This window comes from Halomonas fontilapidosi (genome assembly GCF_014192285.1).
In the GTDB taxonomy this organism is placed as follows: Bacteria; Pseudomonadota; Gammaproteobacteria; order Pseudomonadales; family Halomonadaceae; genus Halomonas; species Halomonas fontilapidosi.
Window position 1 is genome coordinate 167269 of record NZ_JACHXQ010000006.1, and the last position, 56091, is coordinate 223359.

At 65.1% G+C, this 56091-nt stretch carries 56 protein-coding genes and 1 pseudogene (2 of these 57 cut by a window edge); 39 read left to right on the forward strand and 18 right to left on the reverse strand.

Annotation, left to right across the window (positions count from 1 at the left end; all coding sequences use genetic code 11):
* From mnmG to FHR95_RS10700, 20 genes are all read left to right on the forward strand, one after another.
* On the forward strand, positions 1-506 hold the end of the coding sequence (gene mnmG, locus FHR95_RS10605; RefSeq protein ID WP_183314351.1) for a tRNA uridine-5-carboxymethylaminomethyl(34) synthesis enzyme MnmG. 1399 nt of this gene lie to the left of the window's left edge; the window shows 506 of its 1905 coding nt (coding positions 1400-1905); its start codon lies beyond the left edge, outside the window; its stop codon occupies positions 504-506.
* Positions 503-1159: a 16S rRNA (guanine(527)-N(7))-methyltransferase RsmG gene (gene rsmG, locus FHR95_RS10610; protein WP_183314352.1), complete on the forward strand. Its 657-nt coding sequence runs from the start codon at positions 503-505 to the stop codon at positions 1157-1159. Before mnmG ends, rsmG begins: the two co-directional genes overlap by 4 nt.
* A 37-nt stretch (positions 1160-1196) precedes the next feature.
* Positions 1197-1967, forward strand: a complete 771-nt coding sequence (locus tag FHR95_RS10615; protein ID WP_040183602.1) for an AAA family ATPase — start codon at positions 1197-1199, stop codon at positions 1965-1967.
* A 41-nt stretch (positions 1968-2008) separates the two neighbouring features.
* Complete coding sequence (locus tag FHR95_RS10620; protein ID WP_040183601.1) at positions 2009-2923, forward strand: ParB/RepB/Spo0J family partition protein; 915 nt, start codon at positions 2009-2011, stop codon at positions 2921-2923.
* 169 nt (positions 2924-3092) lie between these two features.
* Positions 3093-3473, forward strand: coding sequence for an ATP synthase subunit I (locus FHR95_RS10625; RefSeq protein WP_082042492.1), 381 nt, complete (start codon positions 3093-3095; stop codon positions 3471-3473).
* Between the two features lie 24 nt (positions 3474-3497).
* Positions 3498-4322, forward strand: coding sequence for a F0F1 ATP synthase subunit A (gene atpB, locus FHR95_RS10630; protein ID WP_040183600.1), 825 nt, complete (start codon positions 3498-3500; stop codon positions 4320-4322).
* A 63-nt stretch (positions 4323-4385) separates the two neighbouring features.
* On the forward strand, positions 4386-4613 hold the full coding sequence (gene atpE / locus FHR95_RS10635) for a F0F1 ATP synthase subunit C (RefSeq protein WP_023006402.1): 228 nt from the start codon (positions 4386-4388) through the stop codon (positions 4611-4613).
* 75 nt (positions 4614-4688) lie between these two features.
* On the forward strand, positions 4689-5159 hold the full coding sequence (locus FHR95_RS10640; RefSeq protein ID WP_040183599.1) for a F0F1 ATP synthase subunit B: 471 nt from the start codon (positions 4689-4691) through the stop codon (positions 5157-5159).
* A gap of 11 nt (positions 5160-5170) precedes the next feature.
* On the forward strand, positions 5171-5707 hold the full coding sequence (locus FHR95_RS10645) for a F0F1 ATP synthase subunit delta (RefSeq protein ID WP_183314353.1): 537 nt from the start codon (positions 5171-5173) through the stop codon (positions 5705-5707).
* A 16-nt stretch (positions 5708-5723) separates the two neighbouring features.
* Entirely contained in the window at positions 5724-7268 is a 1545-nt protein-coding gene (gene atpA, locus FHR95_RS10650; protein ID WP_040183596.1) for a F0F1 ATP synthase subunit alpha, read from the forward strand.
* 71 nt (positions 7269-7339) lie between these two features.
* Positions 7340-8221, forward strand: coding sequence for a F0F1 ATP synthase subunit gamma (gene atpG, locus FHR95_RS10655; protein WP_040183594.1), 882 nt, complete (start codon positions 7340-7342; stop codon positions 8219-8221).
* Between the two features lie 65 nt (positions 8222-8286).
* Positions 8287-9663: a F0F1 ATP synthase subunit beta gene (atpD, locus tag FHR95_RS10660; protein ID WP_040183593.1), complete on the forward strand. Its 1377-nt coding sequence runs from the start codon at positions 8287-8289 to the stop codon at positions 9661-9663.
* 25 nt (positions 9664-9688) lie between these two features.
* A complete protein-coding gene (locus FHR95_RS10665; RefSeq protein ID WP_040183591.1) occupies positions 9689-10117 on the forward strand; it encodes a F0F1 ATP synthase subunit epsilon in 429 nt (142 codons plus the stop codon).
* A 115-nt stretch (positions 10118-10232) separates the two neighbouring features.
* Positions 10233-11609 (forward strand): magnesium transporter, encoded by a 1377-nt coding sequence (gene mgtE, locus FHR95_RS10670; protein ID WP_183314354.1) that lies wholly within the window; start codon positions 10233-10235, stop codon positions 11607-11609.
* A gap of 87 nt (positions 11610-11696) precedes the next feature.
* Positions 11697-12506 (forward strand): undecaprenyl-diphosphate phosphatase, encoded by an 810-nt coding sequence (locus tag FHR95_RS10675; protein WP_183314355.1) that lies wholly within the window; start codon positions 11697-11699, stop codon positions 12504-12506.
* Positions 12503-13591 carry an FAD:protein FMN transferase gene (locus FHR95_RS10680; RefSeq protein ID WP_183314356.1) on the forward strand — a complete coding sequence of 363 codons (1089 nt, stop codon included), beginning with the start codon at positions 12503-12505 and terminating at the stop codon, positions 13589-13591. Before FHR95_RS10675 ends, FHR95_RS10680 begins: the two co-directional genes overlap by 4 nt.
* 48 nt (positions 13592-13639) lie before the next feature.
* Positions 13640-15010 (forward strand): bifunctional UDP-N-acetylglucosamine diphosphorylase/glucosamine-1-phosphate N-acetyltransferase GlmU, encoded by a 1371-nt coding sequence (gene glmU, locus FHR95_RS10685; RefSeq protein WP_183314357.1) that lies wholly within the window; start codon positions 13640-13642, stop codon positions 15008-15010.
* An 11-nt stretch (positions 15011-15021) separates the two neighbouring features.
* Positions 15022-16857, forward strand: coding sequence for a glutamine--fructose-6-phosphate transaminase (isomerizing) (gene glmS / locus FHR95_RS10690; protein WP_183314358.1), 1836 nt, complete (start codon positions 15022-15024; stop codon positions 16855-16857).
* A 41-nt stretch (positions 16858-16898) separates the two neighbouring features.
* Complete coding sequence (locus FHR95_RS10695; RefSeq protein ID WP_183314390.1) at positions 16899-17729, forward strand: DUF72 domain-containing protein; 831 nt, start codon at positions 16899-16901, stop codon at positions 17727-17729.
* Between the two features lie 357 nt (positions 17730-18086).
* Positions 18087-19427, forward strand: coding sequence for a sodium-dependent transporter (locus tag FHR95_RS10700; protein ID WP_040183585.1), 1341 nt, complete (start codon positions 18087-18089; stop codon positions 19425-19427).
* A gap of 86 nt (positions 19428-19513) precedes the next feature.
* Here FHR95_RS10700 and FHR95_RS10705 read toward each other — a convergent pair whose 3' ends face one another.
* The gene (locus tag FHR95_RS10705) at positions 19514-19729 is read right to left on the reverse strand and encodes a PA3496 family putative envelope integrity protein (RefSeq protein ID WP_040183584.1); all 216 of its coding nucleotides are present in this window, start codon (positions 19727-19729) and stop codon (positions 19514-19516) included.
* Between the two features lie 248 nt (positions 19730-19977).
* Between FHR95_RS10705 and hexR the strand changes: the two genes are divergently transcribed.
* The 3 genes from hexR (at position 19978) to FHR95_RS10720 (ending at position 24496) form a co-directional block, all read left to right on the forward strand.
* Entirely contained in the window at positions 19978-20841 is an 864-nt protein-coding gene (gene hexR, locus FHR95_RS10710) for a transcriptional regulator HexR (protein WP_040183583.1), read from the forward strand.
* 221 nt (positions 20842-21062) lie between these two features.
* Positions 21063-23267 (forward strand): DNA helicase II, encoded by a 2205-nt coding sequence (uvrD, locus tag FHR95_RS10715; RefSeq protein WP_183314359.1) that lies wholly within the window; start codon positions 21063-21065, stop codon positions 23265-23267.
* A gap of 128 nt (positions 23268-23395) precedes the next feature.
* Positions 23396-24496: a TRAP transporter substrate-binding protein gene (locus FHR95_RS10720; RefSeq protein ID WP_183314360.1), complete on the forward strand. Its 1101-nt coding sequence runs from the start codon at positions 23396-23398 to the stop codon at positions 24494-24496.
* 81 nt (positions 24497-24577) lie between these two features.
* On the opposite strand, the gene FHR95_RS10725 is transcribed toward FHR95_RS10720, so the two are convergent.
* Entirely contained in the window at positions 24578-24985 is a 408-nt protein-coding gene (locus FHR95_RS10725) for an acyl-CoA thioesterase (protein WP_183314361.1), read from the reverse strand.
* A gap of 139 nt (positions 24986-25124) precedes the next feature.
* Here FHR95_RS10725 and FHR95_RS10730 point away from each other — a divergent pair, with 139 nt between their 5' ends.
* The 6 genes from FHR95_RS10730 to cysZ all read left to right on the forward strand — a co-directional run bounded on the left by FHR95_RS10730 (position 25125) and on the right by cysZ (position 31344).
* A complete protein-coding gene (locus FHR95_RS10730; protein ID WP_183314362.1) occupies positions 25125-26069 on the forward strand; it encodes a PstS family phosphate ABC transporter substrate-binding protein in 945 nt (314 codons plus the stop codon).
* A 68-nt stretch (positions 26070-26137) separates the two neighbouring features.
* Positions 26138-27361, forward strand: coding sequence for an ABC transporter permease subunit (locus FHR95_RS10735; protein ID WP_183314363.1), 1224 nt, complete (start codon positions 26138-26140; stop codon positions 27359-27361).
* Positions 27358-28905: a phosphate ABC transporter permease PstA gene (pstA, locus tag FHR95_RS10740; protein WP_183314364.1), complete on the forward strand. Its 1548-nt coding sequence runs from the start codon at positions 27358-27360 to the stop codon at positions 28903-28905. Before FHR95_RS10735 ends, pstA begins: the two co-directional genes overlap by 4 nt.
* A 32-nt stretch (positions 28906-28937) precedes the next feature.
* Complete coding sequence (gene pstB / locus FHR95_RS10745) at positions 28938-29756, forward strand: phosphate ABC transporter ATP-binding protein PstB (RefSeq protein WP_183314365.1); 819 nt, start codon at positions 28938-28940, stop codon at positions 29754-29756.
* A gap of 23 nt (positions 29757-29779) precedes the next feature.
* On the forward strand, positions 29780-30508 hold the full coding sequence (gene phoU / locus FHR95_RS10750) for a phosphate signaling complex protein PhoU (protein WP_040183575.1): 729 nt from the start codon (positions 29780-29782) through the stop codon (positions 30506-30508).
* 83 nt (positions 30509-30591) lie between these two features.
* The gene (gene cysZ / locus FHR95_RS10755; protein ID WP_183314366.1) at positions 30592-31344 is read left to right on the forward strand and encodes a sulfate transporter CysZ; all 753 of its coding nucleotides are present in this window, start codon (positions 30592-30594) and stop codon (positions 31342-31344) included.
* On the opposite strand, the gene phoR is transcribed toward cysZ, so the two are convergent.
* The 4 genes from phoR to FHR95_RS10775 form a co-directional block, all read right to left on the reverse strand.
* Positions 31332-32645: a phosphate regulon sensor histidine kinase PhoR gene (phoR, locus tag FHR95_RS10760; RefSeq protein WP_183314367.1), complete on the reverse strand. Its 1314-nt coding sequence runs from the start codon at positions 32643-32645 to the stop codon at positions 31332-31334. The genes cysZ and phoR overlap by 13 nt on opposite strands.
* Before the next feature lies 1 nt (position 32646).
* Entirely contained in the window at positions 32647-33336 is a 690-nt protein-coding gene (gene phoB, locus FHR95_RS10765) for a phosphate regulon transcriptional regulator PhoB (protein ID WP_040183572.1), read from the reverse strand.
* Positions 33337-33422: 86 nt separating this feature from the next.
* Positions 33423-34319, reverse strand: coding sequence for a 4-hydroxybenzoate octaprenyltransferase (gene ubiA / locus FHR95_RS10770; RefSeq protein WP_183314368.1), 897 nt, complete (start codon positions 34317-34319; stop codon positions 33423-33425).
* Between the two features lie 37 nt (positions 34320-34356).
* Positions 34357-34905 (reverse strand): chorismate lyase, encoded by a 549-nt coding sequence (locus FHR95_RS10775; protein ID WP_257125473.1) that lies wholly within the window; start codon positions 34903-34905, stop codon positions 34357-34359.
* Between the two features lie 77 nt (positions 34906-34982).
* Between FHR95_RS10775 and FHR95_RS10780 the strand changes: the two genes are divergently transcribed.
* From FHR95_RS10780 to FHR95_RS10790, 3 genes are all read left to right on the forward strand, one after another.
* Positions 34983-36143, forward strand: a complete 1161-nt coding sequence (locus FHR95_RS10780) for an NAD(P)/FAD-dependent oxidoreductase (RefSeq protein WP_183314369.1) — start codon at positions 34983-34985, stop codon at positions 36141-36143.
* Between the two features lie 234 nt (positions 36144-36377).
* Entirely contained in the window at positions 36378-36653 is a 276-nt protein-coding gene (locus tag FHR95_RS10785; protein ID WP_040183570.1) for an HU family DNA-binding protein, read from the forward strand.
* A gap of 59 nt (positions 36654-36712) precedes the next feature.
* Positions 36713-37069, forward strand: a complete 357-nt coding sequence (locus FHR95_RS10790; protein WP_040183569.1) for a hypothetical protein — start codon at positions 36713-36715, stop codon at positions 37067-37069.
* 102 nt (positions 37070-37171) lie between these two features.
* Here the strand turns inward: FHR95_RS10790 and recG are convergent, their stop codons facing one another.
* Entirely contained in the window at positions 37172-39265 is a 2094-nt protein-coding gene (gene recG, locus FHR95_RS10795) for an ATP-dependent DNA helicase RecG (RefSeq protein ID WP_183314370.1), read from the reverse strand.
* A complete protein-coding gene (locus tag FHR95_RS10800) occupies positions 39262-40182 on the reverse strand; it encodes a hydrogen peroxide-inducible genes activator (RefSeq protein ID WP_040183567.1) in 921 nt (306 codons plus the stop codon). Before FHR95_RS10800 ends, recG begins: the two co-directional genes overlap by 4 nt.
* Before the next feature lie 115 nt (positions 40183-40297).
* On the opposite strand from FHR95_RS10800, the gene FHR95_RS10805 reads away from it, so the two are divergent.
* Positions 40298-41179, forward strand: a complete 882-nt coding sequence (locus FHR95_RS10805) for an NAD-dependent epimerase/dehydratase family protein (RefSeq protein ID WP_183314371.1) — start codon at positions 40298-40300, stop codon at positions 41177-41179.
* A 37-nt stretch (positions 41180-41216) separates the two neighbouring features.
* Here FHR95_RS10805 and FHR95_RS10810 read toward each other — a convergent pair whose 3' ends face one another.
* The 6 genes from FHR95_RS10810 to gmk form a co-directional block, all read right to left on the reverse strand.
* The gene (locus FHR95_RS10810) at positions 41217-41723 is read right to left on the reverse strand and encodes an acyloxyacyl hydrolase (protein WP_183314372.1); all 507 of its coding nucleotides are present in this window, start codon (positions 41721-41723) and stop codon (positions 41217-41219) included.
* Positions 41720-42247 (reverse strand): RNA 2',3'-cyclic phosphodiesterase, encoded by a 528-nt coding sequence (gene thpR / locus FHR95_RS10815; RefSeq protein WP_183314373.1) that lies wholly within the window; start codon positions 42245-42247, stop codon positions 41720-41722. Before thpR ends, FHR95_RS10810 begins: the two co-directional genes overlap by 4 nt.
* A 9-nt stretch (positions 42248-42256) precedes the next feature.
* Positions 42257-42646, reverse strand: coding sequence for a RidA family protein (locus FHR95_RS10820; protein WP_183314374.1), 390 nt, complete (start codon positions 42644-42646; stop codon positions 42257-42259).
* Between the two features lie 80 nt (positions 42647-42726).
* Positions 42727-44862: a RelA/SpoT family protein gene (locus FHR95_RS10825; RefSeq protein WP_183314375.1), complete on the reverse strand. Its 2136-nt coding sequence runs from the start codon at positions 44860-44862 to the stop codon at positions 42727-42729.
* 66 nt (positions 44863-44928) lie between these two features.
* The gene (gene rpoZ, locus FHR95_RS10830; protein ID WP_040183560.1) at positions 44929-45192 is read right to left on the reverse strand and encodes a DNA-directed RNA polymerase subunit omega; all 264 of its coding nucleotides are present in this window, start codon (positions 45190-45192) and stop codon (positions 44929-44931) included.
* Positions 45193-45392: 200 nt separating this feature from the next.
* On the reverse strand, positions 45393-46007 hold the full coding sequence (gene gmk / locus FHR95_RS10835; protein ID WP_040183559.1) for a guanylate kinase: 615 nt from the start codon (positions 46005-46007) through the stop codon (positions 45393-45395).
* A 357-nt stretch (positions 46008-46364) separates the two neighbouring features.
* Here gmk and FHR95_RS10840 point away from each other — a divergent pair, with 357 nt between their 5' ends.
* On the forward strand, positions 46365-47615 hold the full coding sequence (locus tag FHR95_RS10840) for a sensor domain-containing diguanylate cyclase (RefSeq protein WP_246378512.1): 1251 nt from the start codon (positions 46365-46367) through the stop codon (positions 47613-47615).
* Positions 47616-47754: 139 nt separating this feature from the next.
* Here FHR95_RS10840 and FHR95_RS10845 read toward each other — a convergent pair whose 3' ends face one another.
* A complete protein-coding gene (locus FHR95_RS10845; protein ID WP_183314377.1) occupies positions 47755-48726 on the reverse strand; it encodes a LysR family transcriptional regulator in 972 nt (323 codons plus the stop codon).
* A 94-nt stretch (positions 48727-48820) separates the two neighbouring features.
* On the opposite strand from FHR95_RS10845, the gene FHR95_RS10850 reads away from it, so the two are divergent.
* The 4 genes from FHR95_RS10850 (at position 48821) to FHR95_RS10865 (ending at position 53231) form a co-directional block, all read left to right on the forward strand.
* Positions 48821-49876: a tripartite tricarboxylate transporter substrate-binding protein gene (locus FHR95_RS10850; RefSeq protein ID WP_183314378.1), complete on the forward strand. Its 1056-nt coding sequence runs from the start codon at positions 48821-48823 to the stop codon at positions 49874-49876.
* A gap of 26 nt (positions 49877-49902) precedes the next feature.
* The gene (locus FHR95_RS10855; RefSeq protein ID WP_040183558.1) at positions 49903-50337 is read left to right on the forward strand and encodes a tripartite tricarboxylate transporter TctB family protein; all 435 of its coding nucleotides are present in this window, start codon (positions 49903-49905) and stop codon (positions 50335-50337) included.
* A gap of 30 nt (positions 50338-50367) precedes the next feature.
* Complete coding sequence (locus FHR95_RS10860) at positions 50368-51858, forward strand: tripartite tricarboxylate transporter permease (protein ID WP_183314379.1); 1491 nt, start codon at positions 50368-50370, stop codon at positions 51856-51858.
* 92 nt (positions 51859-51950) lie between these two features.
* Complete coding sequence (locus tag FHR95_RS10865; protein WP_183314380.1) at positions 51951-53231, forward strand: aminotransferase class V-fold PLP-dependent enzyme; 1281 nt, start codon at positions 51951-51953, stop codon at positions 53229-53231.
* A gap of 239 nt (positions 53232-53470) precedes the next feature.
* Here FHR95_RS10865 and FHR95_RS10870 read toward each other — a convergent pair whose 3' ends face one another.
* The 3 genes and pseudogenes from FHR95_RS10870 to FHR95_RS10880 form a co-directional block, all read right to left on the reverse strand.
* Complete coding sequence (locus tag FHR95_RS10870; protein ID WP_183314381.1) at positions 53471-54427, reverse strand: arsenic resistance protein; 957 nt, start codon at positions 54425-54427, stop codon at positions 53471-53473.
* A gap of 45 nt (positions 54428-54472) precedes the next feature.
* A pseudogene (locus FHR95_RS10875) lies at positions 54473-54823 on the reverse strand (integrase core domain-containing protein); the annotation flags it as partial.
* Positions 54824-54847: 24 nt separating this feature from the next.
* Positions 54848-55711: a YicC/YloC family endoribonuclease gene (locus tag FHR95_RS10880; protein ID WP_040183549.1), complete on the reverse strand. Its 864-nt coding sequence runs from the start codon at positions 55709-55711 to the stop codon at positions 54848-54850.
* Positions 55712-55852: 141 nt separating this feature from the next.
* On the opposite strand from FHR95_RS10880, the gene rph reads away from it, so the two are divergent.
* On the forward strand, positions 55853-56091 hold the beginning of the coding sequence (gene rph, locus FHR95_RS10885; RefSeq protein ID WP_040183547.1) for a ribonuclease PH. It continues 499 nt past the right edge of the window; only the first 239 of its 738 coding nucleotides appear in the window; its start codon is at positions 55853-55855; the stop codon falls past the right edge of the window.

The following is a 56091-nucleotide window of genomic DNA, read 5'->3' on the forward strand; positions in this document are numbered from 1 at the left end:
CGGCCAAGCGCGAGTCGGTGGAGCGCGAGAGTGCGAGGCTCAAGGCCAGCTGGGTGCAGCCGGGAACTGCCGCAGCCGCCAGGATCGAGGCCGTCACCGGGACGTCACTGTCTCGCGAATACAGCCTGATGGACCTGCTGAGACGCCCGGAAGTGGTCTATGGCGATCTTGCCGACCTGCCCGGTATCGAGGGAGAGGCGATCGAGGACGAGGCGGTGGCCGATCAGGTGCAGATCCAGGCCAAGTACCAGGGCTATATCGAGCGCCAACAGAACGAGATCGACAAGCTCAAGCGCCACGAGGCGACGCCGTTGCCCGAGGATATCGACTACCAGCGCGTCGAAGGGCTATCCAACGAGATCCGTCAGAAGCTCCAGGAGGCGCGCCCGGAGACCCTGGCCCAGGCAGGGCGCATCTCCGGGGTGACCCCGGCGGCAGTCTCGATCCTGTTGATCCATCTCAAGAAGCGGCGGCTGCTCGATGACAGCCGGGCGGCTAGCGCATGACCTCGAGCGAGCGGATCGTCGAGGCGCGCCTCGACGACGGACTGTCGGCGCTGGAGATTGCCGCGGATGGAGAGCAGCGTCGCCAGCTTCTGGCGCTGGTGGAACTGTTGCACAAGTGGAACCGCGCCTATAACCTCACCGCGGTACGTACGCCGGAGGAGATGGTGACTCGCCACCTCCTCGACAGTGCCGCGGTGCTGCCCTTCGTGCACGGGCCGGAGTTGCTCGACGTGGGCTCAGGACCGGGCCTGCCGGGTCTGGTGCTGGCGATCCTAGCACCGAATCTCTCGCTCACGCTGCTCGACAGCAACGGCAAGAAGGTGCGCTTCCAGCGCCAGGCCGTGATGGAACTGGGCCTTGGCAACGTCACGCCGATACAGGCCAGGGTCGAGGCCTTCGAGCCCGTCTCCGGAGGCTATGCCCAGGTGATCTCGCGGGCCTTCTCGAGCCTGGGCGACTTCATCGCGCTGACGACGAGGCTGGTGGCGACCGACGGAGAGTGGCTGGCCATGAAGGGGCCTGCCGTGGATGATGAGTTGGCCGGACTGCCCGAGGAAATCGTCGTGTCACAACGCCATATTCTCGCTGTGCCCTACCAGAACGGCAGCCGGCAGCTCGTGGTCCTTCAGCGCCGGGATGCGACCCAGGCATGACCCAGAGGCGTCTGTTTCCCCAGCAAGGGAGTTGCCCGTGACCCAGATCATAGCCTTGACCAACCAGAAGGGCGGTGTGGGCAAGACCACCACCGCCGTCAATCTTGCTGCCAGCCTGGCGGCCCTGGATCGCCGCGTGCTGCTGGTCGACCTGGATCCCCAGGGCCATGCCACTATGGGTAGCGGCGCCGACAAGCATGATCTTGAGGGCAGCGTGCTTGACGTGGTGTTGGGAGGCAAGCGCCCCACCGAGGTGATCCTCGACTGCCCGCAGGCGGGCTATGCCCTGCTGCCCGGCAATGGCGACCTGACCGCTGCCGAGGTGGAGCTGCTGGACGGCAATGAGGGGCGTGAACGCTGCCTGGTCAAGGCCCTGGAGGAGGTTGACGGCGAATACGACGTGGTGCTGATCGACTGTCCGCCGTCGCTGAACATGCTCACCGTCAATGCCCTTACCGCCGCCGATGGTGTGCTGATCCCGCTGCAGTGCGAGTTCTACGCCCTGGAAGGGCTGTCGGCGCTGCTCGATACCGTCGAGCAGATCAAGGACAGCGTGAACCCCCAGATCGAGATATATGGGATCCTGCGCACCATGTTCGATGCGCGCAACAGCCTCACCCGCGATGTCAGCAAGCAGCTGCGCGACTACTTCGGCGATGCGCTGCTCAAGACCACGATTCCGCGCAACGTGCGGGTGGCCGAGGCACCGAGCCACGGATTACCGGTCACCAAGTACGCCCGCTTTTCGCGTGGCAGCCAGGCCCATCGGGTGCTGGCCAAGGAACTGATCCGGCGCCTGTCGCTGTAGGCCGGCTGCCGAATACCGCTGGTAGTGATGAGGGAATGTCGATGACGCGTAAACGCGCCCTAGGACGCGGCCTGGATGCCCTGATCGGTGCCAATGCCCGCCGTCGTGAAAGCCTCGACCTGCCCGAGGTCGATACGAGCGAGGCCACGCCGGTCGTGGAAGCCCCGGAAAGCCCCGCTCAAGAGCGACTCGAGCGGCTGCCGCTGGGGCAGCTTTCGCGGGGCACCTATCAGCCGCGACGTGACATCCAGCCCGAGGCCCTCGAGGAACTGGCCGACTCGATTCGCGCTCAGGGCGTGATGCAGCCCATCGTGGTGCGTCCGGTCGGAGAGGCGCGCTACGAGATCATCGCCGGCGAACGGCGCTGGCGGGCCGCCCAGCTTGCCGAGCTTGACGTGATCCCCGCGGTGATTCGTGAGGTCAGCGACGAGGTGGCGCTGGCGCTGGCACTGATCGAAAACATTCAGCGCGAGGACCTCAACCCCGTCGAGGAAGCGATGGCGCTCAAGCGGCTGCTCGAGGAGTTCTCCTTGACCCAGCAGCAGGTGGCCGATGCCGTGGGCCGATCGCGTGCCCAGGTGGCCAACCTGCTGCGGCTGCTGACGCTGGACCCCGAGGTGCAGACCCTGCTCGAGCGCGGTGACCTCGACATGGGCCACGCCCGGGCCCTGTTGGCGCTGTCCGGCGCCAAGCAGCGCAAGGCCGCCCATGAGGTGGTCAACAAGGACCTGACAGTTCGTGACACCGAGGCGCTGGTCAAGCGCCTGACCAACGGGGAACCCGCCAGGCCTCGGCGCGAGGCGCCGTCCGCGGACGTGGCCGGGCTCGAGACGCGGCTCGCCGAGGTGCTCGGAGCTCCCGTCAAGATCCAGCACGGTCGCGGGGGCAAGGGGCGGGTCACGATTCGCTATGCCAGCCTCGACGAGCTGGACGGCATCCTGGAGCATATTCGGTGAGGCATCGTGCCGTGGGTCACCGACAGTCCTGTCGACAATCGGTCCCCCTTTGGTCGAAGACGCATCCTATAATCGCCGGAATCGCCGCCGCTCTGGTTGAAGGGGCGGGGGGGGTTCCCTATAATCCGCGGTTGTTTGCCTGTGGGTTGTCGCCTGATGCGAGGGGCACATGACCAGCTCCCCGGTGAGACGGCGGCCAAATTACCGCCGACTACTGCAGGCTCAGGCAGGATGTGTTGCTATCCTGGCGCTATTCGGCCTTGCAGCAGACGGGCAGAAGGCAGCCCTATCGGCACTAGCTGGCGGGCTTGTCTGTCTTCTACCCAACGTGTACTTCGTCTGGCGACTCGGTGTACTGGGAGGAGGTCGACAGGCGAGACGCTTCGTGTCCAGTTTCTATCGGGCCGAGGCAGGTAAGCTCGGTTTGACGGTGGCACTGTTTGCCCTGGTGTTCGCGACAGTACCCCCCTCAAACCTGGCTTTTTTCTTTGGCGCATACGTGGCGGTCCACTTCATGCACTGGCTGGCTCCCTGGCTATTGCGCGGATGACCGACCCCAACGAGAGGCAGATCCATGGCTGGCAACAACCCCTCGCCGACCGAGTATATTCAGCACCATCTGCAGAATCTGACCTTCGGCTATCACCCCGAGAATGGCTGGTCGATGGCGCACTCCGCCGCCGAGGCGCAGGAGATGGGTTTCTGGGCCCTGCACCTGGATACCATGGGCTGGTCGATTGCCATGGGCGTGTTGTTCATCTGGCTGTTCCGCAAGGCGGGCAAGGTGGCAACCACCGGGGTGCCGGGCACCCTGCAGAACGTCGTCGAGATGATCTTCGAGTTCGTCGAGAACACCGTTCACGGCGCCTTCCATGGCCGCAACCCGGTCATTGCGCCGCTGGCGCTGACGCTGTTCGTCTGGATCTTCCTGATGAACCTGCTCAAGCTGATCCCGGTGGACTATGTGCCCGAGATCTTCGTGCGCCTCGGCATCGACTACATGAAGATGGTGCCCACTACCGATCCCAATGCCACCCTGGGCATGGCAATCGGCGTCTTCCTGCTGATCATCTACTACAGCCTCAAGGTCAAGGGGGTGGGCGGCTTCGCCAAGGAGCTCTCCCTGACCCCGTTCAACCACTGGTCGCTGATCCCGTTCAACCTGATCATGGAGGTGATCGGCCTGCTGGTGAAGCCGCTCAGCCTCGGCCTGCGTCTCTTCGGCAACATGTTCGCCGGCGAGGTGATCTTCATCCTCATCGCCCTGCTGCCGTTCTGGGTCATGTGGACGCTGAACGTGCCCTGGGCGATCTTCCACATCCTGGTTATCACCCTCCAGGCCTTCATCTTCACCGTGCTGTCCGTCGTCTACCTGAGCCAGGCGCACGAACATCACTGAAACGCGCAACACTTGATCAACCCCCAACCTTGAACCTCAACTCGAGAAACTAGGAGCACCACCATGGAACTCGTCTACATTGCTGCCTCCCTCATGATCGGTCTGGGCGCCCTCGGCACCGGCATCGGCTTCGCCATCCTCGGTGGCAAGCTGCTGGAATCCACGGCGCGCCAGCCGGAGCTGGGCGACCAGCTGCAGACCAAGACCTTCCTCATGGCCGGCCTGCTGGACGCCGTGCCGATGATCGGTGTCGGTATCGCGATGTACCTGATCTTCGTCGTCGCCGGTTAACGTGCTGCATACCGGGCGCGCCGCGCTCGGTTTGCCTGTTTCCGGTCGCCACGAACCAGTCAGAGGTACATCCCTGTGAATATCAACATGACGCTAATCGGGCAGACGATCGCCTTCGCGATCTTTGTCTGGTTCTGCATAAAGTTTGTGTGGCCGCCGATCAGCAATGCGCTCCACGAGCGGCAGCGCAAGATCGCCGATGGCCTCGATGCGGCCAGCCGGGCTTCCCGCGACCTCGAGCTCGCTCAGGAGAAGGCGGACGCCACCCTGCGCGAGAGCAAGGAGCAGGCTTCCCAGATCCTCGAGCAGGCCAACAAGCGCTCCTCGCAGATGATCGAGGAGGCCCGCGAGCAGGCTCGCGCCGAAGGCGAACGCATCGTGGCATCCGCGCGAGCCGAGATCGACCAGGAAGTCCAGCGTGCCAAGGATGATCTGCGCGCTCAGGTATCACACCTGGCGGTCACCGGCGCCGAGCGGGTCCTTGAAGCCTCCGTTGACGAGAAGGCACATCGCAAGCTGCTCGACGAGCTTGCTGCCGAACTGTGAGGAGGTGACCCATGGCGGAACTGTCTACCGTCGCACGACCCTACGCCAAGGCAGCGTTTGACTACGCCCGTGATCAGCAGGCACTCGATGCCTGGTCTGACTGGCTGGTCTCGCTGGGTCGCGTCGTTGCCGTACGTGATGTCGAGAAGCTTCTGACCCATCCGGGCCTGGCCGCCGAGCGCAAGGTGGCCCTGCTGCTGGAGTTGGCGGAGATCGACATCGACGACGCGGCGCGGCGTTTCCTCGACACCCTGGGTGTTAAGGGCCGCCTGCCGGCCCTGACGGCCATCGCCGAACAGTTCGAGCGGCTGCGCGCCGAGCTCGAGCAACGCGTCGATGTCACCGTGGTTTCGGCCTACCCGCTCGACGACAAGCAGCAGAACAAGCTCGCCGGTGCGCTCAAGAAGCGCCTGAATCGCGAAATCTCCATTACCACTCAGGTGGACTCCGCGCTTCTTGGCGGCGTCATCCTGCGTGCCGGCGACACCGTCATTGACGGGTCGGTACGTGGTCGACTGACGCGCCTCTCCGAAGCCCTTACCGCCTGAGTCTGAGGGACATGGCATGCAGCAACTGAATCCTTCCGAGATCAGCGACATCATCAAGCAGCGTATCGAGAAGCTGGATGTCGCATCCGAAGCCCGTAATCAGGGCACCATCGTCAGCGTCTCCGACGGCATCGTGAAAGTGCACGGCCTCGAGGATGCGATGTTCGGTGAAATGATCGAGTTCCCCGGCAGCATCTTCGGCATGGTGCTCAACCTCGAGCGCGACTCCGTGGGCGCCGTGGTACTGGGCGACTACCTGCAGCTCGAAGAGGGCATGACCGCCCAGTGTACTGGCCGCATCCTCGAGGTCCCGGTGGGCCCCGAGCTGATCGGCCGGGTGGTCGATGCGCTGGGTAACCCCATCGATGGCAAGGGCGACATCAACGCCAAGATGACCGATGCGGTGGAGAAGGTCGCCCCCGGCGTCATCACCCGCCAGTCGGTCGACCAGCCGGTGCAGACCGGTCTCAAGTCCATCGATGCCATGGTGCCAATCGGCCGCGGCCAGCGTGAGCTGATCATCGGTGACCGCCAGATCGGTAAGTCGGCCATCGCCATCGATGCCATCATCAACCAGAAAGGCAAGGGCATCACCTGCGTCTACGTGGCCATCGGCCAGAAGCAGTCGACCATTGCCAACGTGGTGCGCAAGCTCGAGGAGCATGGCGCGATGGAGCACACCATCGTGGTTGCGGCCGGCGCCGCCGACCCGGCCCCGATGCAGTTCCTCGCGGCCTATTCCGGGTGCACCATGGGCGAGTACTTCCGCGACCGCGGCGAAGATTCGCTGATCGTCTACGATGACCTCTCCAAGCAGGCCGTGGCCTATCGCCAGGTCTCCCTGCTGCTGCGCCGTCCGCCGGGCCGCGAGGCCTTCCCGGGTGACGTCTTCTACCTCCACTCCCGCCTGCTCGAGCGTGCCGCTCGCGTGAACGCCGACTACGTCGAGAAGTTCACCAACGGCGAGGTGACGGGCAAGACCGGCTCGCTGACGGCCCTGCCGATCATCGAGACCCAGGGTGGTGACGTCTCGGCCTTCGTGCCGACCAACGTGATCTCCATCACCGACGGTCAGATCTTCCTCGAGACCGACCTGTTCAACTCGGGCATCCGTCCGGCGATCAACGCCGGCCTCTCGGTCTCCCGCGTCGGTGGTTCGGCCCAGACCAAGATCATCAAGAAGCTCGGCGGCAGCGTGCGCCTGGCCCTGGCCCAGTACCGCGAGCTGGCGGCCTTCGCCCAGTTCGCCTCCGACCTGGACGAGGCCACCCGCAAGCAGCTGGAGCACGGTCAGCGCGTTACCGAGCTGATGAAGCAGAACCAGTACTCGCCGATGTCCGTGGCCGAGATGGCGCTCTCCCTGTATGCCGCCAACGAGGGCTACCTGGAAGAGGTCGAGGTCAACAAGGTGCTGGACTTCGAGCGTGCCCTGCGCGACTTCATGAAGGCCGAATACGCCGAGCTGCTCGATAAGATCAACCAGACCGGCGACTACAGCAGCGAGATCCAGGAAGGGCTGAAAGAGGGTCTCGACAAGTTCAAGGCCACTCAGAGCTGGTAATCCCGTTGGCCCGCCCCGTCAGCGGGGCGGGCCCTGGAGCTTTCTGAGTGCCACGAACGGAGTAGATCGCTATGGCAGCTGCAAAAGAGATACGCACCCAGATCGGGAGCATCAAGAACACGCAGAAGATCACCAGCGCCATGGAAATGGTCGCGGCGTCGAAGATGCGCAAGGCCCAGGACCTGATGAAGGCCAGCCAGCCATACGCCCGCCAGATCCGCAACGTGGTCTCGCATGTCGCCGATGCCAACCCGGAGTACCGCCACCCCTGGATGGTTGAACGTGACGCCAAGCGGGTCGGCTATATCGTGGTATCCACCGACCGTGGCCTGTGTGGCGGCCTGAACGTGAACCTGTTCAAGGCCGTGGTCAAGGATGCCAAGGCATGGCGCGACCAGGGGGCTGACCTCGATTTCTGTGCCCTGGGCAGCAAGGCCGGCAGCTTCTTCAAGAGCTACGGGGGTAACCTCGTTGCGGCGAAGAGCGGCTTGGGCGAGGCGCCCGAGGTCGAAGACCTGATCGGCAGCGTCAAGGTGATGCTGGATGCCTATGACGAGGGCGAGCTGGACCGCCTCTACGTGGTGTACAACGAATTCGTCAACACCATGACCCAGAAGCCGGTGGTCCGTCAGCTGTTGCCCCTGTCGCCCGATATGGGAACGGAATCGAACGACGAAGAAGACACGCGTCCCGGTAGCTGGGACTACCTGTATGAGCCGGATGCCAAGGCGCTGCTGGATAGCCTGCTGGTGCGTTTCATCGAATCGCAGGTCTATCAGGCGGTGGTCGAGAACGGGGCCTGCGAGCAGGCCGCGCGGATGATCGCCATGAAGAGTGCCACCGACAACGCCGGTAACCTCATTGACGACCTGGAGCTGGTGTACAACAAGGCCCGTCAGGCGGCCATTACCCAGGAAATCTCCGAGATCGTCGGTGGTGCCGCCGCCGTATAGCGCCAGGGAGGCCATGGCCCTCCCGGCATGCAGGTTTCATTTTCAGGTATTTGAGAGGAACCAAGATGAGCGGACGTATCGTACAAATCATCGGCGCGGTGATTGACGTAGAGTTTCCGCGGGACAATGTTCCCAAGGTCTACGACGCGCTGAAGGTCTCGGATGTCGAGACCATTCTCGAAACCCAGCAGCAGCTGGGTGATGGCGTGGTGCGGACCATCGCCATGGGCTCCACCGAAGGGCTCAAGCGTGGCATGGATGTCACCAACACCGGCGCCGCCATCTCCGTGCCGGTAGGCACGGAGACGCTGGGTCGCATCATGAACGTGCTTGGCGAGCCCATCGACGAGGCGGGAGAGATCGGCGAGCAGGAGCGTATGCCGATCCACCGCAAGGCGCCGGGCTACGCCGACCAGGCGGCGTCCAACGAGCTGCTCGAGACCGGCATCAAGGTCATCGATCTGGTCTGCCCGTTCGCCAAGGGCGGCAAGGTCGGCCTGTTCGGCGGCGCCGGCGTGGGCAAGACCGTCAACATGATGGAACTGATCCGTAACATCGCCACCGAGCACAGCGGCTACTCGGTCTTCGCCGGTGTCGGCGAGCGGACCCGTGAGGGTAACGACTTCTACCATGAGATGACCGAGTCCAACGTCATCGATAAGGTGTCGCTGGTCTACGGCCAGATGAACGAGCCGCCCGGTAACCGCCTGCGCGTCGCCCTGACTGGCCTGACCATCGCCGAGAAGTTCCGCGATGAAGGCCGTGACGTGCTGCTGTTCGTCGACAACATCTATCGCTACACCCTGGCCGGTACCGAAGTCTCTGCCCTGCTGGGCCGGATGCCGTCGGCGGTGGGTTACCAGCCGACGCTGGCCGAGGAGATGGGCGTGCTCCAGGAGCGCATCACCTCGACCAAGACCGGCTCGATCACTTCCGTGCAGGCCGTCTACGTGCCCGCGGATGACCTGACCGACCCGTCGCCGGCGACCACCTTCTCGCACCTGGACGCCACCGTGGTGCTGGCGCGTTCGATCGCCGAGCTGGGTATCTATCCGGCCATCGATCCGCTGGACTCCACCTCGCGTCAGCTCGACCCGCTGGTCGTGGGCGAGGAGCACTACAACACCGCTCGCGGTGTGCAGAACGTGCTGCAGCGCTACAAGGAGCTCAAGGACATCATCGCCATCCTGGGCATGGACGAGCTGTCCGACGAGGACAAGCTGGCCGTGAACCGGGCGCGTAAGATCCAGCGCTTCCTGTCGCAGCCGTTCTTCGTGGCCGAGGTGTTCACCGGCTCGCCCGGTAAGTACGTGTCCCTGAAGGACACCATCCGCGGCTTCCAGGGCATCCTCGACGGCGAATACGACGAGCTGCCGGAGCAGGCCTTCTACATGGTCGGCACCATCGACGAAGCCGTCGAGAAAGCCAACCAGATGAAGTAATCCCGTCTACCTGGGAGACGTCGTCATGACGAAAAGCTTCAAGTGCGAGATCGTCAGCGCCGAGGAGGGAATCTTCTCGGGCCAGATCGAGCGGATCATCGCCACCGGGCGCATGGGCGAGCTGGGGATTCTCCCCGGCCACGCCCCGCTGCTGACCGAGCTCAAGCCCGGCCCGGTGCGCGTGCTTCATGATGGCGGTCAGGAGGAGAACTACTACGTCTCGGGAGGCTTCCTGGAAGTCCAGCCGGACGTGGTGACCATCCTGGCCGACGCGGCCACCCGTGCCCATGACCTCGATGAGGCGGCGGCCGAAGAGGCACGTCAGCAGGCGCTGAAGAACCTGAACGACAAGTCCGCCGAGTTGGATTATACCCGGGCGTCGGCCGAACTCGCCGAGGCCGTGGCCCAGCTGAGAACGATCCAGCAGCTGCGCAAGAAGGCCGGCAAGAGCTGATTCAGTCTCGTGCCGTCGACCACGCCCCCCGTGCCCAGCGTTCGGGGGGCGTTGTCGTCTCTAGGGGGTTGCCTGTAATTCCGGCCGCTGAGACGGCGCTTAAAGGAGGATAGCCATGTCCCCCGATGACACCCTTCAGCCGCATCATGCCGCGCTGTTGCGCGCTCTGGAGGAGGAGGACAGCGAACGGCTCGGCGTGCTGCTGCGCGAGCTGCGTTCGGCGGACATCGGCGAGGTCGTCGAGGACGCCCTGGGTGAGGAGAGTGAAGGGCTACCGGTGGCCCTGGCCTTGCTCGACGGCCTGCCCCTCGAGCGGCGTGCCAATGTGCTGGGCTACCTGCCCGGTGACGAGCAGCGGGCGGTCGCACAGGCGATGGAGGACAAGCCGCTGCTGTTGCTGCTCGAGGAGATGGGCTCTGACGAACGGGCCGACCTGTTCAAGGTACTGCACGAGGATCGTCGCGAGGCCCTGCTGCGACGCATGGCGCACCGCGAGCGCGAGGAGCTCAAGCGGCTGGCAAGTTACGAAGAGGGCACCGGCGGGGCCATCATGACCGCGGACTACGTGGCTGTGCCGACGGGAATGACCGTCTCCCGCGCCCTGATGCGGGTGCGCCAGACAGCCCCGGATGCTGAGACGGTCTACCAGCTGTATATCGTCGATGCCGAGGGGCGCCTGGCGGGTACCATGTCGCTGCGCCAGCTGATGGTGGCGCGTCCCGGGGCGCTGATCGACGAGCTGATGATCAAGGACGTGATCAGCGCCAGCGTCGACGAGCCCCAGGAGGAGGTGGCGCGGACCGTCGCGCGCTACGATCTGCTGGCCCTGCCGGTGGTCGATGCCGAGGGGTGCCTGGTGGGCATCGTCACCCATGATGACGCCATGGATGTGGTCGAGTCCGAGGCGACCGAAGATATCCACAAGGGGATGTCGATCGGCGCGCTGGAGGATGGCGTCAGCCGGGTACCGCTGTGGAGCCTCTACCGCAAGCGGGTCACCTGGCTGGTGCTGCTGGTGTTCGGCAACCTCTTCTCCGGGGCCGGCATTGCCTACTTCGAGGAGACTATCGCCGCCCAGGTGGCGCTGGTGTTCTTCCTGCCGTTACTGATTGGTAGTGGCGGCAATGCCGGCGCCCAGGCCGCCACGCTGATGGTGCGCGGCATGGCGACCGGCGACGTGGGCGTCAAGGACTGGGGCAAGCTGTTGGGCCGTGAACTGCTGGTGGCCGGATCCCTGGGTCTGACCATGGCGCTGGCGGTGGCGCCGATCGGGGTGATTCGCGGCGGCGAGGCGGTGGCGATGGTGGTGGCGGTCAGCATGGTCAGTATCGTGCTGTTCGGCAGCCTGTTGGGCATGTGCCTACCCTTCGTGCTGGATCGTCTGGGCTGGGACCCGGCCACCGCCTCGGCACCGCTGGTGACCACCGTGATCGATGCCTCGGGCGTGGTGATCTACTTCGGCTTCGCTACCGCCATGCTGTCGGGGGGCTGACCCCCTGGCGGCGGACAGCCGGGCCGCGGATGTGTATCCTCTGGCTCCGCCGACGCGCCGGCCCCTCCCACCCACATGGACCCTTTGATGGACTGGTTACAGATCGTTGTCCTCTCGATTGTTCAGGGATTGACCGAGTTCCTGCCGATCTCCAGCTCCGCCCACCTGATCCTGGTACCGGTCTTCACCGACTGGACCGACCAGGGCCTGGTCTTCGATGTCGCCCTGCATATCGGTAGCCTGAGCGCAGTGGTGCTCTACTTTCGCCATGAACTGGTCGGGATGACCGCCAGCTGGTGTCGCAGTGTGGCGGGAAAGGGCTGTGACGAGGACGCTCGACTGGCCTGGTGGGTGATCCTCGCCACGATCCCGGTGGGACTCGCGGGGCTGGCCCTTCAGGACACCATCGCGGGGATCATGCGCTCGCCGCTGGTCATCGCCGGCGGCCTGATCGGCTTCGGCCTGCTGCTCGCCTACGCCGATTGGCGCCATCGCGGCTCGCGACACGAATATCAGCTGAGCTGGCGGGATGCCCTGTGGATAGGCCTGGCCCAGGCCCTGGCGCTTATCCCCGGCACGTCTCGTTCCGGCATCACCATGACCGCGGGGCTGCTGCTGGGCCTGAACCGGGAAGGCGCGGCGCGCTTCTCCTTCTTGCTGTCGATCCCGGTGATCGTGCTGGCCGGTGGCCTGGAGATCGTCGGCCTTGCCGGCACTTCCGGACCGGTAGACTGGGGGGCTCTGGTCATGGGGGCGTTGCTCTCGGGCATCAGCGCCTATCTGTGCATTCACTTCTTCTTGGTTTTCATCAAGCGTATCGGCATGCAACCCTTCGTGGTCTACCGCCTGCTGCTGGGCGTAGCGCTGATCTGGCTATTCGGAGGTTCCCCGTCATGAGCGTCTGGCGTCCCCTTTGGCTGCTCTTGCTGATCCTCCTCATGGCAGGCTGCTCCGAACGCGACCGGCCGCTGGACTCGCCGGTGACCCTGCAGGGCGAGATCTTCGGCACCTTCTACCAGGTGACCATCGCCGACACCCTGACCCAGAGAGAGGCCAATGCGCTGGAGGAAGGCGTCCAGGCCGAACTCGAGGCGGTGGATGCGGCCATGTCCACCTGGCGTGAGGATTCCGAGCTCATGGCCTTCAACGAGGCGCCGCTGGGCGAGTGGCAGCCGCTCTCCGACGAGCTGATCGAGGTGCTGGCCATCGGTCAGGCGGTGGCCGAGGCCAGCGATGGCGCCTTCGACATGACCATCGGCGGCCTGGTCAACCTGTGGAGCTTCGGCCCCGAGGCGCGTCCCCGCGAGGTACCGAGCGCAGCCAGCCTGTCCGCTCGACTGGCCGAGACTGGCCCCGACAGCCTGGAAGTCGATGAGCAGGCGCGCCGGGCGCGACGCCTGCGAGATGTCTTCGTTGATCTCTCCGGTGTGGCCAAGGGACACGCCACCGACCGGGTGGCGGCCTACCTGAGCCATCAGCAACTCGATCACTTCCTGGTCAACCTGGGGGGGGAGCTCAAGGTTCGCGGTCATCGTGACGCCGAGTCCGAGCCCTGGCGCATCGGTATCGAGACTCCCCGCGATGGCCCCCAGCAGGCTCAGCACGTGCTGCCTCTGGAGAATATCGCGGTCGCGACGTCGGGCGATTATCGCAACTACTTCGAACACGACGGCCAGCGCTACTCCCACACTCTGGACCCGCGCACCGGCCGGCCCATTGACCATCGCCTGGCCTCGGTGACCGTGGTCCACCCCTCCGATGCCTGGGCCGATGCCTGGGCGACTGCCCTGCTGGTACTCGGCGAGCAGGCTGGTATGGCGCTGGCCCGGGAACGCTCGCTCGCGGTGCTGATGCTGGTGCGTCAGGATGAGGGCTGGAGGAGCCTCGTCAGCCCGGCCTTCGTGGACCATTTCGGCCGCGAGGTCGTCGATACGCTCGAGGTCACCGTGGTCGATGAACCGGCAGAGCATGGCGACCGATGAGAGCGACCCCTAGAATAGGCGGGATCAGAAGAACCAGCTCAAGGAGTCATGATGACGCTCGACGTGGTGATACTGGCGGCGGGGCAGGGAACCCGCATGCGTTCGACTCGGCCCAAGGTGCTGCACCGTCTGGCCGGCAAGCCGATGGTGCGTCACGTGATCGACACCGCCCGGGCGCTCGAGGCCGAGCGCACCCATGTGGTGGTCGGCCACGGCGCCGAGCAGGTTCGCGAGGCACTGGCCGACTGTCAGGCGCACTTTGTCCTGCAGGCCGAGCAGAAAGGCACCGGTCATGCCGTTGCGCAGACCCTGGAGGCCATCGGCGAGGGCAGGGTGCTGGTGCTCTACGGTGACGTGCCGCTGATCCGCCGCGAGACCCTGGTCGAATTGTTGGCCCAGGTCGACGAGCAGCACCTGGGGTTGCTTAGCGTGACCCTGGCGGACCCCACCGGCTACGGGCGTATCCTGCGCAACGCGGCCGGCGAGGTGGTGGCCATTGTCGAGCACAAGGATGCTTCCGAGACCGAGCGGGTCGTGCGCGAATGTAATACCGGCATCATGGCCATGACCGCCGCTCAGCTGCGGCGCTGGCTGCCGAGCCTCTCCGCTGACAACGCCCAGGGCGAGTACTACCTGACCGACATTATCGCCATGGCGGCCGCCGAGGGGGTGAAGATCGCGACCGTGCAGCCGGCGCGACCTCTGGAGGTCGAAGGGGTCAACAATCGGGCTCAGATGGCTCGCCTGGAACGCGCCCATCAGCACGATATTGCCGAGCGGCTGATGGAGCAGGGGGTGGCGCTCGCCGACCCGGCGCGTCTCGACGTCCGCGGTCGCCTGACCTGCGGCCATGACGTCGAGATCGACGTGGGCTGTGTCTTCGAGGGCGACGTGGAACTGGGCGAGGGGGTGCGCATCGGGCCCCACTGCGTGATCCGTGACAGTCATGTCGGCGCCGAGAGCGTGATCGAGCCCCACAGCGTTCTCGATGGCGCGGTGGTGGCCGGTCGCAACCGCATCGGCCCCTTCGCTCGACTGAGGCCCGGCTCGCGACTGGCGGTGGGTGCCAAGGTCGGCAACTTCGTCGAGACCAAGAATGTCGAGGTGGGCGAGGGCAGCAAGATCAATCATTTGAGCTATGTGGGCGACGCCCGGCTGGGCCATGACGTCAACGTCGGCGCCGGGACCATCACCTGCAACTACGATGGCGTCAACAAGCACCGCACCGAGATCGGCGATGAGGCCTTCATCGGTTCCAATACGGCCCTGGTGGCGCCGGTCAGCGTCGGCAAGGGCGCCACCGTGGGTGCCGGCTCGACCATCAGCAAGGATGTCGCCGATAACGCCCTGGCTGTCTCCCGTGGCCGCCAGATCAGCAAGGCCGACTGGCCGCGAACCACCAAGCGCCAGGAACCCTGAGGAGAGGTCATATGTGTGGAATCGTCGGTGCCGTTGCCGAACGTAACGTCCAGGGTATCCTGCTGGAGGGCTTGAAACGCCTGGAATATCGTGGCTACGACTCCGCGGGGATGGCGGTGCTCGACCTCCAGGGCCACCTACAGCGCGGGCGTGCGCTGGGCAAGGTGGCGGCCCTCGAGGAGCGCCTGACGAGGGAACCGCTGCCCGGCCGCTGCGGTATCGCCCATACCCGCTGGGCGACCCATGGCCGCCCCAGCGAGCAGAATGCCCATCCGCACCAGTCTGGAGAGCGCCTGGCGGTGGTACATAACGGCATTATCGAGAACCATGAGGCGCTGCGGCGCGAGCTCGAGGCCGAGGGCTACGTTTTTACCTCCGAGACCGATACCGAGGTGATCGCCCACCTGCTGGAGCGCGAGAGCCGCCAGGCCGGTGACCTGCTCGCCGCCGTTCGGCGCGTGCTGGATCGGCTGGACGGCGCCTATGCGCTGGGGGTGATCCATGCCGAGGAGCCCGATGTCGTCATCGGGGCCCGCAAGGGCAGCCCCCTGATCGTGGGGGTGGGCATCGACGAGGCCTTCGTGGCCTCCGACCCCCTGGCCCTGCTGCAGGTCACCGACCGCTTCATCTATCTCCAGGAGGGCGATGCGGTGCGCCTCTCCGCCGGCGGGCGCATCGAGGTGTTCGATGCGACGGGCCTCCCGGTCGAGCGCGAGATCCAGGTCTTCGAGCATGGCGACGGGGCGGCCAGCAAGGGCGACTATCGCCACTTCATGCTCAAGGAGATCCATGAGCAGCCGATGGTGATCGCGGCCGCGCTGGAGGGGCGCCTGGGCGAGCGCTCGGCGCTGGTGGAAAGCTTCGGCCCCGAGGCCGAGGCTCTCTTCCGCCAGGCCAGCCAGGTCCATATCGTCGCCTGCGGCACCAGCTATCATGCCGGCATGGTGGCCCGCTACTGGCTCGAGCGCTATGCCGGGATACCGGTGCAGGTCGAGGTGGCCTCTGAGTATCGCTATCGCCAGGTGGTAGTTCCCGAGGGAACCCTCTTCGTGACCCTTTCCCAGTCCGGCGAGACCGCCGATACGCTGGCGGCGCTGCGCTTCGCCCGTGAGCGTGGCTATCTCGCCAGTCTGGCGATCTGCAATGTGCCGGGCAGTTCACTGGTGCGCGAGTCGGACCTGACCCTGATGACCCAGGCCGGGCCCGAGATCGGCGTGGCCTCCACCAAGGCCTTCACTACCCAGCTCACGGCCCTGATGCTGCTGACCCTGGCGCTGGGCCGGGTCAAGGGGCTCGACGAGCGCGTCCAGGCCGACCTGGTGACCGCACTGCGTGGACTGCCTGGCCTGGTGGCACGAGTGCTCGAGCTGGATCCCGAGATCGAGGCGCTCTCCATGGCCTTCGCCGAGAAGCACCATGCCCTCTTCCTGGGGCGCGGGGCTCTCTTTCCCATTGCCCTGGAAGGCGCACTCAAGCTCAAGGAGATCTCCTACATCCACGCCGAGGCCTACCCGGCGGGCGAGCTCAAGCACGGTCCGCTGGCGCTGGTCGACAGCGAAATGCCGGTCATCTCGGTGGCGCCCAACGATGAGCTCCTCGACAAGCTCAAGTCCAACCTCCAGGAGGTCAGGGCCCGCGGCGGCGAGCTCTTCGTCTTCGCCGACGAAGGCGTCGGCCTCGAGGAAGCCGATGGCATCCGGGTGATTCATCTGCCGCATGTGCACGAGGCGCTGGCGCCGATTCTCTATACCCTGCCGCTGCAGCTGCTCAGCTACCACGTGGCGGTGCTCAAGGGCACCGATGTGGACCAGCCGCGCAACCTGGCCAAGTCCGTGACCGTGGAGTGAGTCCGCTGGATGCCCCGCCGCGCCTTCACCTGGGCCTGCCCATGTGGGCCAATCCTGACTGGCGCGGCGGTCTCTATCCGCCCCATGGCGGCAGCGAGGGTTGGCTGGCCGACTACGCCCGCGTATTTTCCAGCGTGGAGGGCAACACTACCTTCTACAGTGGCGCTCCGCGCGATGCGACAGTGGCGGGCTGGGCCCGCCAGGCACCGCCGGGCTTTCGCTTCTGCTTCAAGCTGCCGGCGAGCCTGACCCACGAGCGGCGTCTCGCCGCCGTCGAGTCCGACGTCGATGCCTTTCTCGAGGTGCTCTCACCGCTGCATGACCGGCTTGGCCCGATGATGGTCCAGCTGCCTCGTGATTTCGGTCCCGACGAACTGCCCCGGCTGGGCCATCTGCTGGCACGCTGGCCGGCAGGAATTCCCTGTGCGGTAGAGGTGCGTCACAGGGCGTTTTTCCACAAGGGCGAGGCCGAGAAGGCACTCAACCGAATGTTGATAACTTATGGCGCGAACCGTGTGATGCTCGACGTGCGCCCGCTCTTTGCCACTGTCGCTGACGGGCACCCAGGATTCCAGCACGCCCAGGCCGAGAAGCCGAGAGTCCCATTACACGTGCTTTCCACGGGAGACAGCCCGCTGGTGCGCTTCATCGGCCACCTCGACGACGACCTCAACAACCGCTGCTTCAGCCCCTGGATCGAACGCCTCATCCTGTGGATAAATCAGGGGAAAACCCCTTATCTGATGGTGCACACACCGGACAATCGCGGGGCCCCGGAACTGGCGCGTCGCCTCTATGCCCGGCTTCGCCAGCAGTGTTCCTTGCCATCCCTCGGGGCCTTCGCCGGCGAGCGCCAGACGTCGCTCTTCTAGTCGAGCATCGGGCCGTTTCTCTACGCCCAAAGTCGCACTCAGAATCTTGCTGGCTTGGCTGGTCATCGAGCGCTTGATCAGATAGTTTTGCGGGTCGGAGTGCTATTACCCACGATATTGACTGAACACTGCGCCATATGTGCGCAGATCCTTCTAATATCTTGCACCCGGGCGTCTCTCGTCCTTGCCGCACTGGCCCGGGACGCGTGAGATGTGACACGGCAGCGATCCTGCCTGGATCCTGCCATGCTCTGGACGGCGTCGTGTGAACCACGGCGCCCTGGACGTGGCAATGACAAGCACAAGCCGTCATCGCGCCAGATCGGCCGTTGGCGACACGTACACTCAGGGTGAAACATGTCGAAACTCTCCCACGCACAGTGGTCATCAAAGATGGCCTTTATCCTGGCAGCCACCGGTTCGGCGGTGGGGCTGGGCAATATCTGGCGCTTTTCCTACATGGTGGGTGACAGCGGGGGCGCGGCCTTCGTGCTCATCTATCTGGCCTGTGTGGCACTGGTCGGCCTGCCGATCCTGGTAGCCGAATGGTTGATCGGCCGCCGCGGCCAGGAAAACCCGATCAACTCGATGGTCGACCTGGCCCGCAAGAATAACCGATTGCCCGCCTGGGCGCTGGTCGGGGCTAGCGGGGTGTTGGCCGCCTTTCTGATTCTCTCCTTCTACAGTGTGATCGGTGGCTGGTCGCTCTCCTATACCCTCGGTTCGGTGACCGGCGCGTTTAGCGGTCAGGATTCCGACGGTATCGGCGAGATCTTCAATGGCCTGCTGGGTAACCCCGTGGCCCTGACCCTGTGGCATACCGGCTTCATGGCACTGGTGATCTGGATCGTGGCGCGTGGCGTTACCAAGGGCCTGGAGGGTGCTGTGCGCACCCTGATGCCGGCGCTGGTGATACTGATGCTGGTGCTGGTGGGTTACGGCATGACCACCGGCCATTTCGGCGAGGCGCTGGCCTTCATGTTCAGCCCCGACTGGAGTGCGGTTACCGGTGAGGTGGTACTGGCCGCCATGGGCCAGGCCTTTTTCACCCTGTCACTGGGCATGGGCATCATGATGGCCTACGGCTCCTACCTGGGTGAGGACGTCAACCTGATCGGCACGGCCCGCACGGTGATCATCCTCGATACCGCCATTGCCCTGCTGGCCGGCCTGGCCATCTTCCCGATCGTCTTTGCCAACGGCCTGAGCCCGGGTGAGGGCCCCGGCCTGATTTTCGTCACCCTGCCGCTGGCCTTCGGCAATATGACCGGTGGCATGATCCTCGGCCTGATGTTCTTCCTGCTGCTCACCTTTGCCGCGCTGACCTCGGCGATCTCGCTGCTGGAGCCGGTGGTCGAACTGATGGAAGAGCGCACCCCGCTGTCCCGTGTGACAGCGACGTTGGTCGGCGGCGTGGCCGTCTGGGCGCTGGGGATCGCGGCACTGATGTCGTTCAACGTCTGGAGCGAGCTGTCGATTGCCGGCCTGAACATCTTCGACTTCCTGGACACCCTGACCAGCAAGTTCCTGCTGCCGCTGACCGGCCTGGGTGCCATCCTGTTCGTGGCCTGGCGGCTGGACCGCGACAGTGTGGCTGCCGAGTTGAACCTCTCCGGCGGGCAAGCGACGCTGTGGACCGTGGTCTCACGTTTCGTGGCCCCGGTCGGTGTTATCCTGGTCTTTGTCTCGAGCCTCTGAGCCTCTGAGCCGAGAGCGCCGCAGGAACCCGGCGCCTAGACCTCTCGACGAGCCCCGCCCCGGCGGGGCTCGTTGCATGATGGGGGTCAGTGCATCTCGTCTTCTACCAGTTCCTCGTCGGTAAGCGGGGCGATGTCCCGGGTCAGCCGCTTGAATTCGTTGTGCAGTTCGATGCCGCGCCGGGCACGCAAGTTGCGCTGGGCGGCGGTGCGTGAACGCTGCTCGTGTTCGACGACTTCCATGCTCATGAAGATGTCGAGAAGCTCACTCTTGAGCGAGGATACCCGTTCGACTTTGCGCATGTTCGACTCTCCTGAAAGATTCGCGACACTGCAATTCTTACTATACCCCACTTGACAGAATGATGACGGCGCATGTTGCGAACCGACAACGCTGGGCCAACGCTCTCTGAACGCCAAGGTAAGCGGCCATGTGTCGGCGCCGAAGGGCGCATCGGTTGTTGGCTTGGGGCATACTAGGGGCAAGAGTCCGACACCCTCACCGCCGCCTCGCCCCTGTTGCGGGACGGCCAACTCGCAAGGAGTCCCGCGTGAGCCGCGCCCTGTTCGATGAGATGAGACGTCGCATGGAGCACTTCCGCCGCTCCGAGCAAAAGGTCGCGCGCTTCGTGCTGCGCCAGCCCGAGGAAGTGATCCACATGCGCATCGTCGACCTGGCCACCGAGGCCAAGGTCAGCGAGCCCACCGTGGTGCGCTTCTGCCGTGCCCTGGGCTGCAACGGCTTCCAGGATTTCAAGCTCCAGCTGGCGCAGATGCTGGCCTCGGGTAGCCAGTTCGCCCAGTTCTCAATGAACGATAGCGACTCGGTGGTGGAGTTCTCGCAGAGTATCTTCGACTCCACCGTGGGCACCCTGCTGTCGGTTCGCGACCGGCTCGACAACGAGGCGCTGAGCCAGGCCATCAACGCCCTGGCCATGGCCAACCGGGTGGAATTCTACGGCTTCGGCGCCTCGGGGGCCGTGGCCGCCGATGCCCAGCACAAGTTCTTCCGCCTGCAGATCTCCACTGCCGCCTACACTGACCCGCACATGCAGAACATGTCGGCGGTCACCCTCAAGGAAGGTGACGTGGTGGTGGCCATCTCCCAGACCGGCCGCACCCGGGCATTGGTGGCTAGCGTGCGCCTGGCCCGCGAGGCCGGCGCCACCGTGATCGGCCTCTGCCCCAGCGGTTCGCCGCTGGCGGAGGAGGTTACCCTGCCGCTCTACATCGATGTCCATGAGGACACCGAGATCTACACCCCGATGAGTTCGCGTATCGCCCATCTGGTGCTGGTCGATGTGCTGGCGGTGGGCGTGGCCAAGACCCGCGGCCCGAAACTCGCCGAGCAGCTTCGCGAGGTGAAAAAGAGCCTCAATCCGCTGCGCTTCCCGGAGCAGGAGGACAAGCCCTAATCGGTTCAGGTACGAGGTACGAGGAGCAAGCGACAAGGAAACCCCCTGTTACTGGTTTCGGGGGCTCATCACACTGCCTCGCCCCTCGCCCCTCGCCCCTCGCCCCTCGCCCCTCGCCCCTCGCCCCTCGCCCCTCGCCCCTCGCCCCTCGCCCCTCGCCCCTCGCCCCTCGCCCCTATGCTAAGCTGTCTGCCCATTTTCCGAGCAGCGATGCCTTCCCCATGGACGACGTCACGGCGATTCTCGACCACATGAACCCGGCCCAGCGCGAGGCCGTCAGTGCGCCCCAGGGCAACATGCTGGTACTGGCCGGGGCCGGGTCCGGCAAGACCCGGGTGCTGGTGCACCGCATCGCCTGGCTGATGCAGGCCGAGGGGCTCTCGCCCTACGCGGTGCTTGCGGTGACCTTCACCAACAAAGCCGCCCGCGAGATGCGTACCCGCCTGGAGGCCCTGCTGGGGATCTCGCTGCGCAATGTCTGGGTCGGAACCTTCCACTCCATCGCCCATCGCCTGCTGCGGACCCACTGGCAGGATGCCCGGCTTCCCCAGCACTTCCAGATCATCGACAGCGACGACCAGCTACGGCTGGTCAAGCGGCTGCTCAAGGACCATCGCATCGATGATGAGCGCTTCCCGCCGCGTCAGGTGCAGTCGTTCATCTCCGGCTGCAAGGAGGAGGGGCTACGTCCTCATCAGGTCGATGCGCACGGTGATGCCTACCTGGCCCAGATGGTCGAGCTCTTTGATCGCTATCAGCTGACCTGCGAGCGGGGCGGTCTGGTCGACTTTGGCGAGCTGCTGCTGCGTAGCCTGGAGCTGTTGCGCGACAATCCGGCGCTGCTGGCCCATTACCGGGAGCGCTTCGGCCATGTGCTGGTCGACGAGTTCCAGGACACCAATACCCTGCAGTACGCCTGGCTCAAGCTGCTCACCGGCATGCAGATCCCGATGACCGTGGTCGGCGACGACGACCAGTCGATCTACGGCTGGCGTGGCGCGCGTATCGAGAACATCCGCCGCTTCGAGCAGGAGTTTCCTGGCACCAAGACCGTGCGACTGGAGCAGAACTACCGCTCCACCAGCGCCATCCTGAGTGCTGCCAATGCCTTGATCCGCCACAACAGCGAGCGCATGGGCAAGGAGCTGTGGACGGAGGGCGCGCGTGGCGAACCCATCTCCGTCTACTCGGGCTTCAACGACCTCGACGAGGCGCGCTTCATCGTCGATACCATCCGCGAGAAGGTGGAGGAGGGCACCAATCGGCGCGAGATCGCCATCCTCTACCGCTCCAACGCCCAGTCCCGGGTGCTGGAGGAGACCCTGATCCGCCAAGGGGTGCCCTACCGCATCTACGGCGGCCAGCGCTTCTACGAGCGCCTGGAAATCAAGAACGCCCTGGCCTATCTGCGGCTGCTGCTCAACCGCGACGACGACGCCTCCCTGGAGCGGGTAATCAATGTCCCGGCGCGGGGCATCGGCACCCGCACCGTGGAGGTGCTGCGCCACCGCGCCCGGCAGACCGAGGTCCCGCTATGGCAGGCGCTGCACGATGCCCTGCTGGATGCTTCGCTCAAGGGACGAGCCGCTACGGCGGTGCGCGCCTTCGCCGAGCTGATCGAGCGCCTCGACAACGACACCGCCGGCCTGGCGCTGCACGAGATCATCGATCATGTGATCGAGCGTAGCGGCCTGATCGAGCACCATCGCAGCGAGAAGGGCGAAAAGGGGCAGGCTCGGGTCGAGAACCTCGAGGAACTGGTCACCGCCGCCAAGGCCTTCACCCAGGGCGAGACCTTCGAGCCTCCTGAAGCCGGCGAGGGCGCAGTGGCCCTGGAGGCCTTCCTCTCCGAGGCCGCGCTGAATGCTGGCGACCACGAAGCCGACGAGTTCGAGGATTGCGTGCAGCTGATGACCCTGCACTCGGCCAAGGGGCTGGAGTTCCCGGTGGTGTTCATCGCCGGGGTCGAGGAGGGGCTGTTTCCGCACAAGATGTCCATGGAGGAGCCGGGGCGTCTGGAGGAGGAGCGGCGGCTCTGCTACGTGGGCCTGACCCGCGCCATGCGCAAGCTCTACCTGACCCATGCCGAGCTGCGTCGCCTGCATGGCAAGGAGACCTTCCAGCGCGCCTCGCGCTTCCTGCGTGAGCTGCCCGAGGAGTTTCTCGAGGAAGTTCGGCTGCGTGGCCAGATATCCCGGCCGGTGACCACCCGCCCGGCCGCGGGCCTCTCCAGGCAGAGCTCTGTCGACGGGGGCGCGGCGCTGCCCTCGCTTTCGCTGGGTCAGCGGGTCAGCCATCCGGTGTTCGGCGAGGGGGTGATTCTCAACGCCGAGGGCGAAGGTGAGCGTGCCCGGGTGCAGGTCAGCTTCGAGGGCGAAGGCGACAAGTGGCTGGTACTGGGGTTTGCCAAGCTGACGCCGCTGTGATTTTCGTTGACGTTGACGTCAAGTGCGGATACTTGCCGGGCAATTCGGCCTTGACGCATACTCGTGAGCGGACACGCTAAAGCCCGCAACGCTTGCGGGCATAATAATCAATCTGGAGTCATGCTCGCATGCAACGTCGCCTCTTTCTCAAGACCAGCCTCAAGACACTCGGTGCGGGTGCCGCTGCCGGTGCCGCCGCGCCCTTCATCTCCACGGCAAGTGCCCAGGAGACCATCACCTGGGACATGGTGACCTCCTGGCCCAAGAACTTCCCGGCGTTGGGCACCGGGGCCAACGATTTCGCCGCGCGCGTCGAGCGCCTCTCTGGCGGCCGCATGAAGGTCCGCGTTCACGGCGCAGGTGAACTGGTGCCGGCCATGGAGGTGTTCGATGCCGTCGGCGCGGGCACTGCCCAGATGGGCCACTCCGCCTCCTACTACTGGCGCGGCAAAACCCTGGCCTCCCAGTTCTTTACCGCTGTGCCCTTCGGCATGAACACCACCGAGACCAACGCCTGGCTCTACTACGGCGGCGGCCAGGAGCTATGGGACGAGGTGTATGCCAAGCACAACCTCAAGCCCTTCCCGGTGGGCAATACCGGCACCCAGATGGCCGGCTGGTTCAAGAAGGAGATCAACTCGCTTGCCGACATGCAGGGCCTCAAGCTGCGCCTGCCGGGGCTGGCCGGCGATGCCATGAACGGTATCGGGGTGACCACCGTGAATACCCCGGGGTCCGAGATCTTCACCTCCCTGCAGACCGGCGTGCTGGATGCTGCCGACTGGGTCGGCCCGTACAACGACCTGGCCTTCGGCCTGCACCAGGTGGCCAAGTACTACTACACCTCGGCCTGGAACGAACCCAGTGCCATCCTCGAGGGTACAGTCAACCTGGAGGCCTGGAATGCCCTGCCCGACGACCTCAAGGCGGTGGTCAGCGAGGCGGCCATGGCCTCCAACCTGGCGATGATCAGCGAGTTCGCGGTACGCAATGCCGAGGCGCTGGACACCCTGGTCAACGAGCATGGCGTGGAACTGCGCACCTTCCCGGATGAGGTGCTGGAAGCGCTTTACGCCTCCTCCCAGAAGGTGCTCGAGAAGCAGGTGGAAGCCGATGAGGAGTCGCGCAAGGTCTATGACTCCTATACCGCCTTCCAGCAGAAGGTGCGGCGCTTCACCGATGTGGGCGAATTTGCCTACCTGAAGACCCGGGAGAAGGTCAGCGGCTGAGGTCTGGCCTAACCTTCCCCCCGCCATGGGCGCCTCGTGGCGCCCATCGCCCTTCTGGGAAAGGCGGCGCGACGGATGTCGTCAGCCGACCTGGCGGACGGCCCGTATCCGGCCGTTGTCGTCCAGGGCCACCATCACGAAGCGGGCCTCGGTGACCTTGTGCAATTCGTCGGGGTCACGTTCGTGAGGGGCACGGATCCACACCTCCACGTCGATCTTGATCGAGCTATGGCCGATCTCGCTGACGCGGGTGAAGATGTTGACCATCGAGCCCACCCGCACCGGGGAGAGAAAGTCCATGGCCTCGATGGCCACGGTGGCGATCCGGCCTCGCGCCTCGCGGCCAGCGGCTACCTCGGCGGCCTGGTCCATCTGGGCCACCAGCCAGCCGCCGGGAATGTCGCCATGCAGGTTGGTATCCTGGCGGCTAGCCAGCAGCTTGAGGGTCAATTGACCCTGGGGAGCGGGGATATCGTCGATGTCTGTCATGGAAGCCTGAGCGACTCGGGTTGTTGTTGTGGGGTGTTGAATGGCTTGACATGGTATACGGCGAGGCCATCGATTCACCACCATTGCGACAAGATGCCCCGCTGCCGGTCCGGTTAACCCCGTCATGGAGGAGGTCGAGATGTCTGCCGTCCTGCGTCATTGCCTGGCCCCCTGGCTGCTGATGGCCATGCTCGTGGCACCCCAGACCCAGGCCGAGCCAGTTGCCGGTACGCTGGGCACCGTCGGTTCCGATACCATGTCGGGCCTGATGCTGCGCTGGGGCGAGGCGCTGACCCGCCAGCATCCCGGTATTCGTCTGCAACTGCAGGCCAGTGGGTCGGCCAGCGCACCGCCGGCGCTGGTCGCCGGTACCACCCGGCTGGGGCCCATGTCCCGCCCCATGAACGAGGCCGAGCGGCGGGCCTTCATTGAACGGCATGGCTATCCGCCGCGCGAACTGGCGGTGGCCCGGGATGCCCTGGTGGTCGTGGTGCACCGTCACAATCCCCTCGAGAGCCTGGGGCGCCGCGAGCTGGATGCCATCTTTTCCGACTCGCGATATTGCGGGGCGCACGAGGGGATCCACCGCTGGCAACAGCTGGGGCTCGACTGGCCGGTGGGGAGCATCCGCCTGCACGGTCGCAATGCGGCGTCCGGTACCCATGGGCTGTTCCGGCAGGTCGCGCTGTGTGACGGTTATTTTCGTCCCGAGATCAACGAGCATCCCGGGTCCGCTGCGGTGGTCGCGGCAGTGACGCTGGACCCTCGGGCCATGGGCTATGCCGGACTCAACCACCTCACGCCGGGCGTCAAGGCCCTGGCACGGCGTGATGCCGATGGAACGCGCCATTATCCTGACGCCGAGGCGGTGCGCAGCGGCGACTATGCGTTGTCCCGCGATCTTTACCTCTATCTCAACCTGCCCCCCGGCGAACCCTTGCCGGACGCCGAGCGCGCCTTCCTCGACCTGGTGCTATCAGCGACCGGGCAAGCGGTTGTCGAGGAACTGGGATTCGTGGCGCTGCCCGAGGCGAGGCGGCTGCGACAGCGACGCGAGCTGGGGCTAGGCGATGCCGGCCGCTGAGGCTGTCATCTGATTGTCATCACACTGTCGTATGATTCCGCTAGACCCTGTTTCGCGTAGGCCCGGTCATGCCCGACTCCCTTCCGCCGTCTCCCGTTCGTCGCCGCCTGCGGCAAGGACGCGATCGCCTGGCCACCGTCCTGGTCACCGCGGGCGGTATCGGCGTGATCGCTGCCTTGTTGGCCATCGGGGTCTTCCTGGCGGTCGAGGTGGTGCCGCTGTTCTGGTCCGGCGGCGACACACAGACGGTCAGTCCGCGGGCCCTCTGGTCGCCCCTGCAGGCAGAAGATGACCTGGCCGGCTATCGCTGGGATCCCACGGCGACCCTGGGGACAGAGGAACCGGCCCGTGTCAGCCTGTTACCGCTGGCCTGGGGCACGCTGGAGGCCGCGGCCTGGGCCCTGCTGATCGCCGTGCCCCTGGCCCTGGGCGCGGCCGCGCATTCGGCCTTGTTCATGTCGCCGCGCCTGCGCAGCCGATTGAAACCGACACTGGAGCTGATGGAGGCATTGCCCGGTGTGGTGATCGGCTTCGTCGCCGGCCTGGTGCTCGCCCCCTGGCTGGAGCGCCACTTGGCGGATGGGCTGGCCATGCTGGTGCTGCTGGTGCCCGGGCTGCTGCTCGCCGGTGCGCTCTGGTCGCGCCTGCCCCCGCGCCTGCAACAGGCACTGCCACTGGGTTGGGCGGGCTTGTGGCTGCTGCCCTGGCTGTTGCTGGTGCTGGCCGTAGCGCTGTGGTTATCGCCCTGGCTCGAGGCCTGGGCATTTGGCGGCGACCTGCGTCAATGGCTGGAGGTGCGCCTGGGGCTCGATCTTGCCGTGCGTAACGCCATTATCGTTGGCATGGCCATGGGCTTTGCGGTGATGCCCAGCGTCTACTCGCTGGCCGAGGATGCTCTCTCGGGAGTGCCGCGGAGCCTGTCGGAGGGCGCTCAGGCACTCGGTGCGAGCCGCTGGCAGACCCTGTGGCGGGTGGTGCTGCCGGCGGCGTCTCCCGGCGTTTTTGCGGCGGTAATGATCGGCGCCGGACGCGCGGTGGGCGAGACCATGATCGTGCTGATGGCCAGCGGCAATGCCGCCCTGATGACCTGGAACCCGCTGGACGGGCTGCGTTCCCTGGCGGCGACGATTGCCATCGAACTCCCCGAGGCAGGTCCTGACGGCCTGCACTATCGACTGCTGCTGCTGGCGGCGCTGCTGCTGTTCCTCTTCACCTTCCTGGTCAATACCCTGGCCGAGCTGGTGCGGACCCGCCTGACCCGTCGCTACCGCCGCCTCGGTGGCGTGGCATGAGGCTGGCCAAGCGCTCACGGGCGCGGCTGCCTCGCGGCGAGGGCGCAGGCGCCTGGCTGGCGGCCGGCAGCGTGGCGCTCTCGCTGCTGGCGCTGCTGGCTCTGCTCTCGCTGCTGGCGATTCGTGGCCTGGGGCATTTCTGGCCGGCTTCCATTGCCCTGGTGGCGCTCGACGACGGCCGACAGCTCGCCGGTGAGCAGGTTCGAGAAGTGCCGCTGCCTGATGGCACGGGGCGAGAACGGCTCTATCGCATCGGCAATCGTGACCTGGATGGCACACGCTGGGCGTGGGTGCCGGTGTCGGCCATCGCAGCGGTGAGCCATCCGCCCGAGCTGATGGTGCTGGAACGCCACCGCTGGGGAGAGGCGATCGGCCGGCTGGTGGCGGTGGAGAGCGAGACGGGAGAGCGCCTCGAAGGACAGGCGGCCCGAGCGGTCCTCGAGAATCGGATGACCGAGCTGGCGTCGCTGCGTCAGGCTCGCGACACCCTGCGCGACGAGGTCGTTCTGCCGCGGGTCCAAGCCCTGCAAGAAGGGGGCGACGTCGAGCGAGAACTGGCGACTGCCAATGCCCGATTGCGCGAGTTGCAGGCCGCCATGCAGGCCGGCCACCTGACCCTGGAGACCGCCAGTGGCGAGCGATGGCAGGTGCCGCTGGACCAGATACTGCGGGTGCGATACCCCAATGCCATGTCACCGCTCGACAAGCTGGTGGTCTGGGGCGAGGGGGTCTGGCGCTTTCTCTCGGAGGGACCGCGGGCGGCCAATACCGCCGGCGGTGTCTGGCCGGCGATCTTCGGCACCGTGCTGATGGTGATGCTGATGTCGATTCTGGTGACCCCCTTCGGGGTGCTGGCGGCGATCTATCTCAATGAGGTGGCCCATCAGGGGCGGCTGACGCGGCTGGTGCGGATTGCTGTGCGCAACCTCGCCGGGGTGCCCTCCATCGTCTATGGCGTCTTCGGCCTGGGGGTGTTCGTCTATGGCATCGGCGGCAGCCTGGACGAGTGGTTCTTCGATGCGGCGCTGCCGTCGCCGACCTTCGGCACCGGCGGGCTGCTGTGGGCTTCCTTGACCCTGGCGCTGCTGACCCTGCCGGTAGTGATCGTGGCGACCGAGGAGGGGTTAGCGCGAATTCCCGATCAGCAGCGCGAAGGCGCTCTGGCCCTGGGCGCCACCCGCCTGGAGATGCTCACTCGGGTCGTGCTGCCCATGGCCACACCGGCCATGCTGACCGGCGTGATCCTGGCCGTGGCGCGCGCCGCCGGTGAGGTGGCGCCGCTGATGCTAGTGGGCGTGGCCAAGCTGGCGCCACAGGTACCGGTGGACGCGGACTTCCCCTTTCTGCATCTTGAAAGGAAGTTCATGCATCTGGGTTACCACATCTTCGATGCGGCCTTCCACGGCGGGGATGTCCAGGCAGCGATGCCGCTGGTCTACGCCACGGCGCTGCTGCTGGTGCTGGTGATTCTGGTGCTTAACCTGACTGCAATATTTCTGCGTCATCATCTCAGTACGCGCCACGGGGCGCTCAGCCGTCGATGAGCCTAGCAGCGTCGCGTCACCCGGGAGCCTCGATGTCATTTGTCCAGGACCTGTCTTCGTCGCCCGACTCGGCGGCGTTGATCGACTTCTCCCCCGAAGCCAGCAGCCTGGCCATCCGGGGACTCAGCCTCGCCTACGGGGACAAGCCGGCACTGCGGGATCTCACCCTGAGAATTCCCAGGCACCGTGTCACGGCCTTTATCGGGCCCTCGGGCTGTGGCAAGTCAACCCTGCTGCGGGTGTTCAATCGCCTTCACGATCTTAACGACGAGGTGGTGCGCACCGGCGAGGTACGGCTGGAGGGTGAGGAGATCCATGGGCCCGCGGTAGCAGTCGCGGAACTGCGCCGGCGGGTGGGGATGGTCTTCCAGGCGCCCAACCCCTTCCCCATGTCGATCCACGACAACGTGGCGTTCGGCCTGCGCCTGCAGGGCGGGCTGAGCAAGCGCAAACAGGATGACATCATCGAGTGGGCGCTGCGCTCTGCGGCGCTGTGGGACGAGGTCAAGGACCGGCTGCGCGCCTCGGCCTGGTCGCTCTCCGGGGGTCAGCAGCAGCGCCTGGTGATCGCCCGGACCCTGGCGGTGGGGCCGGAGGTACTGCTGCTCGACGAGCCTGCCTCGGCGCTCGACCCCATCTCCACGCTTAAGATCGAGGAGTTGATCCGCAACCTGAAGACGCACCTGACCCTGGTGCTGGTCACCCACAACATGCAGCAGGCGGCGCGGGTCTCCGACTACACCGCCTTCCTGCAGGACGGCGAACTGGTGGAGTATGGCCCCACCGACACCCTGTTCACCAACCCGCGCCTGCGGCGTACCGAGAACTACATTACCGGGCGCATGGCCTGATGGCCGGCCCAAGGAGAGCTTCCATGGACATTACCAACGACATCCACAGCCAGCACATCTCGCGGCAGTTCAACCACGAGCTGGACGAGCTCAAGACTCACCTGATGGCCATGGGCGGCCTGGTCGAGAAGCAGGTCCAGGACGCCGTGGGCGCGCTGCTCGACCACGACTCCTCCCTGGCCGAGCGGGTGGTCGACAATGACCGCGCGGTCAACGACATGCAGATCAAGATCGATGAGGAGTGCACCCAGGTGCTGGCGCGGCGTCAGCCCACCGCCTCCGACCTGCGCCTGGTGCTGGCGGTGATTCGCGCCGCGTCCGACCTCGAGCGGATCGGCGACGAGGCCAGCAAGATTGCCCGCAATGCCATCGACCTGATCGAGGCCGACAACGGCAACCGCGGCTTCGTCGAGGTCCGCATGATCAGCGAGCATGTACGACGCATGGTACGCGATGCCCTGACCTCCTTTGCCCGTCTCGATACCCAGCTGGCGCTCAAGCTGGTCCACGAGGACGACGAAGTCGACAACGAGTACCGCAGCGCCATGCGCTCGCTGATGACATTCATGATGGAGGATGCCCGCTCGATCTCGTCGGTCCTCAGCGTGATGTGGATCCTGCGGGCCCTGGAACGTATCGGCGACCACGCCAACAACCTGGCCGAGTATGTGGTCTACCTGGTCAAGGGACTCGATATCCGCCATACCGACCCTGAAGACCTCGACAAGGACATGCTCGAAGGCAAGGATTGACCGCAAGCGTCGTTTGACCCTCAATAGCGCAGGCCGCCGCCCGATGGGCGGCGGCCTGTTTTTGTGAGATGAGGATATTACGGATGCTCAATGCCTTTTCAGCCCTGACCCGCGGAACCCGGCTGGTCTATTCCCGCGGCCTGCGGCGCTATGTGTTCCTGCCGATCCTCGTCAACCTGCTGGTCTACTCGGGGATGCTCTGGTACGTGCTGGGCCATTTCGGTGGCTGGCTGGACCGCTGGATGGCCATGGTCCCCGAATGGTTGTCCTGGCTCTCCTGGTTGATCTGGCCGCTCTTCGTGCTCAGCCTGGTGCTGATCGTCTTCTTCACCTTCACCCTGGTGACCCACCTGATCGCCGCGCCCTTCTACGGCTTCCTGGCCGCCCGGGTGGAGGTAGAGGCGACGGGGCGACCGCCGCTGGATGATCGCGGGCTGGCGAAAACCGCTGTCGATGCCTTGGGCCGCGAGCTGGTCAAGCTGGGCTATATCCTGCCGCGCATGGCGCTGCTCTTCGTGCTCAGCTGGATTCCGGTGCTTAACCTGGTGGCACCGCTGCTGTGGGCGGCCTTCTCGGCCTGGATCATGGCGATCACCTACCTCGACTACCCCATGGACAACAACATGGTCAGCTTCGCCGAGATGCGCCGCCGCCTGAAGGCCCGCTGGTGGCCCACGCTGAGCTATGGCGGCTGGGTGATGCTGATAACCTGGATCCCCCTGGCCAACCTCTTCCTGCTGCCGGGTGCGGTGGCCGCCGCGGTGCTGATGTGGGAGCGCCACTACCGAGGCCTCGAGACCGACAGGGCAGGTGGTAGGCCGCCTCAGGCGCGCTGAGCGTTCGGGGTCGTGTCGCGCAGGCGCTCGGCGGGAAACAGGCAGCGAAAGGTGGCCCCTTGTCCTGGACGCGAGCTGATCTCGAGGCGGCCAGCGTGGCGCAGCAGCACATGCTTGACGATCGCCAGCCCCAGGCCGGTGCCGCCGGTGGCGGTGCTGCGGCCCTTGTCGACCCGATAGAAGCGCTCGGTAAGGCGTGGCAGATGTATCGGGTCGATGCCTTCGCCGTCGTCCTCCACCTCCAGGCAGGCACCTTCGCCGTGGGGTCGCCAGCGCAGCACGATATGGCGATCCTTGCCGGCGTAGCGAACGGCATTGAAGGCGAGGTTGGAGAGCGCACTGCGGATCTCCTTCTCGCTGCCGACCAGGGCGCGAGCCTCGTCGATCTCCACGCTGATCGACTGGCGACCTTCCGAGAGCGCCGCGGCATCGTTCTTCACGGCCTCGAGCAGGTCGCCCATCGCCAGCGGGGCATCATCGCGCCCGCCCTGGTCGATCTCCAGCCGTGACAGCAGCAGCAGATCGTTGACCAGGTTCTGCATGCGGTCGGTCTGGGCCTTCATCTGCGACAGTCCGCGGCCCATGCGCGGCGGCAGTTGCCCGGCCATGTCTTCATAGGTCTCAAGATAGCCGGCCAGCACGGTCAGCGGGGTTCTCAGCTCGTGGGAGACGTTGGCCACGAAGTCACGGCGCATCTGCTCCAGGCGGTGTAGCCGGGTAATATCGCGGGCCATCACCAGGCGCTCGTCATCGCCATAGAGAGTGATCTGGAACTGCAGGATCAGCGTCTCGTCGATGGGCGAGGGCAGGGTCAGCGGCTCGCGATAGTCACGCCCATGGAAGTAGTCGACGAAGCGCGGGTCGCGCAGCAGATTGGTGATGTGCTGGCCGCGGTCGAGCTGGGGCTTGAGACCGAGCATCCGCTCGGCGGCGCTGTTCCACCACTCCAGGTCGCCATGACGGTCGAGCATCACCACGCTGTCGCGCATCGCCTCGGAGGACTCCTGGATACGCTGCAGCGTCGCCCGCAGTCGCTTTTGAGTCAGGGCCTGGCGCTTCTGGTAGCGGTAGAGGCGGTCAAACAGTTCGCCCCACAGGCCGCTGGCAACGGGGGGTTCTTCCTGGGGGCGCAAGGTCAGCCACTGATAGAGAGCACGCAGCTGGCGCAGGTGGAAGGCCAGACACATCAGCAGGCCGACGGCGATGCCGGCCGGCATCGCGGAAAAGGGCCAGCCGACCAGCCCGCCGGCACCCACCAGGGCCGTCAGGCGCCAGAACTCGCGTCGCCAGAGCCGCCCCACGTCAGCCCTTGGCGGAGAACCGGTAGCCGGTACCACGCACGGTCTGGATCAGCTGGTGATGGGGCTCGCCCAGTGCCTTGCGCAGGCGGCGGATATGCACATCCACGGTACGCTCCTCGACATAGACATTGCCGCCCCATACCTGGTCGAGCAGCTGCCCGCGGGTGTAGGCGCGTTCCTGATGGGTCATGAAGAACTGTAGCAGGCGGTATTCGGTGGGTCCCATTTCCAATGAGCGGCCATCGACGCTGACCCGATGGCTCACGGGGTCGAGCAGTAGCCCGCCGACCTCCACCGGCTCCTCGACGCCGCGCGGCGTGGCGCGGCGCAGCACCGCCTTGAGGCGTGCCACCAGCTCACGCGGCGAAAAGGGCTTGGTGATGTAGTCGTCGGCCCCGGCCTCGAGTCCCTGAATCTTGTTGTCCTCTTCTCCCTTGGCGGTGAGCATGATGATCGGCAGCTCGGCGGTGGCCTCCTCGCGCTTGAGCCGTCGTGCCAGCTCGATGCCGCTGGTGCCGGGCATCATCCAGTCGAGCAGCACCAGGTCAGGCTGATGGTCTACCACCAGGGCGTGAGCATCCTGAGCGTTGTCCGCCTCGAGGACGCGATAGTCAGCCATCTCCAGCGCCACCGCGATCATCTCACGAATCGGCGCCTCATCATCGACGATCAATACGGTCTTGGCGGTCATCCCGGAGCCTCGTGGTCAATGACAGATCAATGACGATGACAGCACGTCGAGATGACAATAGCGTGACAGGCCGGGTCTGTCGCCGTTCAGCCGCTGTTCACCGCTGGCCACAGGGAGAGCGCGATGCCGGCGAAGACCAGCAGGCCCGACCAGTGATTGTTGAGAAAGGCCTGAAAGCAGCGGTCCCGATCCCGCTCGCGGATCAGCCACTGCTGGTGCACGAAGGTCGCGGCCATGGCGGCCAGCCCCAGCCAGAAGAAGCCGCCCAGCGCCAACAGCCCGCCGGCCCAGGCCAGTAGCACCAGCGTCAGGCCCTGCAGCAGGCCGATCATCAGCCGGTCGGCGCGGCCAAAGAGTACGGCGGTAGACTTGATACCGATCTTGAGGTCGTCGTCGCGGTCGACCATGGCGTATTCGGTGTCGTAGGCCACCGTCCAGACCACGTTAGCGGCGAACAGCAGCCAGGCGACCGGAGGCAGCGTGCCCAGCACGGCGCCGAAGGCCATGGGAATCGCCCACGAGAAGGCCGCACCGAGAAATGCCTGGGGCAGATGGGTGTAGCGCTTCATGAAGGGGTAGATGCAGGCCAGCACTACCCCCACCACCGAGAGCATCACCGTGAAGAGATTGGTGAACCAGACCAGCACGAAGGCGGCCATCACCAGCATCAGGAACAGCGCCTGGGCCTCCCCCTCGCTGATGCGTCCGGTGGCCAGGGGGCGATGCTTGGTGCGCTTGACGTGGCCATCGAAGTGGCGGTCGGCGTAGTCGTTGACCACGCAGCCGGCGGCGCGCATCAGGTAGACCCCGGCGACGAAGATCAGCAGCACCTTGCGGCCGGGTATGCCCTCGGCGGCGACCCATAGCGCCCATAGGGTGGGCCACATCAGCAGCCAGGTGCCGATGGGGCGGTTGAGGCGCATCAGCTGCAGGAAGTCGTGCACCCGGGCGAGGCCCTTGGGGTGCATCAGGGATCGGTCCATCTCGTCCTCATGATATCCAGTTTGGCTGCATGCGAGCCTAGCGCGAAGGCAGCCCGAGGTCATCCGCCATGCGGTCGAGGAAGAACTCCTGAACCAGCACGACGAAGCGCCGGTGGCGAAACAGCGAGCGGCGTGCCCATGGGCCCGAGACGCCTTGAAAGGGGGGCGGGTCGGCGCTGACCTCGAGGGGGCCGCGCACCAGGTCAGGCTGACGGAACAGCCAGCTGCCCAGCGACCGCTCGCCCAGGCGGTCGAGCCGCTGGCCGTGCAGGCAATCCAGGGGCACGACCGAGCGGGCCATCACCCAGGGCCGCTCGTCCAGGCACAGCGCCACCTCGCGCACCCAGGCGAGGCGAGCCGGGGGCAGGCCCAAGGCTAAAGCCTCGTCACGGCGTGGCCGGTCGAGATGCTGATTCACCAGGCGGACCCGGAAGGGGCGATGGCCTCCGGCACTTATCAGCCTGGCAGTTAGCGAGTCGCGGGAGGCGACCCAGGGCCACCAGGCAGGGCTCATGGCGGGACGTGCCGCCGCCAGGGGAATCCAGTGCGCCAGGGCGCGGGTGTCGGCAGGTGGCAGGTCGAACACCGTCTGGCTCCGCGTCGATGAAAGGGTCGATTAGTGTAACATGCGGTGTCATCCCTTCCCCCCGAGCGAGGAGTTTCATGAACGCTCCGCTGACCATCATCGGCTCCGGCATGGCGGGACTGGGCCTGCTGCGGCAGCTGCGCGCGCAGGACCCGGCGCGACCGATGACGTTGATCACCGCCGACAGCGGTGACGACTATTCCAAGCCGCTGCTCTCCACCGGGTTCGCCAAGCGCCTGCCGCCCCAGCGCCTGGCGGCCCGCTCGGCCCTGGAGGTTGCCGGCGACCTCGGCGCCGTGGTGCGCACCCACACCCGCGTGGAAGCCATCGACCCGGTGGAGCGCACCCTGACCATCGGCACCGAGACGCTGCTCTGGAGCGAGCTGGTGCTGGCCACCGGCGCCGCGCCGGTGCGCCCCTTCACGGTGCCCGACGCTGTAGCCGACCGGGTCTTCAGCGTCAATGACCTGGACGACTATCGCGCTTTCCATGCGGCCCTGGAGACGTTGGACCGGCCGGCGCGTGTGGCCGTGATCGGCATTGGTCTGGTGGGCTGCGAGTTTGCCAACGACCTCGTCGCCGGCGGCCACGCCGTCGAGCTGGTGGCCCCGGAGCCTGCCCCTCTGCCACGCCTGGTCCCGGAGCCGCTGGGCCGCGCCCTGGGCGAGGCATTCTGCGAGGCGGGCATGGTGCTGCATACCGGGCGTCAGCTGGTAGCCCTGGGCGCCGAGGGTACCGCCATCGGTCTGGAACTCGACGATGGCGCCTCGCTGTCGGCCGATCTGGTGCTGGTGGCCACAGGGCTGCGGCCGCGCACCGCGCTGGCCGAGTCGGCCGGCATCGCGGTCAGCGCGGCGGGTATCCATACCGACCGGCAGCTGGCGAGCTCTGTGCCGGGTATTCACGCCCTCGGCGATGCGGCCTGTGTCGATGGCGTCAATGCCATGTACGTGCAGCCTTTGCTGGCCAGTGCCAAGGCCCTGGCCCGTACCCTGACCGGCACCCCTACGGCGGTGACCTATGGCCCCTGGCCGGTACTGGTCAAGACGCCGCTGTTACCGGTGGTGGCGCTTCCGCCGGCCTTCCCGCCGTCGCGCTGGCGCATCGAGGGCGAGGGAGAGGACCTGACCGCCCTGGCCGAGGCCGAGGACGGACGTTTGATCGGATTTGCGTTGACGGGGCGCTGCGTGCGTCGCAAAGTCGAACTGGCGCGAGTAGCGCCGCCATTGCTAGGCTAGTCTCGTCAACGACGGGGCCTGCCGCGGCCAGCGAGCCGCTCAGGTCGCGTCGTTGAGGATCAGTATCATCCGCATGTCGTTTCCCGAAACCTCCCTGCCTGGCGCACAAGGCCTCGGGATCGCGAGTCGGCATGCGCGTGATGCACTGACAGGTCAGTTGCCATAACAACCATGCCATCACAACATCGCCGGTGGTGATCACCGGCTGCATGATGCCAATACCAGGAGGGCTGTATGCGCAAGCCAGAACTCGCCGCGGCGATTGCCGAGCGTGCCGATCTTTCCAAGGACAAGGCGAGCCAGGTGCTCAACGTCATCCTCGACGAGATCACCGGTAGCGTTTCCCAGGGCCAGGACGTGACCCTGATCGGCTTCGGTACCTTCAGCGTGCGCGAGCGAGCCGCGCGCACCGGCAAGAATCCTCAGACCGGCCAGCCGCTGACCATTCCGGCCAGCAAGACCGTGGCCTTCAAACCGGGGAAGGGTCTCAAGGACGCTGTCGCGAAGTAAGGCATTGCGGCCCGTCGCGTGCGGGTCGTGCTACTCTCCCTTTCGGTGGCGGAGCCGTTATGAAGCTGCGATTGATGCTCTGGCTGCTCGGGCTGATGCTCAAGCGCGCCCTGCGCCGCAAGGCGCGCTTTCGTGAACTGCTCGGCGAAATGCGTGGCCTCGACTGGGGAATCGCCACCGAGGACCTTTCCATCGCCCGCCACTATCGCATGTCGCCGTGTGGCATCCACACCGCTCGTGGCCTGCCGGTGGATCTCGACCTTGAACTGCGCTTCGAGGATGAAGCCACGGCCATCAAGGTGCTGAAGAAACCGACCCAGCAGGCCTTTCTCGACGGCATGATGGCCGGCAGCGTGCGTCTGGTCGGCGATTCCGGCGACCTGCAGAAGCTGCAGCGGCTTCTCAAGCACCTTTAAGCACCGAGCTGAAAGCGCCGAGCGCCAAGGAAACCCCTGACCGTTTACTCCCTAACGTCCCTACCCTGATCCTCTGTTTGGCAGCTTGGCAGCTTTGGGCCGTCACACCTGTCCGTAGCGTCCCGCTTCCTCTCCCAGCCAGCGCCGGATCAGCGGGCGGCTGGCCTCAGGGTGTTCAACGAGTAGCGCCTCAGCCAGGGGGGCAATGCGATCCAGCAGGTCGGCGTCGCGCTCCAGGTCGGCGATCTTCATCTGCGCAAGCCCCGTCTGGCGGGTGCCCAGCACCTCGCCGGGGCCACGAATCTCGAGGTCCTTCTCGGCAATGCGAAAGCCGTCGGTGGTCTCGCGCATCACCGCCAGGCGCTCCCGGGAGTGGGCCGACAGCGGCGGGTGATAGAGCAGCACGCAGAAGCTCTCGACGGCACCGCGCCCGACCCGGCCGCGCAGCTGGTGGAGCTGGGAGAGGCCCAGGCGCTCGGGGTTCTCGATGATCATCAGGCTGGCATTGGGCACGTCGACTCCCACCTCGATCACCGTCGTGGCCACCAGCAGGTCCAGCTCGCCGGCCTTGAAGGCCGCCATCACCGCGGCCTTCTCGCCGGCCTTCATGCGCCCGTGGACCAGGCCGATGGCGAGCTCCGGCAGGGTCTCGACGAGCTCGTCGTGGGTCGCCTCGGCGGCCTGGCACTGCAGCGCCTCGGACTCTTCGATCAGGGTACAGACCCAGTAGGCCTGTCGCCCCTCGGCGCAGGCGTGGCGGATACGTGCCATCACCTCGGGGCGCCGCTCGTCGGGCATCACCACCGTCTTCACCGGGGTCCGACCCGGGGGCAGCTCGTCGATTACCGAGACGTCCAGGTCGGCATAGGCGCTCATCGCCAGGGTGCGCGGGATCGGGGTGGCGGTCATCACCAGCTGGTGGGGCGTGAGGCCCCCGGCCTCGCCCTTCTCGCGCAGCGCCAGACGCTGGTGGACGCCGAAGCGGTGCTGCTCGTCGATGATGGCGAGCCCCAGGCGCTGGAAGTGCACATCCCCCTGGAAGAGCGCGTGGGTCCCCACCACCATGCGCGCCCGGCCGTCCTGGATGGCCGCCTTGGTGTCGAGGCGCGCCTTGCCCTTGAGCTTGCCGGAGAGCCAGGCCACCTCGATGCCGAGCGGCTCGAACCAGGCGCTGAAGGTGCGGTAGTGCTGCTCGGCCAGTATCTCGGTGGGGGCCATCATCGCCGCCTGGCAGTCGGCAGCAATGGCCGAGAGCGCCGCCATGGCGGCGACCACCGTCTTGCCCGAGCCCACGTCGCCCTGCACCAGTCGCAGCATCGGCACCTGACGCGCCAGGTCGGCGGCGAGTTCGTCGAGCACCCGGCGCTGGGCGCCGGTCAGCGCGAAGGGCAGCTGGGTCAGAAAGCGCGCCTGCAGGCTGCGCCCGCCGGGTAGCGCCGGGGCCCCGTCCTCCTGAATGCGCTGGCGCACTTCCTGCAGGCTGAGCCGATGGGCGAGCAGTTCTTCCAGGGCCAGGCGGCGCCGCGCCGGGTGCCGGCCAGCTGCCAGCTGCTCCGCGTCGGCCTCTGGCGGCGGACGATGCAGGGTATCCAGGCAGTGGTGAAGCTCGGGCAGGCCGAAGCGCTGGCGTAGGGGGGCGGGAATGCCGTCGGGGAGGGCGCCCGGGGCGGCATCCAGGCGGGCCAGGGCCTGGTCGATCAGCGCCCGCAGTCGGGTCTGGTGGAGGCCCTCGGTGGCCGGGTAGATGGGCGTCAGGTGGTCCTCCACCGGGGCCTCGCCGCCGGCCAGCAGGCGGTACTCCGGGTGGTAGAGCTCCAGGCCGGTGGCCCCGGCGCGGGCCTCGCCAAAGGCGCGCACGTGAACGCCGGCCTGGAACTGCTGCTGCTGTGCCGGGGAAAAATGGAAGAAGCGCAGGCTGAGGATCCCGGAGCCGTCGCGCAGGCGCACCAGCAGGCTGCGCCGCCGCCCTTGCACGATCTCGCCGGCGACCACCTCGCCTTCCACCACGGCTTCATGGCCCGCGCGCAGGGTGGCGATGGGTGTGATCCGGGTCCGGTCCTGATAGCGCAGCGGCAAGTGGAACAGCAGGTCACTGACGCGCTCGATGCCCAATCGGGCCAGCTTCGCCCCCAGCGCTTCGCCAACGCCCTTGAGGTCGGTGACGGGGGCATCAAGAGACGTCGGGTCGGTGCTCATGCCGTGTCGAGCTCTGCCTGGCGGCAGTGTGCGATCGCCTCGGTAACGGCATCGATGGCCCGGGGCCGCGGGAAGCTGGCGCGCCAGGCGATGGCCACGGTCCGCGAAGGGGCCGGGGCGGTAAAGGGTCGGCTGATCAGCATACCGCTCTCGTAGTGGCCGGTACCGATGGCCGAGTGGGGCAGCACGGTGATGCCGAGCTTCGAGGCCACCATGTGGCGGATGGTCTCCAGCGAGCCGCCCTCGGCGGTGAGGGTGTTGGAGGGGCTCGCGAGCTGGTGGCTGATCGCCGGACAGGCCTCGAGGATCTGGTCACGGAAGCAGTGGCCCTCGCCGAGCAGCAACAGACGCTCCTCCAGCAAGTCCTCCTTGTCGATGCTCTCCCGCGAGGCCCAGCGGTGGTCGGCCGGCAGCAGTACCTCGAAGGCTTCGTCGTAGAGCGGTTTGGTGACCACGTCGGTCTCGGTGAAGGGCAGCGCGATGATGATGGCATCCAGCTCGCCGCTGCGCAGCTTGCGGCGCAGGTTGCCGGTGAAGCCCTCCTCGATGTAGAGCGGCATCTGCGGGGCACGCCGGGAGAGCTCGGGGATCAGATGAGGGAAGAGATAGGGGCCGATGGTGTAGATGGCGCCAATGCGCAGGGGGCTCGCCAGCTGGTCACGGCCGGCCGTGGCGAGTTCCTTGATGACGCTACTCTGTTCCAGCACGCGCTGGGCCTGTTCGACGATCTTTTCGCCCAGCGGAGTGACTTGCACGGTGGATTTCGAGCGTTCGAACAGCGCCACGCCGAGTTCCTCCTCGAGCTTCTTGACGGCCACCGAGAGGGTCGGCTGAGAGACGAAGCAGCGCTCCGCCGCGCGTCCGAAATGGCGCTCCTGGGCCAGTGTCACGATGTAGCGGAGTTCTGTTAGAGTCATTGTGGTGCCGGCAGGCATCCTCTTGCGAAATGGGTGAAGGTTCCGATGATCTCGCCCCAATGCACAGGGACACAATAATGCCAATAGGGACTTTTTATCAGGGGGCGAGCAAAAGGTGAAGACGACGACACTGATTCTGGGCTGCGGTGACATTGGCATGGCCCTGGGACGCGAACTGCGCGAAGCAGGGCACCGGGTGATCGGGGCGCGCCGCCATCCGCGCGCACTGGAAGGCAGCGGACTGGAGGCCGTGGCGGTCGACCTGAACGATCCTGCCACCCTGGTCGGGCTGCCGGACGCCGAGACGCTGGTCTACGTGGTCAGCGCCGACCGCTTCGACGAGGCAGCCTATCGCGCCGCCTACCTTGACGGCTTGACCGCGGTACTGGCCGAATTCGCCGGCCGCAATTCGCCGCCCGGGCGGGTGTTCTTCGTCTCCTCGACCAGCGTCTACGCCCAGCGTGATGGCGAGGTGGTCGACGAGACCAGCGCCATCGAGCCCTCGGGTTTCTCGGGCCTGCTGATGCACGAGGCCGAGCAGGCGCTGATCCATCATGACCTGCCGGGCACCGTGGTGCGCTTCTCGGGCATCTACGGCCCGGGCCGTGACCGCCTGATTCGCCAGGTCGGTGAGGGGCGCATCGCCCCCTCGAGCCCCGTCATGTATTCGAATCGCATTCACCGCGATGACTGCGCCGGGGTGCTGGCCCACCTGATCGGTCGGCACCTCGCCGGCGAGTCGCTCGAGGCACTCTACCTCGGCAGCGACTGCGAACCGGCGCCCCTGCATGAGGTGATGGCCTGGCTGGCAACGCAGCTCAAGGTCGAGGCCACCGAGACCATCCAGTCACCGTTGCGACGCCGCGCCAGCAAGCGTTGCGACAATACCCGGCTGATCGAAAGCGGCTATCGCTTCCGTTATCCCACTTATCGGGAGGGCTACAGCCACGTGCTGCGCGAGGGCGGTTTCCTGCCGGCAGACCCCGCGCTGAGCTAACGCGAGCCACTTTTTCACGCGCCAGCGGATGCCTGAGCTAGAGCGGCTGGCGATAGATCAGTGAATAGATCTCGAACCCTTCGTTGGGCAGGTCAAGCCGGGCATTGGAGTAGTGCGCGGCACTGGCACCGAGTTCTCCGCCGAAAGCGAAGCGCATGCCGAGGGCGAGGCGATTCTCGAACTGGAAAGCGGTCGAGAGCCGCTGTGATTCCAGCTGTGTCTCGAGGAACAGCCCGGCGCCGACACCTGCCTCAAGGAACGCACTGCCACCGGCAAAGGAGTAGCGCAGCGCCGGTGTCAGCGTCCAGGCGGCATTGTCATCGCCATCATCGCCTGGCAGCAGCAGCAGGCCGGTGGCCAGGCGCAGGTCGAGGGCCGGGTGCCAGTCGCTGAGGTCATGCATCCAGTCGAACTTGAGGCCAACTGCCGGGGTACCTTCACTGGTGGAACCCAGCTCGAGACTGGGGGCTGCGCTGGCGGGAGGTACAACGAGACAGGCCGTGAGGGCGGCAAGTATCGGGAGATGGCGAAGTCGAGGCATCATGGCGTCTCCTCGGGCAGGATGCTCCGTGCAAGAGTGCGATAGTGGCTGCCCTGTTGCGTAACGACAGAGTGTATTAGCTCTACTCGAGTATAGACCCATGGCATGTCGATGCAGGGAAGTTCAGGGCCCGGCGGGCGTGTGGCCTTGCGGAGCAGCGTAATGTGCGGGATGAACCGCTCGGGACGTCCCTTGACGCCGAGTGCCTCCAGCCCGGTCCATAACTCACCCTGAAGGGTCTGCAGGGCCGTTGTCGGCCGTGAGCTTCCCACCCAGACGATACCTGGCCGTTGAAAATGGCCCCAGCGGTCGAGGTGCCAGCTTCCCGGGCGGACTGCCTGTTGGCGAAGCCAGTCGCCGAGCGTCTTGGCCCGCTCGGCGGGTTGCTCACCGAGAAAAGCCAGCGTCAGATGCAGGCTGTCTTCCGGCACGCGCCGGCCACCGCAGTGGGCCTGTGCGAGCTCGGCCAGTTTGCCGAGCCGCGCGCGTAGTCCGTCAGGCGGCGTCAGCGCCAGGAAGAGTCTCACGCCCTGGCCTCAGTCGCCGATGACCATGACCCCCTCGGCCTCGAACTGGGCTCCCTTGGGCAGCGCCTTGACGCCGATGGCGGCGCGGGCCGGGTAGGGCTTGTCGAAGAACTCCTCCATCACCTTGTTGACCACGGCAAAGTTGTCCAGGTCGACCAGATAGAGGTTGAGCTTGACCACGTCCTGCAGGGTGCCGGCGGCTTCCTCGCAGACGGCCTTGAGGTTGGTGAAAACCTGGCGAGCCTGGGCTTCGAAGTCGTCGGAGACCAGTTCCATGCGGGTCGGGTCCAGTGGAATCTGGCCGGAGAGATAGACGGTGTTGCCGGCCTTGATGGCCTGGGAGTAGGGGCCGATGGCGGCGGGGGCCTGGTCGGTGTTGATCACAGCCTTGTTGCTCATGGTGATTCTCCTTGCGGTCCAGCGTCGTGAAAGGGAAATAGCCCGCCCGCCGCCTCGAGCGGCGGGCGGGCGAAAAGGGTTCAGTTGCCGAGGCGGGTGATGCGGCCTACATGGGCGAGATTGCGTAAGCGCTTGATGATGCGGGCCAGATGCACGCGGTTGCGTACCGCGAGGATCAGGTTGACGATCGACAGTCGTGCGTCGCGCTCCTCGATGCCGATGCGCTCGATGTTGGCACCGGCGTCGGTGACCAGCGCGGCCAGCTCCGCCACCAGGCCACGGCGACTCTCCATCTCCAGGCGCAGCGCGGCAGGGAAGTCCTCATCGATGTCGTCGGACCACTCCAGGGCAAACAGCTTGTCCGGGTCGTTCCTGAGTTCGGCGAGGTTACGGCACTCGGCGCGGTGGACGACGATGCCCTTGCCCGCCGAGAGATGACCAACCACCGGGTCGCCGGGCAGGGGGCGGCAGCAGCGGGCGAACTTGATCACCATGCCCTCTGCGCCGCTGATCACGATGGGGCCTTGTGCCCGTGCCAGGTATTCGGCAGGCTCGCCCGTCTTGCCCTGTTGCAGGTCGATCAGTCGGCGAGCGACCACATGGGCCACCCGCGTGCCCAGCCCGATGGACTCCAGCAGGCTCTCCTCGCCCTTGAGCGAATGCTCCTTGAGCAGGCTGTCGAGCAGGCCTTCGGGCAGTTCCTCCAGGCTGGTCTCGAACGGCGCCAGGGCCTTGTTGAGCAGGCGACGTCCGAGTTGAACCGCCTCCGTATGCTGCTGGTGCTTCAGCGCGTGGCGGATCGCCGAACGCGCCTTGGCGGTCACCACGAAGTTGAGCCAGGCCAGGTTGGGGCGTGCGCCCGGGGCGGTGATGATCTCCAGGGTCTGGCCGCTCTCCAGACGCGTGGAGAGCGGAGCCAGGTGGCGGTCGATGCGACAGGCGATGCAGCTGTTGCCGATGTCGGTATGCACGCTGTAGGCGAAGTCGATGACCGTGGCGCCCTGGGGCAGCTCCATGATGTCGCCCTTGGGCGTGAACACGTAGATGTCATCGGGGAAGAGGTCGTTCTTGACGTGCTCGATGAACTCCAGAGAGTCGCCGGCATGGCGCTGCATCTCCAGCAGGCCCTTGACCCAGGCACGAGCACGCGCATGGCTGCCCTGAGCAATCGGGTGCTCGGTCTGGCCCGCCTTGTAGAGCCAATGAGCAGCGATACCGTTGTTGGCCAGGGCCTCCATCTCGCGGGTACGGATCTGCACCTCGATGGGCATGCCGCCCCGGCCGAACAGGGTGGTGTGCAGGCTCTGGTAGCCGTTGGCCTTGGGGATGGCGATATAGTCCTTGAAGCGCCCTGGCACCGGCTTGTAGAGGTTGTGGACCACGCCGAGGATGCGGTAGCAGCTGTCGACGTCCTCGGTGATGATGCGAAAGCCGAAGACGTCCATGATCTCGGCGAAGGACTTCCGCTGGTCGCGCATCTTGCGGTAGATCGACAGCAGGTGCTTCTGTCGGCCGATCACCGTGCCCGGCAACCCCTCGTCGTCGAGGCTCTGCTGGAGGCTGCTCTGCAGCTGGCGGATGGTCGAACGGCGATGGCCGCGGGCGCTGGAGACGGCGCGCTTGATGCGCTCGGCGCGCATCGGGTAGAGCGCCTGGAAGGAGAGGTCCTCGAGCTCCACGCGGATGGTGTTGATGCCCAGCCGGCTGGCGATGCGGGCGTAGATCTCCAGCGTCTCGCGGGCGATGCGGCGCTTCTTCTCGGGGCGCAGGGCACCCAGGGTGCGCATGTTGTGCAGGCGGTCGGCCAGCTTGACGATGATCACCCGGATGTCCCGGGACATCGCCAGCACCATCTTCTGGAAATTCTCGGCCTGGGCGACCGCCTTGTCCTCGAAGGTGATCTGGGTCAGCTTGGAGACGCCGTCGACGAGCTCGGCGACCGGCTTGCCGAACTGCTCGCCCAGCGCCTTCTTGGAGACCCCGGTATCCTCGATGACGTCATGCAGCATGGCGGCCATCAGGCTCTGATAGTCCATGTGCATATTGGCCAGGATGTTGGCTACCGCCAGCGGGTGCGTGACGTAGGGCTCACCGGAGCGGCGGCGCTGGCCATCGTGGGCTTGCTCGGCGTAATAGAAGGCGCGCCTGACCTGGCGGATCTCATCCTGGGGGAGGTAGCCGCCGAGTCGGTCGGCCAGGTCATCGATGGTGAACATGCGACGCGCCTTGACTGCTGCGTGAGGGCCCTGAGGGGAAGTGCTCCTGCGCCGGGAGGAGCAGAATCACTCCTCGACGTGGCTGCCCGGTTCGAATTCGGGTCGAACGCGCACCGGCGCTGCCTCGACGGGCTCGTCGAGCACGCTGGCGTCGACCAGCCCGTCGGCGATCTCGCGCAGCGCCATGACGGTGGGCTTGTCGTTCTCCCAGGGCAAGAGGGCGTCGCGGGAGCCGCGCGCCAGCTGGCGGGCACGGTGAGTGGAGATCATCACCAGCTTGAAGCGATTTTCGACGTTTTCCAGACAATCTTCGACGGTGACACGTGCCATGGATGCCTTCCTGAACAGTGCTGACGGGCAAAAGTCCGGCCGGCGTCGTGACGCCCCGGAAATTTTACCGATGAGTAGACCCGATAGATTACTCGACGCCTGGTTGCCCTGACAAGCGCCATGGCAGGGCAGGACAGGCACTGCTCCTCGAGTCACGACAGTCGCTGCTGCCGATGTCAAGGCAAGTGTCGCTGCTGAGGTTATGACAAGAGCGCGGCAAGCAGCGGGGCATAATGCTCACTCACCTTCTCGCGGGTCAGGCGACGGGCGATGACCAGCGACTGCAGCTCGCGCAGGGCCGTGGTGAAGTCGTCGTTGACCACCAGGTAGTCGTACTCGTCATGATGGGACATCTCCTCCACTGCATCGCGCATGCGTCGGGCGATTACCGCGTGTTCGTCAGTGCCGCGGCTGGACAGCCGGCGCTCCAGCTCTTCCCGGGAGGGGGGCAGGATGAACACCGAGACGGCATCGGGCAACTGCTGGCGAACCTGGCGGGCGCCCTGCCAGTCGATCTCCAGAATCACGTCCTGGCCGGCGGCGAGCATCTTCTCCACGGTGCGTCGCGAGGTGCCGTAGTAGTTGTCGAAGACCCTGGCGTACTCGAAGAAGTCGCCCTGCTCGATCATCGCCTCGAAGGCCGGCACGTCCACGAAGTGGTAGTTGACGCCGTCCACTTCGCCCTCGCGGCGCTCGCGGGTGGTGTGGGAGACCGAGACCTGGATGCCGTCGAGGCTTTCGATCAACTCGCGTACCAGGCTGGTCTTGCCGGCACCGGAGGGAGCGGAAACGATGAACAGCGTACCTTGGGCCATGAGCAGGGGTCCCCGACGTTACAACGGATGGTGAGCTGGTGTAGCGGCTGCGCAAAGGGCGGAGTATCGCACATAATGGCGCCCGGACTGTAGCCGGAGCCGACTCGAACCTATCTTGAGGGGTTTACCAAACAGGTCGCTTAAACTGGCTAAACCTTGTACAGCACATATTGAACAGCCATGACAGGGTGGCGATCGTTCAAGGTATGATCATCCTTGCCCACCCGATGGAATACATGGTGGTGACCGACGGCATCGAGCCCCGGGAACTGCGCCAACTGCCGATGGCATTGCCCGAAGCAAGCGGTGCAACGTGAATCATGCGGCCATGCCGGGCTGCTGGATGAAGGAATGAGTATGCAAATGCCTCCCCAGGTAAACGGCTGGTTCGAGGAGTTCTATACCGCGGTGGAGCAGAGCCCGGCCGCCACGGCGATTACCGATACCCAGGGCGTGATCTTGTTCGTGAATCAGCGCTTCCTCGAGGTAACTGGTTATAGGCGCGATGAGCTGATAGGTAGAACCCCGGCGGTCATCCAGTCCGGTCTCACCGATCCCCGTGTCTATGAGTCGCTGTGGTCCACCTTGCGTGCCGGCCAGGTCTGGCAGGGTGAAATACTCAATCGGCGCAAGGACGGTGAGCTCTATTGGGAATACGAGATTATCACCCCGGTGCGCAATGCCGCTGGTGACATCGTCAGCTTCGTGGCCGTCAAGGAAGATATCACCCAGCGCAAGCAGCAGGAGCATGAGCTGCGCCTGCTGGCCACCGCCTTCGAGACTGGCCAGGCGGCGCTGGTCACCGACGCCCGACAGCGCATCGTGCGCGTCAATCGGGCGTTCAGCGAGATTACCGGTTATGACGCCGAGGAGGTGGTCGGTGAGACGCCGCGCCTTTTTCAGTCCGGCCGCCATGACGAGGCCTTCTATGCTCGCCTGTGGCAAGAGCTGGAGGAGCGTGGCCACTGGCAGGGTGAGATATGGAACCTGGATCACCAGGGCAACATCTTCCCAGTGTGGGAATCGATCACCGCGGTGACGGATGACAGCGGGGAGCTGGTCAACTATGTGGCCATGTTCCATAACATCAGCGAGCGCAAGAGTCGCGAGCTTGAGCTCAACCGACAGGCCCTGCATGACCATCTCACTGGTACGGGGAACCGCCGCGCCTTTGACCACGACATGGCGCGGTGCCTGCGGGCGGCGGGACGCGATGGGAGCGAGGTGTCGGTGGTGTTATTCGATGTAGATCACTTCAAGCGGGTCAATGACACCCATGGCCATGAACGCGGCGATAAGATCCTGAGGCAGCTGGCTCAGCGGGTCTCGGCCTGGTTGCGGGCCAGCGATAGCCTCTACCGCTGGGGTGGCGAGGAGTTTTGTCTGCTGCTGCCTGCAACTGACCTGGAGGGCGCGAGCACCTTGGCCGAGCGGGTGCGTCAGCTGGTAGCGCAAACCCCACTCGATGGGCTCGCCATCACCATCAGCTTGGGGGTGGCGAGCCTGCGACCGGCTGAGGGCGCCTTGACGCTGATGGAACGCGCCGACGCCTGCCTCTATAACGCCAAGCGTGAGGGCCGCAACCAAGTATGTCGGACGCCTTTGTAGCCTGAAATCAAGCAGTCAGCGCAGCACTGACGGTATCGAGGGGCGCCGGAGTCATCCTCCGGGAACACCCTTGCCGACGTTAGGGATTGAGCGCATTGCTGCACGACCGCTGGCTTGTTTGGCTGTTGACTAGACCCGTTCAGTCATTACGGGCAAGGCCCGTTACATGGTGAGCCAGATCTACGCTGGAGATGAAGAAGGGTCGGGTGAAGTCGGCTGCCTCGGCGAGTCGTCGGGCTAGTGTTTCGAACAGTTGGATGCGCACCCCACCGTGGTAGAGCGCGTAGTAGCCGACTGAGGGCACTCGCGGTGTGGTCTCTAAGGTTTGCAGTCCCTGTGCCCGGGTGAGGTGTTGAACGCAGCGTTGCGGTAGCACGCTGATGCCCCTCCCCGCTGTCACAAGGCCGACCAGCGCCAGCAGGTTGTCGGTGGTCAAGGTGGCAGTGGGCATGCCTTGGTGGGAGAGCCAGCGATTGATGTTCTGCGCGAACAAGGAGTGCTTGCCCTGACCGATGAGGGGGTAACGCTCCAACGCACTGATGGGCAACGGCCCGCTACCATCATCCACCAGGCACTCGCTTGCCATGAAGGCCATTTCCACCTCTTCCAACAGTCGTGTCTCGACACCCGGTTGAGAGAAAGCCTCTGGGACCAGCGGGATTACCACCAGATCCAACTCGCCGTCCTGAAACTGTTGATAAAGGCTGCGGCTCATGTCGATGGTGATATCTAAGCGGATGTCAGGACGCTCGAGGGTGTAGTCCCGAAGAAAGTCCGGGAGCCAGGTCAGGGCGGTCAGCTCGGTGAAGCCGATACGTACACGGTGGAGGCGACGCTCCGACTGTGCATTGAGCTCAAGAATCTGTTTTGCGTTTTCCATCGACTTGTAGGCGAGTTCCAGCAACTGCTCGCCTTCCTCAGTCAGTCGCGCGTTGCGCCGCGAACGGTCGAAAAGACATAGGCCGGTGGCCTGCTCGAGTTCGGAAATACGCTTGGAAACGGTGGACTGAGTCGCATTAAGTCGCTGGGAGGCTCGCTCGAAGGTGCCGAGCTCGACGACCTGGATGAAGGATTCGAGCTGCGTGAGAGTCAGCATGGCAACACCTTTCATGAAAATTACGACTGATATTTTATGAAAATTATTCGCTTTTTTGAAACTTTGGGCTGTTATTAATTGGTTGGGGCATGCTCTGAGGCGTCAGGCAGTGGATGTGGCCACGACGGGTCGCCTGTATGGCTCGGAAACGATAACAGTAACAAGGAGTAAGGCGATGAAGGTGCAATCCAAGTTGATGCGAAAGGTACTGGTGGGAGCGGTCGCGACGGCCCTGGTGGGTGGCCTGAGTACGTCGGCCATGGCGGCAGACTACCCTTCCAAGCCGATCGAGATGATCGTTGCCTTCGGCGCTGGCGGCAGCACCGATACCATGGCGCGAATCTTTGCCAAATATGCCGAGGAGGAGCTAGGCGAGCGGATAGTGGTGGTCAACAGGCCTGGCGCCGGCGGCGAAATAGGCTGGGTGCACCTGGCCAACGCCGACCCTGACGGCTACACCATTGGCCTTATCAACTCGCCGGTGGTGGAAGTTTACCCCTTTACTCGTGAAGAAACCGTCGGTTACTCCCTCGATGAGATCCGGCCCTTGGCCAACGTGATCACTGACCCGGGCGTGCTGGCGGTTTCTGCCGATAGCCCCTACCAGACTCTGGATGACCTGGTCGCGGCGGTGAAGGATGATCCGCAGTCCGTCATCATTTCCCACGAGGGGATTGGTGGCGATGATCACCTTGCCGCGCTGAACTTTGCCGAGGAAGCCGGTATCGATCTCAGCTTCGTGGCCTACAACGGCAATGCGGAAGCGACCGCTTCGCTGCTGGGCGGCCATATCAGTGCCTTCGAGGGCAACATGTCGGAAGCGGCGGCGCAGATCCAGGATGGCAAGGTGCGTGGGCTGGCGGTATGGGCCGACGAGCGGGTCGAACCCATCGCCGGCGTGCCCACCGGCAAGGAACAGGGCTATGACGTTCAGGCCGCTGCATCGCGCGGGTTCGCCGTGCCGGCGGGCGTGCCCCAGGAGGTCTACGACATGCTTCTGGCCGTTACGCGCGACGTCGTCGAGAACCCGGAATTCCAGGCTGAGATGGATCAGCTCAACATGCCGATCAATGCCATCTACGGGCAGGACTACGTCGACTTCATCAACGATAGCCATGATCGACTGAAGTCGCTCTGGGAGAAAGATCCCTGGATCGAGCAGTGAACGGCGGCTAGCAAGAGGATTGTTCCATGACCCTCGACACTATCGACCGTGGCGTGGCAATGCTGATGGGTGTTTTATGCGGCGTTGTCGTGGTCGTGGGCCTTGGGATGCGCGGCGACGCGGGGCTCTTCCCCGCGATCGCTGGCACGCTAGGACTCCTGGCCTGTCTGGGAATTGGCCTGGACACCTTGCGCAGCCGGCCCCCCGACGAACTACCTCCTACCCTGCCCTGGCAGCGCTTCACCGTCTGGAGCCTGTGTATTCTAGGACTACTGGGGCTGATGGTGACCGTCGGAACGTTCGTGGCGCTACCGCTATTCCTGCTTACCAGCTTGCGGTGGCTGGGTCACTTGCGGTGGGCGGCGGCCTTGACCATCGCCATCACCTTTTCTGCCCTCATCTATGTGGTCTTTGTGCACCTTCTGACCGTGCCGCTGCCCGCCGGCTGGTTGGTTGACTAGCGATAGCCGAGATCACTTCGAGAGATACCCATGGATGTATTGCTCCCCGCCCTCGGCAACGTGATGGCGCCGATGGCTCTTTTGACTTTGCTTCTTGGCACTCTGGCCGGCATGACCATCGGCGCGCTGCCGGGGCTCTCGTCCACGATGGGCGTTGCGCTGTGCATTCCGATCACTTTCAGCATGCCGCCGGAGTTGGCGCTGATCCTGCTGGGTGCGGTGTACGTCAGCTCCGTCTATGGAGGTTCGGTGACGGCGATCCTGCTGCGCACGCCAGGCACCGACGCTTCCATCGCCACTGCGCTCGATGGTTATCCCTTGGCCGAAGCTGGCCGTGGAGGGGAAGCGCTTGGCATGGCGACACTAGGCTCTCTCTTCGGCGGGCTGTTCAGTGTGATCGTGCTGATTGCGATTGCTCCGCCTCTCTCCACGGTCGCGCTGGCGTTCGGTCCCCAGGAATATACCGTACTGGCGATCTTCGGGTTGGTGACCATCGTCGGCGTGGCGTCAGACCGGCCGCTCAAGGGCGTGCTGTCGGCAGCGGTGGGGTTGGTGTTGGCCACCGTGGGACTGGATGCCTTTACCGGCGTGCAGCGCTTCACCTTTGGTCAGAGCGAGTTGTTCGAGGGAGTGCCGCTATTGCCGGTGCTGATAGGACTTTTTTCGGTCTCCCAGGCCTTCAACCTCTGCGTGCCCGCCGGCGGAGGCGTGTTGACGAGCAAGGAGCAAAAGCTCAAGGGACGCGGCCTGCCGCTATGGCACGATATCCGGCGCAGTTTGCGCACGATGCTACGCTCCTCGGTGATCGGTTCGGTGGTGGGGATACTGCCCGGTGCCGGGACCAGCATCGCCTCCTTCATCTCCTACAACGAAGCGCGCCGACACTCGTCGACCCCAGAGCGCTTCGGTAAGGGAGAACTGGAAGGGGTGGCAGCCTCGGAATCGGCCAATAACGCTGTGACCGGCGGCACGCTGATTCCCACTCTGACGCTGGGTATTCCCGGTAACGCTGTCACGGCGGTCTTCGTCGGCGGGCTGACCATTCATGGCCTGATTCCGGGGCCGAGTCTGTTCACCCATCATGCCGAGACGACCTACACACTGATCCTCTCGCTGCTGTTCGCCAACGTCTTGTTCGCTGTGCTGGGGCTTTGGCTGTGTCGTTACCTGGTGGTGGTGACTAAAGTGCCGGGCGCTGTGCTGGGGCCGATGATCCTGGTGTTCAGTGTTATAGGCACTTATGCGCTCCGCAACGCGGTCTTCGATGTCTGGCTGGCAGTTGCCTTCGGCGTGGTGGGTTACTTCATGGAACGCTGGCGCTATCCGGCCGCTCCCCTAGTGATTGCCCTCATTTTGGGGCCGATCCTCGAGGTCAACTTCCGCCGCTCCATGCAGATCGCCCACTGGGACCTCACCACCTTCTTCACCCGTCCGCTGTCATTGACGCTATGCCTGTTGGTGGTTCTGGCGGTGGCCTATCCGCTCTGGATTCAATGGCGACGTCGAAAGCTCCAGCGCTGATTCTCACGGCCTTTTCGCAGACCTGGGCATACCTGTACCTGACACTTGAGATACACAACATGACACCGAAGCCAACTTCCCTTACGACCCCCATGCAGTCCTATCCGCCGGAAGGCGCCTTCCTTCCTAAAGAGTTGCTGGCACAGGTGCGGCAACGCTTCTTGCATGTCGATATCTGCCCTTATAGCGGCAAGCGTATCTTCTTCGAAAATGCTGGTGGCTCTTTAACACTCGCGTCGGTGGTGACACGTGGCGCAGAGGTCGCTGGCATTCCCGACAACGAGCACCGTGATAATCCGGCCTCCCGTGCCATGTCGGAGATTGTCGCCGCTGGGCGAGAAGATCTAGCGACGTTCTTCGGCGCCAGCAGCGGGGTCATTTTCGGTGGTGAGTCAGGAACCGAGTGTTTGTTCCGGGTGATTCGTGCAGCAGCGCTTTCCGCCGAGGCAGGCGGCAGTATCGTTTCCAGTGCCGTGGAGCACCCGGCGACGTTCGATGCGACTGCGCAGTGGGCGCGGCGTACCGAGCGCGACTGGATCGAAGTACCCTTCGATGTTGATACTGGCCGCGTGACGGCGGCGCACTACGCTGACTGCGTGCGTCCCGACACCCGCATAGCCACGATCCTGCATACCAGCCCGGTCACCGGCATGAGCATGGATATTGCCGAGATCGCACAGGCCATTCGGGCCGTGGCCCCCGAGTGCATGATCATCGTCGACGGCATCCAGCATGCGCCACATGGTTTCCTAGCCGTCGATGAGTACGGAGTCGACGCCTACGTGATTTCTCCCTACAAGGCGTATTGCCGCTTCAACAACGGTTATGCCTGGCTCTCCAGTCGCTTGAGCGTTGTCGAGCATGACCGGCTGTCGGGTAAGCCTGCCGATGCCTGGGAACTGGGCAGCCGTGACCCTTCGGCCCTGGTCGGAGTCAGCATGATGGTCGACTATCTCGACTGGCTCGGTACCCACTTTGCTGACGTGGCGTCTCGCCGCGCACGCCTGCTGGCTGCGGGACAGGCGATGCAAGCCCATGAACGTGCCCTGGTGTACCGGCTGTTACACGGTGGTATGACCCTGCCGGGGCTTTGCGACTATCCCGGCTTGCATCTGATTGGACCGGCGGATGCGCCACAGCGTGAGGGGGTCGTGTCATTTGCCGTCGAGGGAGTCGATGCCAAGCATATCGTTGCCGAACTCGGCGAACGGGGAATACGCGTCCACGCACGCAGCGACGATGTCTTCTCAGGCAATATCCTGCGTCCGCTGGGGCTGAAGGCGGTCACCCGTATCTCGCTGGCTCACTACAATAGCACTGAGGAAATCGATGCCTGCCTGGGAGCCTTGGCCGAGGTGCTGCCGCGGCCGTAAGCGCTCTTTGCGTGTAGGTGTTGGGTCCCGTGTGAGTGACCATCCGCTTGGTAAATAACACAGGGCATTTGGTCTGACATTCCCGCATTACTGCAATCGGTGATTGATGATGCACGGCGGTCTCAAGTTCCAAGCGCAACGCTATTGAAGGGTGCTCGGGCCGGTGAACCACCCTCTGGTCAGCGCCATGATGACAGATTGTCAGGCGTGTCGAGAGGTGGCGCCACTGAGCCGTGCGGCTAGCGATCTGGGATCAACTTACCCGGCACCCAGCGCAGGTAGGCCGCCATGCCGAACAGCTCGACCAGCGACTGGAAGACGATGACGACCACGGCCGCTTGCCATGCCTCGGGCAGCGTCAGGGCGATAGGTAACACCACGAAAGAGTTTCGTGTACCGAAGCTGAAAGTCAGGGTTCTGGCCGAGGGCGTGGGAAGCTGGAACAGTCTACCGAAGGTCCTGCCAAGCAAGGCAGCGAAGATCAAGTAGCCGACGAAGATCAACAGTACCTGTATCAATATCTCGGTGCGGCCGGTGACGGTCGTCACCTGTGATGCCGCGATAGCGAAGACTACCAACGCCAGCAGCGGCACGGGCAGTATGCCAAGGCCATGAACCAGACGCTTGGCATGGAGGCTGCGCTCGGCCAAACGTTCGGTCAGCCAGGCCAGGGCTAAGGGGGTGAGAATTAAGCCGGCAAACGCACTGAGGAGGTGGGCGCTGATAGCCGCCTGAAACCACTCCGCGCCCAGGAAGAGCCGGAGATAGAGGGGTAAAGCTACCAGCTGCACGAGAAGAAGAAGGGGTGCCGCGGCAATGGCGCGGCCGGCATCCCCCTTACCGAGATGGCTGAAGCTGATGAACCAGTCTGTACAGGGCACCAGGAGAACGAGTAGCACGCCGGCCTGAACAACGGGGGACACGGGAAGGAGCGCCATTAGCCCACCCAGGATGAGGGGGATGACCACGAAGTTGCCGAGCAACAGGGCCGCTAGAAAGCGCCAGTCCGTGAGGCCTTGGCCGATTCGTATCAGCGGTACCTGCGTGAAGGTGGCATAGAGTAATCCCCCAAGCAGGGGCCACAGGATCGTTTCCAACCGGGAGGTCATGTCCGGCTGGCTCAGCCCGATGGCCAGGCCTGCCAGGGCACTGAATAAATAGAGCCAGGATTGATGTCGCTCCAGCCAATCACGCATGGGAGGTATCCACTTTTATGTGGTGTTCCTGTGATATGTCCGTATTCAGCCGGGTTGAACAGTCACGCAGTGGTAGATGTAGGGTCCCGGGTGATTGACTACTCGCTTGATAAATGGCGCTGGCCGTTTAGCCTCCCATTCTATCATCGCGGCAATCGGTGATTGATGGTGCAGCGCCTTCTGGGGGATATAGTGATTGTACAGCCAGGTGTAGTGTTTTTTTGCGTCTGCTCCAGGTCCTCGCCGGAGGTATAGCGCCGAGTCGCCAGCACGTCGCTGATGCGGCCATTGAAGCGCTCCACCAGGCCGTTCTTCCTCGGGCGTCCAGGGGGCGAAGGGATGAAGGCCGCTTGGTGTGCGCTCACCTGCCCGCGTTAAGCGATCGGTGAACGACTTTATGATGATGGATGTCCGTGGGCATCACTCGATGTTCTGGATCTGCTCGCGCATCTGCTCGATCAGCACCTTGAGCTCCACGGCGCAGCGGGTGGTGGCCGCCACCACCGACTTGGACGACAGGGTGTTGGCTTCGCGGTTGAGCTCCTGCATCAGGAAATCCAGGCGGCGCCCCACCGGGCCCGGCTGACCGAGCTGGCGCTCTACCTCGGCGACATGGGTGGCCAGGCGGTCGAGCTCCTCGTCAACGTCGGCCTTCTGGGCGAGCAGCACCAGCTCGGCCTCGAGCCGCTGGGGGTCCAGCTCGGCGCGGATCGCCTCCAGCCGCTCCAGCAGCTGGGCCCGCTGGCGTTCGAGAATCTGCGGCATCAGCCGACGCACTTCGGCCACTTGGTCGTTAACCGCGGCGATCCGCTCGCGGATCAGCGCGGCGAGCTTCTCGCCCTCCCGGGCGCGGCCGGCGACCAGGTCGTCCAGGGCGTCCTGAAACAGCGCCAGCGCCTCCTGCTTGACGGCCTCAATGTCGGGGCTGCGACTCTCCAGGATGCCCGGGTGGCCGAGCAGGCTAAGGGCATCGGGCAGCGGCGCCTGGGGCACCTTCTCGTGGATCTGGGCGAGCGCGTCGATCAGTGCCTCGAGTCGCTCGCGATTGACCTCGAGACTGGTGTCGGTCTCGGCTGGATCGAAGCGCAGGGTGCATTCGACCTTGCCTCGGGCCAGGTGCGCGCGCAGCTCTTCGCGGAACATCGGCTCCAGGTCGCGAAGCGTCTCGGGCAGACGGAAGTGGGGTTCCAGGTAGCGCTGGTTCACCGAGCGCAGCTCGAGCTGCAGCGTGCCGGCCGCGATGTCGCGATCCTGACGTGAAAAGGCGGTCATGCTGTGGGCCATGGAGCCTCCCGATGACGCGTTATGTGCTAGGGCCCGCATTGTAACCGATTCCGCAGCCAGACCGTGTAGACCAGAGCGTGTAGAATGGCCGCCATTCCACAGCACGACTTCCCGTCATCATTCCGGTTCAAGAGAGGTGCCATGTCTTCGGAGATCCGGCGTCCCAGCGGACGCGCCCCCGACCAGTCCCGCGAGATCCGTCTCACCCGCGATTATACCCGCCACGCCGAGGGCTCGGTGCTGGTCGAGTTCGGCGACACCAAGGTGCTGTGCAACGCCAGTGTCGAAGCTGGCGTGCCGCGCTGGCTGCGTGGCAAGAAGCAGGGCTGGGTGACCGCCGAGTACGGCATGCTGCCGCGGGCCACCCACACCCGCGGCGG

Coding starts and splice junctions, on each gene's coding strand:
- FHR95_RS10700 (WP_040183585.1), top strand. CDS start 18,087: ATGTCGAAACTCTCCCACGCACAGTGGTCATCAAAGATGGCCTTTATC.
- FHR95_RS10730 (WP_183314362.1), top strand. CDS start 25,125: ATGTCTGCCGTCCTGCGTCATTGCCTGGCCCCCTGGCTGCTGATGGCC.
- FHR95_RS10855 (WP_040183558.1), top strand. CDS start 49,903: ATGACCCTCGACACTATCGACCGTGGCGTGGCAATGCTGATGGGTGTT.
- FHR95_RS10675 (WP_183314355.1), top strand. CDS start 11,697: ATGGACTGGTTACAGATCGTTGTCCTCTCGATTGTTCAGGGATTGACC.
- gmk (WP_040183559.1), bottom strand. CDS start 46,007: ATGGCCCAAGGTACGCTGTTCATCGTTTCCGCTCCCTCCGGTGCCGGC.
- FHR95_RS10720 (WP_183314360.1), top strand. CDS start 23,396: ATGCAACGTCGCCTCTTTCTCAAGACCAGCCTCAAGACACTCGGTGCG.
- FHR95_RS10790 (WP_040183569.1), top strand. CDS start 36,713: ATGAAGCTGCGATTGATGCTCTGGCTGCTCGGGCTGATGCTCAAGCGC.
- FHR95_RS10665 (WP_040183591.1), top strand. CDS start 9,689: ATGACGAAAAGCTTCAAGTGCGAGATCGTCAGCGCCGAGGAGGGAATC.
- FHR95_RS10705 (WP_040183584.1), bottom strand. CDS start 19,729: ATGCGCAAAGTCGAACGGGTATCCTCGCTCAAGAGTGAGCTTCTCGAC.
- atpB (WP_040183600.1), top strand. CDS start 3,498: ATGGCTGGCAACAACCCCTCGCCGACCGAGTATATTCAGCACCATCTG.
- FHR95_RS10845 (WP_183314377.1), bottom strand. CDS start 48,726: ATGAAAGGTGTTGCCATGCTGACTCTCACGCAGCTCGAATCCTTCATC.
- FHR95_RS10780 (WP_183314369.1), top strand. CDS start 34,983: ATGAACGCTCCGCTGACCATCATCGGCTCCGGCATGGCGGGACTGGGC.
- FHR95_RS10725 (WP_183314361.1), bottom strand. CDS start 24,985: ATGACAGACATCGACGATATCCCCGCTCCCCAGGGTCAATTGACCCTC.
- glmU (WP_183314357.1), top strand. CDS start 13,640: ATGATGACGCTCGACGTGGTGATACTGGCGGCGGGGCAGGGAACCCGC.
- atpD (WP_040183593.1), top strand. CDS start 8,287: ATGAGCGGACGTATCGTACAAATCATCGGCGCGGTGATTGACGTAGAG.
- atpG (WP_040183594.1), top strand. CDS start 7,340: ATGGCAGCTGCAAAAGAGATACGCACCCAGATCGGGAGCATCAAGAAC.
- rpoZ (WP_040183560.1), bottom strand. CDS start 45,192: ATGGCACGTGTCACCGTCGAAGATTGTCTGGAAAACGTCGAAAATCGC.
- FHR95_RS10810 (WP_183314372.1), bottom strand. CDS start 41,723: ATGATGCCTCGACTTCGCCATCTCCCGATACTTGCCGCCCTCACGGCC.
- glmS (WP_183314358.1), top strand. CDS start 15,022: ATGTGTGGAATCGTCGGTGCCGTTGCCGAACGTAACGTCCAGGGTATC.
- FHR95_RS10860 (WP_183314379.1), top strand. CDS start 50,368: ATGGATGTATTGCTCCCCGCCCTCGGCAACGTGATGGCGCCGATGGCT.
- rsmG (WP_183314352.1), top strand. CDS start 503: ATGACCTCGAGCGAGCGGATCGTCGAGGCGCGCCTCGACGACGGACTG.
- FHR95_RS10870 (WP_183314381.1), bottom strand. CDS start 54,427: ATGCGTGATTGGCTGGAGCGACATCAATCCTGGCTCTATTTATTCAGT.
- uvrD (WP_183314359.1), top strand. CDS start 21,063: ATGGACGACGTCACGGCGATTCTCGACCACATGAACCCGGCCCAGCGC.
- FHR95_RS10625 (WP_082042492.1), top strand. CDS start 3,093: ATGACCAGCTCCCCGGTGAGACGGCGGCCAAATTACCGCCGACTACTG.
- FHR95_RS10800 (WP_040183567.1), bottom strand. CDS start 40,182: ATGACTCTAACAGAACTCCGCTACATCGTGACACTGGCCCAGGAGCGC.
- mgtE (WP_183314354.1), top strand. CDS start 10,233: ATGTCCCCCGATGACACCCTTCAGCCGCATCATGCCGCGCTGTTGCGC.
- FHR95_RS10620 (WP_040183601.1), top strand. CDS start 2,009: ATGACGCGTAAACGCGCCCTAGGACGCGGCCTGGATGCCCTGATCGGT.
- FHR95_RS10680 (WP_183314356.1), top strand. CDS start 12,503: ATGAGCGTCTGGCGTCCCCTTTGGCTGCTCTTGCTGATCCTCCTCATG.
- FHR95_RS10785 (WP_040183570.1), top strand. CDS start 36,378: ATGCGCAAGCCAGAACTCGCCGCGGCGATTGCCGAGCGTGCCGATCTT.
- FHR95_RS10820 (WP_183314374.1), bottom strand. CDS start 42,646: ATGAGCAACAAGGCTGTGATCAACACCGACCAGGCCCCCGCCGCCATC.
- phoU (WP_040183575.1), top strand. CDS start 29,780: ATGGACATTACCAACGACATCCACAGCCAGCACATCTCGCGGCAGTTC.
- FHR95_RS10645 (WP_183314353.1), top strand. CDS start 5,171: ATGGCGGAACTGTCTACCGTCGCACGACCCTACGCCAAGGCAGCGTTT.
- FHR95_RS10865 (WP_183314380.1), top strand. CDS start 51,951: ATGCAGTCCTATCCGCCGGAAGGCGCCTTCCTTCCTAAAGAGTTGCTG.
- atpA (WP_040183596.1), top strand. CDS start 5,724: ATGCAGCAACTGAATCCTTCCGAGATCAGCGACATCATCAAGCAGCGT.
- FHR95_RS10825 (WP_183314375.1), bottom strand. CDS start 44,862: ATGTTCACCATCGATGACCTGGCCGACCGACTCGGCGGCTACCTCCCC.
- cysZ (WP_183314366.1), top strand. CDS start 30,592: ATGCTCAATGCCTTTTCAGCCCTGACCCGCGGAACCCGGCTGGTCTAT.
- FHR95_RS10880 (WP_040183549.1), bottom strand. CDS start 55,711: ATGGCCCACAGCATGACCGCCTTTTCACGTCAGGATCGCGACATCGCG.
- phoB (WP_040183572.1), bottom strand. CDS start 33,336: ATGACCGCCAAGACCGTATTGATCGTCGATGATGAGGCGCCGATTCGT.
- pstA (WP_183314364.1), top strand. CDS start 27,358: ATGAGGCTGGCCAAGCGCTCACGGGCGCGGCTGCCTCGCGGCGAGGGC.
- recG (WP_183314370.1), bottom strand. CDS start 39,265: ATGAGCACCGACCCGACGTCTCTTGATGCCCCCGTCACCGACCTCAAG.
- FHR95_RS10735 (WP_183314363.1), top strand. CDS start 26,138: ATGCCCGACTCCCTTCCGCCGTCTCCCGTTCGTCGCCGCCTGCGGCAA.
- ubiA (WP_183314368.1), bottom strand. CDS start 34,319: ATGGACCGATCCCTGATGCACCCCAAGGGCCTCGCCCGGGTGCACGAC.
- FHR95_RS10840 (WP_246378512.1), top strand. CDS start 46,365: ATGCAAATGCCTCCCCAGGTAAACGGCTGGTTCGAGGAGTTCTATACC.
- FHR95_RS10695 (WP_183314390.1), top strand. CDS start 16,899: ATGTGGGCCAATCCTGACTGGCGCGGCGGTCTCTATCCGCCCCATGGC.
- pstB (WP_183314365.1), top strand. CDS start 28,938: ATGTCATTTGTCCAGGACCTGTCTTCGTCGCCCGACTCGGCGGCGTTG.
- atpE (WP_023006402.1), top strand. CDS start 4,386: ATGGAACTCGTCTACATTGCTGCCTCCCTCATGATCGGTCTGGGCGCC.